This is a genomic window from Delftia sp. JD2 (genome assembly GCF_001682645.1).
GTDB classification, from domain to species: domain Bacteria; phylum Pseudomonadota; class Gammaproteobacteria; order Burkholderiales; family Burkholderiaceae_C; genus Comamonas; species Comamonas acidovorans.
This window is the reverse complement of record NZ_LFJT01000004.1, coordinates 1-56,634: the sequence shown is the minus strand read 5'-3', so window position 1 is coordinate 56,634 and position 56,634 is coordinate 1. Positions and strand designations below refer to the sequence as shown.

Sequence of the window (56,634 nt, the reverse complement as noted above, 5' to 3'; positions counted from 1 at the left end):
ACAGCGGCCTGTCCAGCACCCCCTTACGCTTGAATTTCTGAGCTGCCTACGCGGCAGCGAACCGGGGTGCACTGATGCTAAATGACATGCTGATTTTCTGAGCTGCCTACGCGGCAGCGAACCTGCAGTACGTGCCCTCGTTCAAGTTTTTGGATTTCTGAGCTGCCTACGCGGCAGCGAACCGCTCGTCATAGCGGCGGATGGCCTGGGTGACTTTCTGAGCTGCCTACGCGGCAGCGAACTAGGCAAAAAATTCCCTAATCCATTGATTTTGAAAGAGCTTTCACCTCCAGCTGGCAAACACCCCAAATTCCGGGGCATCCGCCAAGCTGTTGATTTACAAGGCAGTCTTCAGGCCGCCAAAAAAAAGGGTCAGAACCAGGGAACAGCAGTTCCCAGGCTCAGCCCGTAGGTGTTGAAGCCTTCCTGGCCCACCGTGCCCTGCACCGCTTTCTGCTCCACGAACAGACAAAACGGCTGGCCGGTGCTGGCGCTGCGCAGTTGAACGTAGGGCAGGTCCGGGGTGCGCTCCACGCTGTCGGGGATGGCGGCCGCGGCCTGTTCAGCGGTTTCTCCCTTGCGCCGCATGCGGCGGCGGCGCAGGCGGTCGGGGCTGGTCTTGAATTGCCGGCGTTGCACCAGGTAGGGCACGGCGCCCTCTGGCACCAAAGCTGGCGGCGTGCAGTGCACGTGATCGCGCATGCCCTGCAGCCAGGGCTGTTCCATCAGGCCGCGCAGCGCGGCTTCACTGCCATGCAGGCGCAGGATGGTGCCCAGAGTGCGCGGACGCAGGCTGTAGCCGGGAAAGCTGATGCCTATGTCCGCGCTGCCCAGTTGCACGAGCGCGCGGTGCAGCTTGGCGACCAGCGCGCCCAGCAGGTGGGCGTGGCTGAATTCCGGGTCAGGCAGCAGCGTGATGTCGATGTAGTGCGAGGTCATGGCCATCAGCTCGCATCGCCGAAGACGCCGCCACGGATCAGCACGGCCATCACGAAGTGCTGCTGCTCAACGGGCGGCACCTTGTCCTTGAGCAGCCAGTCGTCCAGCAGGGTGTAGAAGTCCTGCTTTTGCTTGGGCTGGCGCCAGGCCTTGCCCTGGGTGGTGACGGAGCCGTAGGGCTCGACCGCGATAGGGCCCAGGTCCTGCGCGCCGTCGTACCAGGTGTCGATGGTGCGCAGGGCGTTGCCGATTTTCTGGGAGTGGATGGCGGCGACCTCCTGGCCTTTTTCACCGATCTGGTAGAGCGTCTTGCTCTTTTTGGTGCTGCCCTTGTCGAGGATCAGCTCCTGCGAGGGGAAGACTTCCTGGCCCGCGCCCAGGCGCACAAAGGCGGTGATCTGCAGCAGCACATGGGCCTTGCCCTCAAGCCCCTGCGCGATCACGCTGCCCAACGCAGCCACTTTCTCATCAGGCTGCTCCAGCGTGCGCAGGTTGTGGGCCAGCGCATCGAACGACCATGCCTGCCCGGCCTTGCCATCCTTGAGCTGCACCACCTGCACCTGCACGCTTTCCGCGCCCACGCGGTTGCGCCACAGGAAGCGCCCGTTCGCCAGGTTGGCCGCATAGCGGTTGGCCAGTTCGGCAAAGCCCTGGGCCGAGGCATAGGCCTGCACCGTTTGTGCGAGCCTGGCCTGGTATTCGGCGCTGTTGCAGGCAGACGGGGTGCCTGCGCCAGACAGCACGCGCAGCGTGAACTGCACCTTGAGCGTGTCGGCATCGGCGGGCAGGGCTGCCACGTCCACGGTCTGCAGGTTGGGGTTTTCGATGGCAGCGTCGAGCTTGGCCGGGTCCTGGTCCTTGGTCTTGAGGCGGTTGGAGATGGTGCCGCGCACGGATTTCTCGCGCAGCTTGACGGAGGGCCAGGAGGCGGAGGCCGCCCGGTCATCCCAGTTGCCTGCGTGGAAGACGGCGTCGGAGGGGTCGAGCTTGCGTTCGAAGGCGAGGACGGATGCGGTCTTGAGGGTGCTGGACATGGTGTTCAATCCTTTGGCAATACGGTGTGAAAGGCGGCGGTGCAAGGACGCGGGTCAGGTGTATGCATAGCTGTCGTCGTCTTCCTGCTCCTGGGCTGCGGCGTCGTCAGGGTCGGCCACGGCTGCGGGGTCCGGGACGTAGCCGCTGCGGCAGCGGTAAAGGCCCCGCTTTTCATCGGTGTGCGCATGCCACAGCAGTTGCTCCAGATGGGTGAGGCGGTGCGGGCTGATCCATTCGCCCAGCGAGTAGACCGACTCCACGAAGCGCAGCGGCGTGGTGGCATCGCGGGCGTTGAGCACTTCGCCTGCGGCATGTGATGGCGAGAGTGCCGCATAGCCCACGGGCACAGGCACGATCCACCCGCTGCCCGGGCCGCGCCAGGGGTCTGCCCATGGCTGCTTGCCATCGGCAGGCGGGGGCTGGCCTTCGGCCGCTGCCACGGGCTCGTGGTTGAAACGCGATGCATGCAGCCAGGCGTCGAGCAGCGTGGTGTGCGCCGCTTTGTCGCGCAGCCTGTGCAGGCGGTCGGCCAGCAGGTCGTCACGCCCCACCAGGGCGAAGCCCGGCAGCCACTGGCGCCGCCATTCTCGGAACTGGCGGCTGCGCTCGGTGGCGTCTTCTGCCAGCACGGCCAGCCTGGGGCGCACGCGCCTGCCGGGCGCGGCGCGCGATGGCAGCAGGCTGCCGCCGGCCACCCGCATTTGCGACAGGATTTGTCCGGCTTCATCGGCCCATTGCTGCATCGGCTCGGCAGCGCTTTGCACCAGGGTCGGGGCCGAGTTGGAGCCGGGGTCGCGTTTTTCCGAGACGGTGAAGACCACGGAGATGTCGAGGTGGATGCGCCCTTCCTCCACGATGGCGGCGGTGCTGCCGTCCTTGTCCACCGGGTTGCGCGTGAGGTTGAAGCTGCGCACATAGCCCTGCGTCACCTGCTCCTGATGGTGGTGGCAGACCACGCCCACCGCGTGCAGGCGCAAGGGGATGCCGGCCTGCGCCAGCTTGCGCTCCAGCGCCCACATCAGGCCGGTGAAGGCGGTGATGGAGGGGAAGCCGTGCGTGAGCGGGCTGGAGATGGCGTTGGCGTTCTGGACGCGCAGATGGGGAAAAACGAGAAGCGCTTGTGGAGACTGGCTCATTGCGAGTCCCCCTTGCCTTCAATCCGTTTGCGCAGTTCACGCAACTGCTGCACAAAACCATCCTCATCGGTCAGCAGCTCTTTCCGCCACACACGCGCCTCGGCGTCGCCCACAGGCAACTGGCCGAACAGCTGGCTGTTGAGCCAGTTGGCAAAGCGCTTGCCTACCTCGGCAGGCCAGTCCATCCAAAGCCATTCGCGGGCGAAATCTGCCTCATCGCGCAGTTCGGTGCGCAATGGGTCCAGCCACAGCTGCTCTTCACGCACCAGCTTGCCGAAGCGTTCCGAATCGCGGCTCCAGCCAGCGGGCAGGGTCTGCTGCACTTCGCCGGCGAGCGAGACCATTTCATCGATCAGCGCATCCATGAAGGCTTCACGGCGCTCGCGCGTTTGCAGGTTGGGCTCCGGGTCGGTCGCAAGGAAGGCACGCAGCTTGCGCACCGTGCTGCGCACCTCGGGACGGCCGATGAACAGCTTGTCGAACACGGAGCTGGCATGCACCGGCAGCCGTACATCGCTGCTGCGCCAGACCGGTGGCAGCGAAGCCAGCAGGTAATTGACCCCGCCACGCTCGCTGTTGAGCTGGGAAATATTCTGTGGCTTTGTCCCTCCCATCTTCTGGACGGCCAGCCCAGGGTAGTCATGGAAGACGCCGTCATGCGCCTTGCGCTCGCGCCGCGCCTGCCGGGCCGCCTTGTTGCTTTCCCCAAAGCGGTCTTCCTGCACCTGCGCATGCACGGCATGAGCCAGCGAGGTGGCAAACAACGGCGCCAGCAATTCATAGCCTTCATCGGCACAGGCATCGCTGCCCGTCAGCCAGTACAGCTGCTTGGCCCGCGTGTGCGAACTGGGTGCGCCCGCGCGCGGCTGGGTCAGGCCGACGAAGGCATCGCGCAAGCCCATGGCCTGCTGCGGGTCCTCATGCAGGGCCTGGAGCGCGCCCAGGTCTTGCGCCAGCAGCGCGGCCAGCAGACTGGTGCCGTCCACCTCGACCTTGAGGAACTTGTAGACGTCGAGCGCCGCCGCATTGCCCACCACATCGCCAGAGAAGGACTGCCCCAGCGCATGGCTGCCCAGTTCCTGCAGCACGGGCAGGCTGGCCGGCTCCACATAGAGATTGGTGCCGCGCGCGTCGGGGTGTATGGGCTTGAGGGAGTGGGTGACGGCCTGGATTTGCGTCACCCGGCGGGCGGCATCTTCCATCCAGGTATCGCGCTGGTGCTGAGCCAGCAGCTCCTGTCGTTTGGGGTCATCTTCGGCCAGCTTGTCCAGCTTGGCCTGAAGCCGTTCCTGGATAAAGATGGCGATGGCGTCATGCCAACGCATGGCGCTTGGGGTGGGCGGCATTGCTTCTCCTCCTTGCAAGAAATTCAGAACAAACCCACGATCTGCGTGGTCTGCAACGATGTCCTTCAACGAACGGTGCGGGTGGTCTTGCTCCTCTGCGCTTCGTTTCCTTTGTGCTGCAAAGCGATATACCGAATAACGGTAAACGGTATAAAATTCCTGACTTATGGCGATCACTTCCTTCAAGTGCCCGGAAACCCAGCGCCTGTTCACCAGCGGCAAGACCCGCCGGTTCGCCAACATCCAGAGCGTGGCGGAGCGCAAGCTGGCTCAGTTGGATGCGGCTGTGACACTTGAATTTCTGCGCAGCCCTCCTGGCAATCGCCTGGAAATGCTCGTGGGAGATCGGCAGGGCCAGCACAGCATCCGCATCAACGACCAGTGGCGCCTCTGCTTTGTCTGGACGGAAAAGGGAGTGGTTGACGTAGAGATAGTGGATTACCACTGACGAACAATGACATGCCTTCGCTGCCGCATCGGCGGCTTGGGAACCGGCGCCTCCCGGCAATGAGGGGCACAGGAGAAAGACATGCTTAAAAACGGCATGCGCCCCATACACCCAGGTGAAGTCCTGCGCGAGGACTACCTGAAGCCCATGGACATGAGCGCCAACGCGCTGGCCAGGCACCTGCACGTTCCCGCCTCGCGCGTGAACGACATCGTGCTGGAGCGGCGCGGCATCACGGCCGACACGGCGCTGCGGCTGAGCCGCTTCTTTGGGGGCGACGCTCAGTCCTGGCTGAACCTTCAGACCGCCTACGACCTGCGCACGGCAGAGCTGAACGCGGAGTTGCAGGCGTCCGTGAGGCAAGTTCATCCGATGCAGCTGCATACCGCCTGATCCTCAGGCCCGGCCCACAAAGCCCAGCACGCCATGCCAGCGCCAGCCCTGTGCCTTGTCGGGCAGGCTGGCCGTGGCGTACTTGCTTGCACAGGCATCCAGCGCCAGCCCCTTGTCCTCCGCCAGGGCTAACAGTTCCTGCATCAGGTCGGCCTGCCCCCATGCAGTGACAGACCCCTTCCGTGGGTCCAATGGCTCCCGGTGCAGCAGGCTGTCCTGCACCAGCACATGGAGCTTGTCGCCCCGCCGCTGGCCATCGACCACGTGGTGCAGGTGCAAGCCCTCTTCCTCGTCGTCCGGCAGAAAGACCACATCCACGCGCGGCAGCGGGTCGTAGCGAAAGCGCTGGAACTGCGGCAGCAGGCCCGTGAGCCAGAAGCAGGCAGGGCTGGCCCAGTGCAGGCTGGCGGCGCGCAGCACCGGCGTGGCATCCGGGCTGTCTGCGGGTCGCGGCAGCATGGTGTCGTGCAGGCGGGCGTGTTCCAGGTCCACGAGGTTCCTGGCCGGGTGGAACTGCTCCCTGGCCACTTCGATGCGTGCGCGGGCATCCACGGGCCAGAGGTGCTCACCCTTGGTGTGCTTGGCGAGCAGCGATTGCAGGTCGTGCGAGCGCAGGTGGAAGTACCGCGCCGTGTCCGCCTTGTCATCCACCGGCTCCATCTCGAAACCCGGCTTGCAGAATGCCGCCCTGCCTGGATGCTCGAAAGCGCGCAGGTTGCTGTCCAGCACCCGCATGTTGGCCTCCTGCACCGCACCCGGCCGGTGGCGCCGCACGCGTCCGGCCAGCTGAATCAGCGAGCGCATGGACGAGGGCTCGACCACGGCCCAGTCATAGTCGTGGTCGCGGCCCACTTCGGTGACGGGGGAGCCGAGCACGATGAAGAGGTGGTTGACCTCATCGTTGGCATCAAGCAATGCGCGGATGGCCGGCCTCTGGAAGATGGGGTCTGCGCCATCGGGGGAGCGGCGGTCCAGCGCGGTGTCCAGGTGCCGCTCGATGCTGGAACGCGCCAGCAGCGGAAACTGCGAGTGGTAGACGCACAGGTGCACACGCACGCCCGGTGCATGAGCGCCCTGGCCATACATGGCCACGGCCACGTCGAACAGCGGTTCGATGTTGGCCATGCGGATGAGGCCGAAGCTCACGCGCTTGCCGCTGGCGGGATCGATGCCATGGTTGCCCGGCTGCTGGTGCAGTTGCCATGCATGCTCCAGCGCGATGCGCGCAAAATCCCGGCGCCGCGCGGCCGGGTCCAGCCCCTGCCAGCCGGCAGGCAGGGGAGCGATGGCAGCCAGGCGTCGCACCTCGGCCCGGGCGAGCTGGGCCACGCGCTTTTGCACAAAGCCTTCATGGCCTGTGCGAAACCCTGCGCCATCGGCGCAGTCCAGTGCCTGCTGGTGGAACTCGTCCACCCACAGGCAGCAGATGGCCACGGGCTCCCCGGGCCGCTCGCCGCGATGGCGCTGGAAGATCTCGCGCCCGGCGCAGTATGCCAGGTACAGCCCCTCCACCAGCGCTGGCGGCAAGGTGGCCGAGGACAGCAGCACGCGTGAGCCCAGCAGGCCTGCCCAGTGCACGAGCCGCGTGAGCGCGGGCAGGTCGGCCATGTCGAAATCATCGGGCTCGTCCAGTACGAGGTCGCCCGTCATGAGGCGCAGCATGGGCGCGATCTGGCGGCCGCCGCGCAGGCTTTCGGTGGCGGGCGTGAGGTGGTCCACGGTGCAGGCCAGCACGGGCGCGGCGATCAGCGAGCGCACCTGCGCATCGTCGGTCAGGCGCTGCAGCAGTGGGTGCTGGTCATTGCCGTCGAACAGGACTTGCCCGCCTTCGTCGAGCAGCGCCTGGCGCGAGGCCGAACCCGTGGCCTCGGCCTGCGCTTGCCAGTACTCGAACAGCGCGCGGCTGGCCGCGCCGCCGACCTTGATGGCGAGCTGGTCGTCGCCCAGGCCCAGGTCGCTCTGGAACACCCGCCCCGTCTGCAGCGTGAGCGTGCGCAGGCCGATGGCGAAGGCACAGCGCATGCCCACGCCCGGGTCAGCCAGCGCGTTCATGATGCGGGCATTGCCCAGCGTCTTGCCGCAGCCGGTGGAAGCCATATTGACGATGAAGCCGCCCTGGCTGGCGGCCCGGTGGCGCACGCTGGCAGCAAGGTCGGCGGCCTTGTCCTGCCACTGGAAGCGCGCATTGCTGCTGCGCTTCTTGAGGCCGCGATGGCTGCGCAGGGCCGGCAGGCTGCGCGCCAGCGTGGGCAGCGAACGCGCCACCAGCGTGGCATGGGCCTGCACGCCGAGCAGGTGCTCGTCCAGTGTCTGGTTGAACGCGGACGCGGCACCTGGAGCTGCACTCTTGCGCCGGGTGTTGGCGTACAGCGGATAGCCCGCGTTGCGGAAAGGCTGGCGGCGCGCTTCGTCCTCGATGCTGGAGTAGTGATGGTCGGCCAGCATCAGGCACAGGCGCGAGAGGTGCAGCGTGAACGGATCGCCCAGGCTTGCAGCGTCAAGCGACCGGCCCGTCAGTTCCTGCAGCTTGAGCGCATAGCGCGCCGCCTGCTTGCGCCAGGCGGCCGTGGCCACCGGAAGGCCCTGCGGGAAGTCCCAATGGGAGCGCACTTTTGCCGGATCGGCTTTCTCGCGCGGCTCGTTCCAGTCAGCGCTGATGCGCTGCAGCAGCTGCTCCATCTCATTGCTGTTGACGAAGCGCGGGCGCGCGCCAAAGCGGCACCATTGGCGGCGGTCGGGCTCCAGCTCGTCGTCGGACTCCTGCCGGCCTGCAGCGACCGGCATGCAGGGCAGCCGATGGTGTGTCAGAACCAGCCATGCCACGGCGGTGGCCAGCGGCGGCAGCACCTTGAACGGCAGATGCTGGCTGGCCTGCGGCTCGTCCAGGCCATCGCGCAGAAGGCGGCCGCTGCGGTGATCCAGCCATTGCGCCTCAAAGGCCCGGGCGTCGGCGGCCTCATCTACACAGGCTGCCAGCCTTTGCAGCCATGCCGCGTCGCTGTCGCCGCCCACGAAAGCCTGGAACAGCCGCACCGACACCCATTCATGGCGGTAGTGGTTGCGCTCGCGCAGGCCCGGATTCTTCAGCCGGTCCTGGAATGCCTGGGTGGCCTTGCCCAGGTCATGCACCAGGGCAGCCAAAGCGGCCAGCGCCGTGATCAGTGGCAGGTGGTGCCAGTGGCTTTCGTCTTCTGCGCGCAGCACGTTGCTGGCCGTGGTGTTGGTGGGCACGGCGCCTTCTGCGTTGAACTGGCGCCCGTCGCCCACGATCCACAGCAGTTCGCTGTGGTCGCGCCCGCGTATCCAGTGGCAGGCCACGGCGGTGTTCTTGCGCGCGGTCTGGCGCAGCAGCTTGCGCACGGTGTCGAGCCCAGCCGCGGTGATGGGCGTCTGCCAGGTGCGATCGCCGCGCCGCTCGGCAAACTGGTCGAGGATGCGGCGCGTTTCGGTGAGGGCGCGCTTGCTGCACTGGGAGACGAAGAGCACGTTCATGTGTCGGCCTCCTGCGCAGCGCCGGGCGTTGTGGGCGTTGTGGGCGCGCCGGCCAGGCGCGCCGTGTCGACGGCAATGCGCTTGAGCGTGTCGATGATGAAGTCCAGCGATTCGCTGCGCGTGAGCGCCTCGATGCATTGGCGGCGAAATTGCGGCTCGTCGTCGCCGCGCATGGCCGACAGGAAGGCCTGGGGCAGTATGGCCGCATCCTTGACCAGATCGGCCGCATCGAACACCAGGCCTCCGCGCCGCGTCTTGCCATGCAGAACGGCCAGACCGTGGGGCAGGCCAAGCACCCAGGTGGCCGTGGCGCCCAGTCCGTAGGCCAGGTAGTTGCCATGGTCCAGATAGCGGTTGGCTGCATCGGTGCCGGTGCCACGCTTGGCGCGCGTGAATTCGCCATATCCCACGGCGTCCACAGCGAGCTTGAACAAGGCCTTGGTCAGCCGTGCCTCATCGGTCAGCAGTGTCATGACATCGGGCGCATTGGCCATCAGCGCCGCAAATTGCTGCACCAGAGCCTTCAGGCGCTCCATGTCCACGGCAAAGCCGGATTCACGCAAGGCACGTGCACCCCATTCCTGCTGCAGCCGCTGCAATCGCAAAGCCTGCAATTGTTTGGCGGCATGCAGGCGCAGTTCATCGTCAAACCAGAATTGGACCCAGGCCTGCAGGTATTCAGTGGGGCGGTACTCGCTTTGCGGAGTGAGCCAGGCGACTTCCACATCGACTTCATTGGCGCTGAACAAAGGCGTGCCGCCGCCGCCGCAAAAGCCGACCAGCACGCCCGCCTTGGCCAGTTCCCGCATGGCCGCCTGCGTGATGGAGGTGCCGGTGCCCAGCAGGATGCTGGTGGTGTTGGCAATGGGAATATTCCAATACAGGCTGCGCTTGCCGGCATCGGTCACATATTCCACCCGCCCGCCATTGACCAGGACACGGCAGTGCTCAAGGTAATAGATGTTGGCGCGTTTGGAATGGAGAATGGTCTTGAGATCCTGGCCCTTGATATCCTGCATTGCAGCCTCCCGCAGGCAGTTGTATCAAATTGCCAATCCCCTTCAATGGCTTGTCCCAGGAATAAAAAGGCGCCTTGCTTCCACAAGGCGCCTTTCTTTACATCCCAGTGAATGATCACTGCATCTGCTTCAGATTCCCGATGCGCACCAGCATTTCTGTGAACATCTGCATGTCGGCGCGCAGGTCGGGCAGTTCCTTGTATTCGAGCGCGTTGTGCGCCGTGTACTTCTTGCCGGGCATGGCAGGGCCGAAGTTGATGGCGTTGGGCATGAGCTTGGCCGTGGTGCTGCCGGCCGTGGGCACGGGCTTGGCGTCCAGGCCCGTGGTGTCGCCGAAGATGTTGAGCAGGGTGGACAGCCAGGCCCCCTTGGGGTCGCGCGCCATCCAGTTGCCCTGGGTGTATTGCAGGGTCAAGGGGACCTTGGCGGCCGCGCTCCAGCGGGTGATGCGTTGCTCGACTTCGGCGCGCAGTTGCTCGGGCGTCTTGCCGCGCGGCATGCGCACGTTGGTGGTGACTTCCAGCTTGCCGTCTGCCGCCTTGATGAGGTTGGGCGACAGGGTCAGCGGGCCCATGAAGTCGTCGGCATAGGCAACGCCCAGTTGCTTGCCGAAGTAGTCGAGGCCGAAGGCGCCGTTGATGTAGCGCAGGGCGTTGCTGTAGGCATTGGGCTGGACCAGGGCCACGCCATCGGTGGGCATGAGCACCTGCTGCAGGAACAGCGTCAGGCGCGGCACGGGGTTGACGCCTTCCTCGGGGCGCGAGCCGTGGGCCGAGGTGCCCGTGACCTTGACGGTGGCTGCGGTGCCGCTGCGCTGGATGTCGATGGTGAACGGCCCGCCCTGCCCTGCATAGCTCGTGGTGAAGTCACCCTTGGCCGCCTGCAGGCGCGCGGCGATGGCGGCAATGGCGGCTTCGTCGCTGGCCGTGATGGTGGCGGTGGCGGTCTGGGCAATGGCGTTGGCCGAGGCGGCGCCGGCCATGGCGGTGATGGCCGGGCGGGCGGGGTCGATCTTCACGTCATCGAACACGGCCTTGAGCGCGCCCGAGCCCTTTTCCGCGACGACGGCGGGGTACTTGCTGTCCAGCACGATGTTGTAGGCAGGCAGCGTGGTCTTGCCCTGGTAGTACTTCATGGCGTCGCCGCCGGTTTCCTCGGTGGTCTCGATCATGAGGCGTATTCCCCGCGACAGGGGCAGGCCGCTGTCTTTGACGGCCTTCATGGCGAACAGCACGGTGGCGATGGAGCCCTTGTCGTCGATGGTGCCGCGCCCGTAGATCCGATCAGGCATGGGTGGGACAAGCACCGGGGGATGGCTCATCAGGGTGAGCCCGCTGTTGCCGGGCACAAAGGTAACCTCGAATGGGTTGATTTGCTTGCCGTCCAGCACCCATTCGGCGGCCACGGCAGGTACGACGTCGGCATGGGTGAGGATGCCGAATTCATCGGTGCCCGCGTTCACTGCGTTCGCAGGCAGGGTGACCTCGAAGATGCGGTTGTCCACGTTGCGGTACTGCAGGCCGAAATCCCTGGCCATCTGCTGCACCAGTTCGCCGAAGGCCAGGATGGCCGGGCTTTCGTGCGGCGGCACCTTGGGGTCGCGCACCGTGGGCAGGGCGACCATGCGCTCGATGCTGGCCAGCACGGCCTGCTCCTGCGTCAGCCGCGTGTACAGGCCCAGCAGGCGGGCGATGTGGTCGAGGTCCTCCCCCGCAAGCGCCTGGCCTGCCGCATGTCGCTGCACGGCCTGGGCGATGGCAGGCTGCGCGGCCGCAGCCTGCTTCAGGAAGCTGGCGAAGTCGGTGGGTGCCGGCTGCGCCTGGGCCAGCGCGTCCAGCGCGGGCTTCCTGAGGGTGTCGGCGCCGGCCGCGCCGCTCCACGCCAGGGCCATGCTCATGGCAAGGGCCAGGGTGGAGGCTTTGAACGGATGGTTCTTCATGGTCGTCGGTCTGTCGATGAATGCTGAGGCCGCAAGAATACGGGCTTTGCGGGGCTTTTCCGGCCAGGACGTGCTCGCAGATCGCGCCAGAATCCGCCCCAGAACAGCAGGTCTGCGGCGCGCTATGCCGCGGTGGCCGGAGCTATCGACAGCGGAATGGTCACGGGCCCGTCGTTGAGCAGGTGCACCTGCATGTCGGCCCCGAAGCGGCCCGTGGCGACTTCCGGGTGCAGGGCGCGCGCCCGCTGGACGATGTAGTCGTACAGGCGCTCGCCCTCGGCCGGTGGCGCGGCGCGCGTGAAGCTGGGGCGGTTGCCGCCGCCGGTGTCGGCCGCCAGCGTGAACTGGCTGACGATGAGCAGGCCGCCGCAGGCGCCCTGCCCGTCCAGGTCCTGCACGCTGCGGTTCATCTTGCCCGCGTCGTCGGCAAAGATGCGCAGCTTGAGCATCTTGGCCAGCAGCTTGTCGGCTTCGGCCTCGGTGTCGCCGCGCTCGGCGCAGACCAGGGCCAGCAGGCCGGGGCCTATGCTGCCGGCGACCTGGCCGTCGATTTCCACGCGGGCCTGTTTCACGCGCTGCAGGATGCTGATCATTGTTCGGTGTTCTTGTCGGTGGATGGGGAAGGAGTGTCCGCCTGGCCTGCCGCCTCGATGGCGGCTTCCATGGCGGTCTGCATGCCCAGGGGCAGCAGCTCGATGCGCGCATACAGGCCGGGCACGGCCTGCAGCAGTTCGGCCTCGATCTCGGTGCGCAGCCGCGCGGCGCGGGCCACGCTCCAGTCGCCGGGCACATGCATGTGCAGGTCGGCAAAGCTGCGCTCGCCGGCACGCCGGCTGGAGATGTTGTCAAAGACCACGCCCTGCTCGCGGTGCGCATGGCGGTCCAGCACGGTGTCGATGCGCAGGCGCTCGGGCGCGTCCAGCGCCTGGTCCATCAGGCCCTGGGACGACTGCCAGACCAGTTGCGCGCCCTGCACGCAGATGTTGAGCGCCACGCCTATGGCCACGGCCGCATCCAGCCACAGCCAGCCCGTGAGCGATGCGCCGATCAGGCCGATGACGACGCCGGCCGAGGTCCAGACATCGGTGAGCAGGTGGCGGGCATCTCCCTCCAGCGCCATGGAGCGGTGCTGGCGCGCCGAGCGCAGCATGGCCACGGCCAGCAGCCCGTTGAGGGCCGAGCTGACCACGGACAGCGCCAGGCCCCAGCCCAGCTGCTCCAGCGGCTGCGGGTTCCACAGCCGCGCCAGCGCCGCCCAGGCGATGGCCAGGCTGGCGCCGATGACCAGGATGCCCTCGAAGCCCGCAGAGAAGTACTCGGCCTTGTGGTGGCCATAGGGATGATCGGTGTCGGCCGGCCGCTTGGCGATGGTGACCATGGTCAGCGCGAACACGGCACCGGCCAGGTTGACGAAGGATTCGAGCGCGTCCGACAGCAGGCCCACCGAGCCCGTGAGCCACCAGGCCAGGGTCTTGAGCACGATGGTCAGCAGCGCCACAACGACCGAGATGCGCAGCAGGCTGTGCGGCGCCATCCAGTCGGGTGCGTTGGCGGTAGATGGAGTGGACTCGGCCATGCTGCGCTGCGATAGGTGGGGGTGCTGCGGATTAGACCACTGCCTGCGCGGGCCTCATGCCAGAATCCGCGCCATGGATGGATGGCAGCGATCAGCGGGGTGGGTGCTGGCCTGGGCCGTGGCCGCAGGCTGCGGCGCGGCCTGGCTGGCGCATGGGCGCCTGCAGTCGCTGCGCGAGGTCTTCGATACCGATGCCCGCATTGCCCACCGGCTGCTGAGCCAGCGCATGGTGCAGCACGATGCCATCCTGGGCACGCTGGCGCTGCTGCAGCCGCGTCAGCCCGCGCCCGACCAGGCCTCATGGAAGCAGTTGCCGCGCCTGTATCCGCAGGTGTTGGATGTGGCGCGCCGCTCGGCCGCCGCAGGCGAGTCCTGGCCCGCGCCCTGGCCGCACGGCATGGCCGAGGCCGAGCGCCGCTCCCAGGCCAGCGGCCATGCCGAACTGGCCCTGGCCGATCTGGCCCGGGGCCGCCTGTACCTGGTGCAGGCCGGGCTGCCGGCCAGCTATGCATTGCTGCTGGACCTGCGCGCCACCATTCCCGCCGACGAATGGCCCATGCCACCGGCCACCAGTCCGGTGCGCGCCTGGCTGGCCCTGGGCGGGCAGGAATTCCTGATCCAGCCAGGCAGCACCGGCTCGCCAGGCTGGAACACATGGTCCTGGGAGGTGAGCAAGACCCTGGCCTCACCCAGCCAGCCGCTGGTGCTGTACCTGCGCCAGCCGCTGGACGCCTCGGTGCTGCCCTGGACGGCCATGCTGGGCTGGGCCCTGGGCTGTGCGCTGGCCGTGGCAGCGCTGCGCGCCCTGCTGCGCCAGCGCGTGGCCCGCCGCCGCGCCGAGCAGTTGCTGCAGCTGGGCCAGGTGGCGCGGCTCAATACGCTGGGCGAACTGGCCGCCGGCATGGCGCATGAGCTGAACCAGCCGCTGACGGCCGTGCTGTCCAACAGCCAGGCCGCGCGCCGCCTGCTGGCCGAGGACCCGCCCGAGATGGACGCCGCCCGCCAGGCCATGACGCAGGCGGCCGAGCAGGCCAAGCGTGCGTCCGCCGTGGTAGGCCGGCTGCGCCGCCTGGTGGAGCAACCGGGGCTTGCGCCCCAGGCCGAGCCGCTGGATCTGAACCAGGCCGTTGCCGAAGCGCTTTATCTGCTGGAGCCCGAGCTGCGGCGCCGCCAGGTCCAGGTCAAGGTGCAGATGAAAGTGCAGGCCGCCGATCTGCCCGCCGCCCAGGCCGACCCCGTGGCCGTGCAGCAGATACTGCACAACCTGCTGGTCAATGCGCTGCAGGCCATGCAAGAGCAGCCGCCCGCAACACGCCATCTGCGGGTGGAGCTGGAACGACGCGACACCCGCCTGCTGGTGGCGGTGCAGGACAGCGGACCCGGCGTGGCGCCCGAGATGCGCCAGCGCCTGTTCACCCCGTTTGCCACGGGCCGCGCCCAGGGGCTGGGCCTGGGCCTGACGTTGAGCCAGAGCCTGGCCGAATCCATGGGCGGCAGCCTGGAGCTGGCCGCCTCGGGACCGGGCAGCGGAGCCCGCTTCGAGCTGCTGCTGCCTGCTGCGTGCGCCAGTGCATGCGCCAATGCATCCACGGCACGCGCCGCCCCCACCGCATCCACACCACCACCACCGAACCCATGACTGCCGCGCCTGCCCAAGACCTGTCCCCGCTGATCCATCTGGTCGATGACGACGAGGCCGTGCGCGACAGCCTGGCCCTGCTGATCGGCACCGTGGGCCTGCGCGTGAAGTGCTGGGCCGATCCGCTGGCCTTTCTCGAAGGGCTGGACCGCCAGGGCATAGGCGCCATCGTGATGGACGTGCGCATGCCCGGCATCGGCGGACTGGCCCTGCTGGGCCGGCTGGTGGAGCAGGGCGTGGACCAGCCCGTGATCATGCTCACCGGCCATGGCACGGTGGACATGTGCCGGCGCGCCTTCAAGGCCGGCGCGGCCGAGTTCCTGGAAAAGCCCGTGGACGACGAAGTGCTGATCGACGCGCTGCAAGGCGCAGTGCGCCAGCATGTGCAGTCGCGCGAACGCCAGCAGGCCGACCGCGATGCGCAGCAGCGCTTCGCCCAGCTCTCGGCACGCGAGCGCGAGGTGCTGGCGCTGATCGTGCAGGGCCTGACCAACAAGGAGATAGGCCGCAGCCTGGAGCTGTCGCCGCGCACGGTGGAAACGCACCGGGCCAACCTCTTCGCCAAGCTGGAGGCGCCCAGCCTGGCCCAGCTCATACGCCGCTACGCCAGCCTGGCGGACACGGCGGCAGGCGCCTGAAGCGCCACCTCCTCGCCCAGCAGCGCGCCTGGCTTCTCCGTATTTCTACGCAGCGCCGCGCGTAGCCGTCCGAATGGTGCGCGGCGGCGGCATTTTCTACAGTGCATGCATGCCGTCCGGGCTTGTGGCCCGGGCCGTACTGACCCCCAAGGAGAAGACCATGCAACGCCACGCCACCAAGCTCGCCACCCTCGCTGCCCTGACCCTGGGCCTGATCACCACCGCCGCCCAGGCCGAGGCCGTGCGCACGGAAAAGAACATGTCGCTGGAGCTGGCCAACCAGATCGCCGCACGCAGCGTGGCCGCCTGCGCCGCCGACGGCTATGCCGTCACCGCCACCGTGGTGGACCGTGCCGGCACCGTGCGCGCCGTGCAGCGCGCCGACAATGCCGGCCCCCACACGCTGGAGGCCAGCCGCCTGAAGGCCTACACGGCCGCATCAGCCAAGAACAGCACGCTGGCCATCATGGAAGGCGCGCAGAAGAACCCCGGCGCCGCCAACCTGGTGAACATTCCCGGCTACCTGCTGCTGGGCGGTGGCCTGCCGGTGAAGGTGGGCAACGAGGTGATCGGCGCCGTGGGCATCGGCGGCGCGCCCGGCGGCCATCTGGACGACAAGTGCGCCCAGACTGCACTGGGCCAGGTGCAGGACCTGCTCAAGTAAAGAAGCCGCGCCGCACGTGATGCGGCGCTGCAAAAAAAAGACAGGCCGCCATGGCGGCCCCCGATGCCCGACAGCCGCACGCGCTCCCACGCGTCAGCGGCCGCTCACCCTCGCACAAGAGCGCTATCAAAATCTCGGCGATTCCGCTATAAATCCCCAGCGAGGGGGACGCATGCCAGAGAACATCGATGCGCAAGACACGGGGCCCGACGATGCGCTGTTGCGGCTGATAGCAGATACGGCTCCGGCCATGCTGGCCTACTTCGATGCGCGCACGCTGCGCTGCCGCTTCGCCAACATCAACTACGCACGCAATTTCGGATTGACGCCCGCCGAGGCGGTCGGCAAGACCGTGCGCGAGATCGTGGGCGAAGCCGTGTGGCAGCTCATCGCCGAGCATGTGGAGCGCGGCCTGCGCGGCGAACATGTGCGCTACGAGCGCGAGGTACCCCAGCCGGATGGCCCGCCTCGCCATATCGAATCGCTGCTGATGCCGCACTTCGAGCACGGGCAGCTGCAGGGCGCCGTGGTGCAGATCACCGACGTGAGCCACCACCACCATGTGGCGCAGAAGGTGCGCGACAGCGAAGAGCGCATGCGCAAGTTCACCGAGGTCACGACCGAGGCCATCGTCATGCACCGCGATGGCCTGATCATCGACGGCAACGAGGCCCTGTCCCGCCTGGCCGGCTACACGCTGGACGAGCTGACCGGCCGCCCCATCCTCGACTACATCTGCCCCGAATTCCGCCTCTACGCACTGCAGTACATGCGCAGCGGCCGCGAGGACCGCTTCGACGGCGCCATCCAGCACAAGGACGGCCACCGCATCCCCGTGGAGATCGAGGCCAAGACCATGCCGGCCGAGGGCGGGCCCTACCGCATCGTGCTGGTGCGCGACATCACGCTGCGCCAGCTGGCTCAGGAGCGCATGGACTTCCTGGCCCAGCACGACCAGCTGACCCAGTTGCCCAACCGGGTGCGCCTGATCCAGATGCTGCGCCAGGCGCTGTCGCTGGCCTCGGTCAAGCAGCGCACGCTGGCCGTGCTCCTCATCGACCTGGACCATTTCAAGACCATCAACGACTCGCTGGGCCACCAGGCCGGCGACCTGCTGCTGTGCGAGGTCGCCCAGCGCCTGCGCGGCAGCGTGCGCGCCCATGATCTGGTGGCGCGCGTGGGCGGCGACGAATTCGTGGTCGTGCTCACCGATGATCCCGATCCGCAGGAAACCGAGACACAGGCCAGCCACCTGCAGCGCATCATCGAGGCGCCCTGCGCCATCGATGGCACGCCGCTGGTGATCTCGCCGTGCATGGGCATCGCCATGTACCCCGGCGACGGGAAAAACGCCGAAGAGCTGCTCAACCGCGCCGAAAGCGCCATGCACATGGCCAAGGACAGCGGCCGGCGCAACCTGCAGTTCTATGCACCCGCCCAGGACGGCCAGGCCACCCAGGCCCAGATGCTGATGCAGGAGCAGCAGCTGCGCGGCGCGCTGGAGCGCGGCGAGTTCGAGCTGTACTACCAGCCCCAGACCTTCACGGCCGATGGCCGGCTGGCCGGCTTCGAGGCCCTGGTGCGCTGGCGCCACCCGCAGCGCGGCCTGGTCCTGCCCGGCGAGTTCATCGGCTTTGCCGAGGCACGCGGCCTGATCTCGGCCATAGACCACTGGGTGCTGCGCGAGGCCTGCCGCCAGGCGCGCCAGTGGCAGGACGAGGGCCTGGCGCCGGTGCCGCTGTCCGTGAACCTCTCGGCGTTGGAATTCCGCCAGCGCGACATGGCGCGCGAGGTGGCACAGGTGCTGGAGGAAACGGGGCTGGAGGCGCGCTGGCTGCACATCGAGCTGACCGAGTCCACGCTGATGCACACCAGCGGGCAGGTGCAGGACACCTTGCAGGCGCTGCAGGCCCTGGGCGTGGGCCTGGCCATCGACGACTTCGGCACCGGCTACTCCTCGCTGGCCTACCTGCGCCGCCACCCGATCAACCAGCTCAAGATAGACCGCTCCTTCATCGCCGACGTCCCCGATAGCGAGGACGACACGGCCATCGTCACCGCCATCGTGCAGATGGGCCACAGCCTGCACCTGGACATCGTGGCGGAAGGCGTGGAAACACCTGCCCAATTGGCGCTTTTGCGCGAGCTGGGCTGCGGCATGATGCAGGGATACCTTGTGGCGCCACCCCTGCCGGCCGAGAGGGCGCGCGCCTGGCAATTGCACAACAGTCATCCAGTCCAACGACAATAGCCCATGGTTTTGCTTCACAACCCCTCGCAGGCCTCCAGGGCCGCAGCCACCTTGCACACCGACCCCCAGCGGGCCCTGGAGCACGTACAGCAGATCTACCGGGAGCAGATAGAGCACCTTCGCTCGAACATGCAGCGCTTCGTCTCCGGCGAAACCCCGGCCGCTCCCGTCCACGCCTACTACCCCTTCGTTCGCATGCACACGAGCACCGTGGCGCGCGCCGACACGCAGCTGGCCTACGGCTTCGTCGAGGGTCCGGGCACGCACGAGGCCACGCTCACGCGGCCCGACCTGTTCTCGCGCTACTACGCCGAGCAGTTCCGCCTGCTGATCAAGAGCCACGGCGTGCCGCTGGAGGTGGGCCTGAGCGACAAGCCCATTCCCATCCACTTCTCGTTCGCCGAGAACGACCACATCGAGGGAACGCTCACGCGCGAGCGGCGCCAGCTGATGCGCGATGTGTTCGACCTGCCCGACCTCGAAGCCATGGACGACGGCATTGCCAACGGCACCTGGCGCCCGCATCCCGGCGAGGCCCTGCCGCTGTCCCTGTTCACCGCCCCGCGCGTGGACTACTCGCTGCACCGCCTGCGCCACTACACGGGCACCCAGCCCGAGTGGTTCCAGAACTTCGTGCTGTTCACCAACTACCAGTTCTACATCGACGAATTCATCCGCCTGGGCCACGCCGAGATGGCCCGGGAAGACAGCGAATACGTGGCCTTCATCGAGCCCGGCAACGTGGTCACGCGCCGCACCGGCCTGCCGGCCCAGCCCAATGACGAGCTGGGCACGCCGCCGCCGCGCCTGCCGCAGATGCCGGCCTACCACCTGGTGCGCGCCGACCACAGCGGCATCACCATGGTCAACATCGGCGTGGGCCCGGCCAATGCCAAGACCATCACCGACCACATTGCCGTGCTGCGCCCGCATGCCTGGATGATGCTGGGCCACTGCGCGGGCCTGCGCAACAGCCAGCAACTGGGCGACTACGTGCTGGCCCACGCCTATGTGCGCGAGGACCATGTGCTGGACGAGGAGCTGCCGCTGTGGGTGCCCATTCCCGCGCTGGCCGAAATCCAGCTGGCACTGCAGCAGGCCGTGGCCGACGTCACGCAGATGGACGGGCCCGACCTCAAGCGCATCATGCGCACCGGCACCGTGGCCAGCACCGACAATCGCAACTGGGAGCTGCTGCCCAACAACCTGCCCCAGCTGCGTTTCAGCCAGAGCCGCGCCGTGGCGCTGGACATGGAAAGCGCCACCATCGCGGCCAACGGCTTCCGCTTCCGCGTGCCCTATGGAACGCTGCTGTGCGTGTCCGACAAGCCGCTGCACGGCGAGATCAAGCTGCCCGGCATGGCCAACCACTTCTACCGCGAGCGCGTGGACCAGCATCTGCGCATAGGCATGCGCGCCATCGACATCCTGCGCGAAGGCGGCACCCAGCGCCTGCACAGCCGCAAGCTGCGCAGCTTCGCGGAGGTGGCGTTCCAGTAGCGCCCCGCCACCGGCCACCTCCTGCCTCGGGCCACGCTTCGCACCGCCATCCAGGGACGCACATGCCATCCACGCTGCCCACCCTGGACTTTTTCTCCATGACCGCCGTCGTGGCCATCAACATGATGGCCATGTCGGCCGCCCTGCCGCTGGCCATGGGGCGGCGCGTCAGCGGTGCGGCGCGCCATGCGCAGCACTTCTTCCTGATGCAGGCCCTGGCCTGGACCCTCATCCTGATCGCCAGCCGCCTGCCCCACGGCCTGATGGGACGTGACCTGCTGTCGCTGGGCGCGGCGGCGTTGGCCGCCACCGCCCAGTGGCAGATGGCGCGCGCCCTGCGTGAATGGCTGGGGCCGCGCCCGATGCTGCTGGAGCGCGGCCTGATCGCGCTGTGCGTGCTGGGGCCGCTGGGCTTTGCGCTGCTGCTGCCCCAGGCGGCCCTGCGCACCGGCTGGTTCAGCGCCGTCCATGGCCTGTGCCTGATGGCGCTGGCCGGCCTGTGCCTGGACCCACAGCGGCCCGTGGCGCGCAGCTGGCGCTACCTGATGTGCGGCGTGGCCGCCTTCATGGGGCTGATGCTGTTCGTGCGCAGCTACCTGGCCCTGGCCACGCCCTTCCTGCCCAGCTTCACCGCAGACAGCGGCGCCAACCAGATCTTCGCCCTGCTGACCACGCTGAGCAGCACGCTGCTCATGGTGGCCGTGCTCGTGGCCTGGCGCGACGAGACCAGCCAGCAACTGCGCGACCTGGCCTTGCAGGACATGCTCACCGGGCTGCCCAACCGCCGCGCCCTGCTGGAGCGCGCACCCGCCATGCTGGCCCATGCCCAGCGCCACCGCCAGGCCCTGGCCCTGGTGATGCTGGACCTGGACCACTTCAAGCATGTCAACGACGAGCACGGCCACGCCGTGGGCGACCAGACGCTGTGCCTGTTCGCCCGCCTGCTGCAGCAGCAGCTGCGCAGCGACGAAATCGCCGCGCGCTGGGGCGGCGAGGAGTTCTGCCTGCTGCTCTACACCACGGACGACGGCGTGGACACCCTGTGCACCCGCCTGCAGTCCGCGCTGCTGCAGGCCTCGCGCAAGGTGCTGGGCTTCGAAGTGCGCTTCAGCGCCGGCTGCGCCCACGCACCCCAGGCCTGGAACGGCCTGTGCCTGGAACTGATGCTGGCCCCCGCAGACGCCGCCCTCTACGCCGCAAAGCGCCGCGGGCGCGACTGCTGGACGCAGGTGCGGCTGAGTCCGGTGGCCGCGTCCGAGGAGCAGGGGCCGCAGCCGTCGGCCTCCATCCCGGAGCAGGCCATGGCGCACGGGCGCACGCCAGGCACCTAGAGGGCTCCCCCGCGGATCATGTCCACCGCCTTCTCCGCAATCATCACCGTGGGCGCATTGGTGTTGCCGCTGACGATGCGCGGCATGACCGAGGCATCGACCACGCGCAGGCCCTTGATGCCGTAGACACGCAGCTGCGCATCGACCACGTCCATGGGCCCCGGCCCCATGCGGCAGCTGCCCACGGGGTGGTAGATGGTGTCGGCATGGCTGCGAATGAAGGCCTCGATGCCTGCATCGTCCTGCGCGCCGGCCGAGGCCGGCATCTCGCGCCCGCCCAGGGCCGCCAGCGCCGGCTGGGCCAGGATCTCGTGGGCGCGGCGCACGCCGTTCACCATGCGCCGCAGGTCCTGCGCGTCGGAGAAAAAGGCCGGGTCCACCAGCGGCAGGGCCAGCGGGTCGGCACTGGCAAGGCGCAGGCTGCCCCGGCTGGCCGGCTGCAGCACGCAGACATGCAGCGAATAGCCATGGCCCCAGACCGTCTTGCGCCCGTGGTCCACCAGCTTGGCGACAACGAAGTGCAGTTGCAGATCGGGCGCAGGCTCGCCAGGGCTGCTGCGGATGAAGCCGCCCGCCTCGGCAAAGTTGGTGGTCAGCATGCCGCGCCGCTGGCTGCGCCATTGGCCCACGGCGGCCAGCAATCTGCGCGCACCGCCCAGTGACAGGCCGAAGCTGTCGGTCAGCTGCGCGCCATCGACCACCAGCACCACATCCGGGTGGTCATGCAGATGGGCGCCCACGCCGGGCAGATGGTGGACCACATCGATTCCCAGCGAACGCAGGTGATCGCCCGGCCCCACGCCAGACAGCATCAGCAGCTGCGGCGACAGCAGTGCGCCGCCGCAAAGCAGCACCTCGCGCCGGCAGTGCAGTTGCTGCACCGTACCGCCCTGCAGGTACTCCACGCCCACGGCGCGCCGGCCCTCGAACAGAATGCGCAGCACCTGGGCACCCGTTTCCACACGCAGATTGGGCCTGGCACGGTGCGGCGCCAGATAGGCCTTGGCGACGTGGTGGCGCTCGCCGTTGCGCTGGGTGACCTGGTACAGCCCCACGCCCTCCTGCGCCTGGCCGTTGAAATCCGCGTTGTGCGCATGGCCGGCCTGCACGCCCGCCTGCACGAAGGCCCGGGACAGCGGGTTGGGATCGCGCAGGTCGGCCACGTTCAGCGGCCCGTCCGCGCCATGCCAGGCATCGGCGCCGCGTTCGTTGTGCTCGGCGCGCAGGAAATAGGGCAGCACCTCGCTCCAGCTCCAGCCCGGGTTGCCCTGGGCCGCCCAGTGGTCGTAGTCGGCCGGCTGGCCGCGCACATAGACCATGGCGTTGACCGCGCTGGAGCCGCCCAGCACCTTGCCCCGCGGCTGGTGGCCGCGCCGCCCGCCCAGGCCCGGCTGCGGCACGGTGGACAGGCCCCAGCTGTGGCGCCCGCCCTTGGCCATGGCGGCCATGCCCGCCGGACAGTGGATGAGCACGCTGGAGTCGGGGGGCCCGGCCTCCAGCAGCGCCACCTGCGTCTCGGCATCCTCGCTGAGCCGCCCGGCCAGCACCGAGCCCGCCGATCCCCCTCCGATCACGATGTAGTCCAGCATGTCTCCCCTCCCCTGCGGTGTAGCCATCCACTGTTGCAGTCGCCTGCGCGGCGCCGCAAGCCGGGGCAAACCCGGTGGATGCTCCGAATCCCGCTACGATCGCCGGATCGCATTCACGTTCGCATTCACTTTGTTCGTTTCAGGAGACTGACAGTCATGGCAATTCAAACCGTAGGCATCATCGGCGCAGGCACCATGGGCAACGGCATCGCGCAGGCCTGCGCGGTATCGGGCATCGACGTGGTCATGGTGGACATCTCGGAGGCCGCCGTCCAGAAGGGCGTGGCCACCGTCTCGGGCAGCCTGGACCGCCTGATCAAGAAGGAAAAGCTGACCGAGGCAGAGAAGACCGCCGCCCTGGCCCGCATCAAGACATCGACCGACTACGCGGCGCTCAAGGGCGCGCAACTGGTCATCGAGGCCGCCACCGAGAACTACGAGCTCAAGGTCAAGATCCTCAAGCAGCTGGACGCCCTGCTGGATGCCGACGTCATCGTCGCCACCAACACCTCGTCCATCTCCATCACCCAGCTGGCCGCCGTGACGGGCCGTGCCGACAAGTTCATCGGCATGCACTTCTTCAACCCCGTGCCCATGATGGCGCTGGTGGAGATCATCGTCGGCCTGCAGACCAGCGACGAGACACACGCCACGGTCAAGGAACTGTCCGAGCGCCTGGGCAAGAGCCCCATCACCGTGAAGAACGCCCCCGGCTTCGTGGTCAACCGCATCCTGGTGCCCATGATCAACGAGGCCTTCTTCGTGCTCGCCGAAGGCCTGGCATCGGCCGAGGACATCGACGCCGGCATGAAGCTGGGCTGCAACCAGCCCATCGGCCCGCTGGCCCTGGCCGACATGATCGGCCTGGACGTGTGCCTGGCCGTGATGGAGGTTTACCTCAAGGAATTCGGCGACAGCAAGTACCGCGCCTGCCCCCTGCTCAAGGAAATGGTGGCCGCCGGCCGCCTGGGCCGCAAGACGGGCCGCGGCGTGTACAGCTACTGATACACCGCCCCCAAGGCCAAGCGAAGGCGAAGGCAGCTCAGGCTGGCCTTCGCCTTTTGTTTTGGTGGCCGCGCGCTACTTGGTTTTGCGCACCAGCGCCAGCATGTCCTCGATGACGATGTGACGTATTGACCTGAGCATTCTCAGGTGGGCACTTCTTGTGGAATGGTCCATTGCAGAGTCGGCAGGCTGGTGGAGCTGGCCAGCCTCGAATTCTGCGATCAAGGCATCGGCCTGCGGAGCCAGCATGCCAAGCATCCTGTCGAGCACACGTCCGCTTGTGCTCTGGGTCAGGCCCAAGGCCGTACCTGCGGCCAGCAGCTTTCCGTAGGTCACGTCGGCAAAGAAGGCCGCACCCGCAAGCGGAACCGTCAGCCGCTCCTGTGGCCATACCGCATGTTCATCGGCGTAAGCCCGCGTGTGATAGACGGCGGTGCTCAGGAGATCGTAGAACGGCGCCAGCCTGACGCCGCCCCGGTCCACCAGGAACGACAGATTCTTCAGATGACTGTCGCTGTTGCCCACCAGGGTGTTGAACAGCAGCCACTGATAGATGCCCATTCGGGCTTGCGCCTTTTCGCGGCAGCGGTCCATCAACGACGCCAGTGTCTGGATGCTGGCTCCTTGATATTTGAAAGTCCGGGCCAGGTCGAGCAGTTGGCAGGCATCCACCACATGCAGTCGCAGCCACTCCTGGGACGCTTCATCAAACACGCGGTCAAAGCGGTTGATGACATAGGCCGGCTCGGGCGTGTACAGCAGGTGTACCTGCGGCACATCAAGCCCCAGGCGCCCGGCAAGCTTCATGGTGAAGGCCTCGTTGACGGTCGAGTGCGGATAGCCTTCGGCCGTGGAGTCCGGCTTGAGGATATGGCTGGAAGCCGTCCCTTGGAAGGGCTCCTGCAGGCGAGCGGTTTTCTCGTCGTACAGCACCACCATTTTGTGCTGCGCTCCCGCCAGGGACATGCGCTTGGGTGATCCGGCATGCAAGGATGTGCGCGGCAAGTTCCTGAGTCTTAGTGACAGTTCGCCGAACTCCAGCCTCCTTGCGCCGCGCTCGGCTGCGCCCGCCCCAGGCGGCAGCAGGACCAGGGATCCGGCCGATTCCGCGCCAAGGGCCTGCAAAAGGCCGAAGGCATCGTGCTCATTCACCACCAGCTCTTTGCTGATCGCACTGCGCAGTGCTTCCTCGGGCAGCAGGTTGTCGAAGAACCATTGGACGCTGCGGTGCGTAGATCCGTCGATGTGCCTGCGCTTTGCCAAGGAAATGCCGGGCGCCAATGGGAAGGCGCGAGGGTCGCCCATCCACTCCTCCTCATAGGCAAAGCCCCAGACATCCCTGTTTTCGACCAGCTTTCCGGCAAGCCGGCCGTTGATGAATACGTCCAGGATGCGTGCGGTCACGGCCTGTTCTTTTCGAAGGCAGTGCGGAAGAACGCATCGTCCGAGTCACGGGCACCGGGCTCCTCCCTGACTTCAGCGGCTGGCCCTCCGTCCGGTGCGCCCTGGCGCGTTCGGTACTCGTGGGAACCATGGGGCTCAGGTGGCAGCCTGGCCTGGCGGCGCTGCAGATAGGCCTGCTCGGTTCCCTCGGGAAGGTCGATGAGCACCTCGATTCCCAGTTCGGACAGCAGTTGCAGCACGCGCCCGAATTGGACCGTGGGCTTGCCGCGCTCCACGTCCCGCACAAAGACATGGCTCACGCCTGCGGCGCCTGCTGCATCGTCCTGGCGCAAGCGCCGCGCCTTGCGAACGGCCCATACCGCGTCACCGAGTGCATCCACAGAGTCGATGGAGATCTTCATGGCTTCAATGAAATCGAAAGCATGGTTTCGATCTTATCGAGCCGCAACGGCGCTGGCAATGAATCGAAACGACCTTATCGATTTTCTATCGAGCAGCTTCCCAAACCTCAGAAAACGAAAGCATTGCTTAGATATTCATTTCGTTTCAACCGTCCTCTGCGCGACTGCACCCATCCCTGGCCTGCTCTAAGGTCCATGCGCAGGAGACAACCATGGACATCAACACCCCCACCCCGCCGCCTGAAGGCTGCATCAGCTGCGAAGTGCGCGGCCATGTGCTGCTGATCGGCATCAACCGCCCCGCCAAGCGCAACGGCTGGACGCCGCCCATGTTCCAGCAACTGGCCGAGGCCTATACGCGCCTGGACGACGATCCCGAGTTGCGCGTGGGCGTGCTGCATGCGTTTGGCAGCCATTTCACGGCGGGGCTGGATCTGCCGGTGATGGCGGAGTACCTGCGCTCGGGCAGGAAGGCCATCCCGCAAGGCCTGGTGGAGCCGCACGACTACGGCCTGGTCGGTTACAGGCGCCGCGCCAAGCCCATGGTGGTGGCGGTCAAGGGCATTTGCTTCACGGTGGGCATCGAGCTGATGCTGGGCGCCGACATCGTGGTCGCGGCCGATGACTGCCGCTTTTCCCAACTGGAGGTGCAGCGCTGCATCATGCCCACGGGCGGCGCCACGCTGCGCATGGCCGAGCGTGCGGGCGTGGGCAATGCCATGCTGCACCTGCTCACGGCCGATGAGTTCGACAGCGCCGAGGCCTATCGCCTGAACTTCGTGCAGAAGGTGGTGCCGGCCGGTCAGGAACTGGCCGAGGCCCTGCGCATTGCCGAGCGGATTGCCGCCCAGGCCCCGCAGGCCGTGGTGGCCACGCGGCTCAATGTGCTCAAGGCCATCGAGCTGGGCCAGGCCGCCGCCGTGGCCGACTTCATTCCCGTGCAGCAGCGCCTGGCCAGCAGCGAGGATGCCGCCGAAGGCGTGCGCTCCTTCATCGAGAAACGCCCCGCGCGCTTCACGGGCCGGTAGGCCTTTCTCGCCCTCCCGATCTTCCCCCTCCGATCTGGAGGGACTTCCTCAATTAAGTTGTGCACAATTTAATTGACAGCAATAATTCAACCCATGCCACGCAACGCCCTGCCCACCGACACCCCCGAGCTTCTGCGCCTGGACAACCAGGTCTGCTTTGCGCTGTACTCGGCGTCGCTGGCCATGACCAAGCTCTACAAGCCCCTGCTCGACGGCATCGGCCTGACCTATCCGCAGTATCTGGTGATGCTGGTGCTGTGGGAGCGCGACGGCCTGACCGTGTCGGAGATCGGCGAGCAGCTGACCCTGGATTCGGGCACGCTGACGCCGCTGCTCAAGCGGCTCGAAGGCGCGAACCTGCTGGAGCGGGTGCGCGATGCGCAGGACGAGCGCCGCGTGCGCATCACGCTCACCCCGCAAGGCCGGGCACTGCGCGATGCGGCTGAAAAGATTCCCGCCTGCGTGCTGCAAAGCACGCAGTGCACGCTGCCCGAGTTGCAGGCGCTGACGCAGCAACTCGGCGCACTGCGCCAGCGGCTGGCGCCGCGCCGCAGCGACTGACAACGGATTGCCGATTTCCTCCACCCGTCCGCACAGCCGGACAATTTTGCAAAAGGAAGACACCATGGCCCAGCTCGAAAAAGTCCTGTACACCGCACGTGCCCACACCACCGGCGGCCGCGACGGCGCCTCGCGCACCGATGACGGACGCCTGGACGTGACCCTTTCCTCGCCAGGCACCAGCGGCACGGGCACCAATCCCGAGCAACTGTTCGCCGCAGGTTACTCGGCCTGCTTCATCGGCGCCATCAAGGCCGTGGCCGGCAAGCAGAAGATCAGCCTGCCGCAGGACCTGTCCATCGACGCTGAAGTGGACCTGGGCACCATCCCCAACGCCTACGGCATCGCTGCCCGCCTGAAGGTCAGCCTGCCCGGCATGGACAAGGCCGCCGCCCAGGCCCTGGTGGACGCAGCCCACCAGGTCTGCCCCTACTCCAACGCCACGCGCGGCAACATCGACGTGCAGATCACCCTGGTCTGATCAGGCCCAGCCCGGCCGCTCCCGCCATTGCAGCCTGCGACCCCGGAGGTCGTAGCGTGCATGGCAGGTCAACGGGCCGTGCAAGGCGTCGGCTGCATAGCTGACCAGCGCGATCTCGCCCACGGCGGCCTGCCAGTGCTCCAGCACCGGCAGGCCGCTTATCCATTGCAGCACCTGGGCGCGCGGCCAGGCGGCGTTCCAGGCGCCCAGCGTCACATGGGGCACATAGGGGCGCAGCGCCTCGGTCAGCGCCAGCCCGGGTCTTGCCGGCCTGAGTGCACCATGCAGCATGCCCAGCGTGAGCCCGCCCTGGCTGCGGTCGCGCACCTGCAGATACGGCGCCATCTCGAAACTGCCCCAGCCGCCGAATTCCAGCTGCAGCGGTGTGGCCGGCAGGTCCTGCAGCGCGTGCAAGTCGCGCGATAGTTCCGCCGCGCCGTAGGCGTCCGGCAGGGCCGCATCGCCATCCAGAAAGCCGGCCGTGGCCAGGGTCACATGCAGTTGCCGCTCGTACCGAGGAACCAGCGCAGCGGCCAGGGCCTGGCACGCCTGCGCACAGGCGCGGCGCACGGCTTCGCCCTCGGCAGGGCCCAGCGCATGGAGCTCCAGCACCCAGACCGCATAGCGGCGCCGGCCCAGGTGCCAGCCGCTCCAGTCGTCGGATGCGCCTGCCGCGCTGGAGCTGGCGCTGGCGCTCGCTATGGCATGGGATTGCAGGAAATGGGGCAGCAGCGGCACGGCGGGCGAATCGGCGAAGGCTAGGCAGCCGCACAGCTTAAGCCAGCCCGGCGACAATCGCCCCATGTCCGCCACACCGCACGATCCTGATCTGAATGTCGTCCCCGACGACGACTCGCACGCCTATGCCCGCCTCACGCCCGACGTGGTGCTCGACGCCCTGGCCTCGGTCGGCCTGTGGGGCGACGGCCGGCTCACGGCCCTGGCCTCCTACGAGAACCGCGTCTACCAGGCCGTACTGGAAGACGGCGATCGCGTCGTGCTCAAGTTCTACCGCCCGGGCCGCTGGAGCCGCGATCAGATCCTGGAAGAGCACGCCTTCAGCGCCGAGCTGACGGCCGCCGAAGTGCCTGCCGTGCCCCCGCTGGTGCTGGAAGGCGCCACGCTGCACAGCCACGCGGGCTTTGATTTCTCGGTCAGCCCCTGGCGCGGAGGCCGTCCGCCCGAGCTGGACGACTTCGAGGTGCTGGAGTGGACCGGGCGCTTCCTGGCACGCATCCATACCGTGGGCGAAGCCCGTCCGTTTGCGCACCGGCCCGCGCTGGATCTGGCCACCTTCGGCCACGACTCCATGCAATGGCTGCTGGACCGGCAAATGATTCCGCTGGAAGTGGAATCCACCTGGAAGGCCGCCTGCCAGCGCGCCCTGGACCTGATGGCCCCCGCTGCCGACGGCCTGAGCGCGGCCGGCCACTTCGGCCTGCACAGCGCGCGCACGCTGCGCCTGCATGGCGACTGCCATCCCGGCAACGTGCTGTGGACGCCGCTGGACGAAGAAGGCCGCGGCGGCCCGCATTTCGTGGACCTGGACGATGCGCGCACCGGCCCGGCCGTGCAGGATCTGTGGATGCTGCTGTCGGGCGACCGGGGCCAGCGCACGCGCCAGCTGGGCGCCCTGCTGGATGGGTACGAGCAGTTCCGGCCCTTCGACCGCCGCGAGCTGGCCCTGATCGAGCCGCTGCGCACGCTGCGCCTCATCCACTACAGCGCCTGGCTGGCGCGGCGCCAGGACGACCCGATCTTTGCCATCAACTTCCCCTGGTTCGGCACGCCCGACTACTGGCGCGGGCAGGTGGACATGCTCAACGAGCAGATCGAGGCCATGCAGGAAGAGCCTCTATACGCCTGAGGCCACCGGGCTGCCTGCCTCCCGAAGACAGATATCTTTACAAATTGTCCAGGCCCGCGGCGCCCTATCCAGGGCTGCGGGTTCCGGGGTATTCTCGGCCCGAAATCCCATCGGCCATGCCCTACTCCGCCTTCCCACCATCGCTGCCCAACCCGCTACAGCCCTTGCCTGCCGCGCAAAAGGTGCTGGTGGTGGACGACGTTCCGGACAACGCCACCATCATCTGCCAGGTGATCAAGGATCTGTGCGGCCTGCTTGTGGCCTACACCGGCGAGGAGGCGCTGGCCCTGGCCCGCCAGTACCTGCCCGACCTCATCCTGCTGGACATCCGCATGCCGGAGATGGACGGCTTCGAGGTCTGCCGCCGCCTCAAGGCCGACCTGCAGACCGCGCATATCCCCATCATCTTCCTCACCGCGCTGACCGAGCCCCATTGCGAGGAACTGGGCCTGAACCTGGGCGCCGTGGATTTCGTGACCAAACCCTTTCGCCCGGCCGTGCTCAAGGCACGCGTGCGCACGCATCTGGAGATTGCACAACAGCGCCAGATGCTGCAACTGCTGTCGCACAGCGACGGGCTGACGGGCGTGGCCAACCGGCGTTTCTTCAGTGCCCAGCTGGAGCGCGAGTTCATGCGCCTGCAGCGCCTGGGCGAGCCGCTGTCGCTGGTGATGATGGACGTGGACCACTTCAAGGCCTACAACGACCACTACGGCCATCTGGTCGGCGATGAATGCCTGAGCCAGATCTCCCAGGCCATTCAGGGCGCACTGCACCGGCCGGGCGACCTGCTGGCGCGCTATGGGGGGGAGGAATTCGTCTGCCTGCTGCCCCATACGGCGCTGGATGGCGCGGTGCTGGTGGCGCAGGGCATCGTCGATGCGCTCAGGCTGCTGGACCTGCCCCATGCCGCCTCGCCCCTGGGCCAGGCGCTGACCGTGAGCCTGGGCGTGGCCTGCATTGCGCCTTCGCCCACCAACAGTGCCCAGCAACTGCTGGCCGATGCCGATCGGCGCCTTTATCTCGCAAAAAACGCTGGTCGCGACCGCATCGTCTGGGCGGGGTGATCAGAAGCACCCCCTGAGGCGCTACGCGCCGTTCCCCTCTCTCGCACCGGCTCAGCAACGTCCATCGACGCGGCAGGTCGGCACGACCTGACCGCTGGCATCACGCCATTGCACCTGGCCGGCCGGGGTCTGAGGCGGGGCGGCAGGCGCTGGCTCCTGGGCCGGTTGAACGTTGGAACGCTGCGGATCGTGCAGCACGGTGGATGAACCCACGCCCACGCCGACCCGCGCGCCGCCCACACCCGTGGAGGCGCCCACGCCTGCGCTGCCCAGCACCTGGCCGCTCTGGTTGACGCCGACGCCAACGCCGACCGGGCCCACGCCCGTGCCGACTCCGGCACTCAGCCCGCCGCTGCCCAGCCCCACGCCCACCGACACGGGGCCGACCGGAATTCCGATGCCCACGCCGCCGCCCACCGAGCCGCAGCCGGCCAGCAGCAGCGCGCAGGCGCCAAGCGCGGGCCACGCTGCCTTGCGGGATGGCTGGGAGGTCATGAAAGCGGAAGATGGAACTGGCATGCCGGACTCTCTGGACAAGGGAAAACACAGGGACGGCCACAGGGTACACCCGCCCGCCCGGCGCACGATGCCAGCGGTATGCCCGGGTCCATGCCAGGGGCTCGGAGGCAGCGAAACACTCAGGACACGCGGGTTTCTTAGAATTCACCCATTGGCCTGCGGGTCATTCCAGATTCCATGCGCTCCCGGACAGTGCCGTGGCGCCGCGGTGGCGCCACGCCTGCGCGGCGCCGCTTTCCCCTTCGCTTTCTTCGCGCTCCCTTTTCGCTCCCTTTTCGCTCCCTTTTCGCTCCCTTTTCGCTCCCTTTTCGCTCCCTTTTCGCTCCCTTTTCTATGCAAACCCGTTGGCCACCCTATGCGTGGGTGTGTTTTTCCATGTGCGTGGGCGTCATGGGCACCGCCCTGGCCAGCCCGCTGTACCCCCTGTACCAGCAGGCCTGGGGGCTGCAGCCCAGCCACATCACGCAGATCTTCGTGGCCTATATGTTCGGCGCGCTGGCCAGCCTGCTGTTCCTGGGCCGGCTGACCGACCGTTTCGGCTTTGTCACCGTGCTGCGCGCCGGGCTGATCCTGATGACGCTGGGCGTGCTGGCCTCCGCCGTGGCCTGGAACGTGCCCAGCTTTGCGCTGGGGCGCGTGGTCATCGGCGTGGCTTCGGGGTTGATCACCACCTCGGCCTCGGTGGGCATGACCCGGCTCAACAACCGGGGCGACCTGCAGCGCGCCGCGGCCACGACCAGCCTGACCATTGCCTTCGGCTTCGGGCTGGGCCCCGTGGTGGGCGGGCTGATCGCGCAGTGGCTGCCCTGGCCACTGGTCACAGCCTACATCCCCTCGCTGGGGCTGGGCCTGCTGGCCGTCTATGCGCTGTACCAGGTGCGCATCGCCGAGCCGGCCGAGCTGGCCTCCACCCAGGCACGCGCGCTGCACTGGCGCGATTTCATGCCCACCATCACGCTGCCGGAGCGCCGCTTTGCGCGCCACTACGCACTGGGCGGCATGTGCGCGTTCTGCGCCTTCGGCATGTTCAGCCTGTTCGCATCGCTGGCGCCCAGCTTCATGCAGCGCATGGTGCCCTGGCACGGGCCGGCTGTCTCGGGCCTGTCCATCGGCGTGATCCTGTTCCTCTCGGCGGGCTTCCAGTACCTGGCGCGCCCGCGCCCGACCAAGGGCTCGGCCATTGTGGGCTTTGCCTGCCTGGTGGCCTGCAACCTCCTGCTGCTGGTCAACAGCTTCGCGGGCTCGGCCTTGCTGTTCGCGCTCAGCGTGATCACCACGGCGGCGGGCCACGGCCTGTGCAACCTGGCGGGCATGTCCATCGTCAACAAGGTCTCCACGCCGGCCACACGCACGGGCCTGCTGTCCACGTACCTGGTGGTCGGCTACCTGGGCACCATCGTGCCCATCCTGGGCCTGGGCTGGCTATCGGACCATATCGGCATCACCGAGGCCCTGGTCGCCTACTGCATCGTCATGGGTGCGCTGGCCGGCTGGCTGTGCTGGATGTGCACGCGCACGCCCACGCTGCCCATGCCCAAGCACTAGCTCCGCCAAGGGCGCATGCCTGTTCAGCGAAAGTGCGGTCCCGGCCCGTCTTCGGCCAGGCAGTCGCCGTCATTGCGCAGCGGGCAGACCTTGAGGGACAGGCAGCCGCAGCCAATGCAGCCGTCGATCTGGTCGCGCAGCTGGGTCAGGCCCTGGATGCGCGCATCCAGCGCGTGGCGCCAGCGCGCGGACAGCGCGGCCCAGTCGGCCTGCGTGGGCGTGCGGCCGCTGGGCAGGTCCTGCAGCGCCTCGGCAATCTCGGCCAGCGGCACGCCCATGCGCTGGGCCACCCTGATGACCGCCACGCGCCGCAGCACGGCACGCGCATAGCGGCGCTGGTTGCCGGGCGTGCGCAGGCTCTCGATCAGTCCCTGGCGCTCGTAGAAATGCAGGGCCGAGACGGTGATGCCGCTGCGCCGGGCCACTTCGCCCACGGAGAGGATGGCCGGCCCGTCATGGTCGGACGCGGTGACACCGGCAGAAGACAGATTCATGGCAGCGGGAAAATAGGCGCAGGAAAAATAGGTCCAAGCAGGCCTGCATTTGACCTCAACTTTGGTTGAGGTTTCACACTGGCAAGCCTCGCCGCCCGGTCCGGCCCACTCTCAGACTCCAAGCCATACATGCCACACGACGCACTTGCCACCTCCTCGGCACAGCCCGCCGCTTTCACGGCCCCGCAACTGCAGCATCTGCAGCCCGCCGGCCTCTACGACGCCACGCCCAACGGCTACACCCATGTGGTCACCGTGCACGGGCCGGCGCAATGGGCCTTCGTCTCGGGCCAGGGCGGCGAGAACCAGGCGGGCGACCTGCCCGACAGCTTCGCGGCCCAGGCGCAGCAGGCGCTGTCCAACCTCAAGCTGGCGCTGCAGGCGGCGGGCGCGGACATGGGCCAGGTGGTCAAGCTGACCCTGCTCATCGTCGACCACTCGGAGGCCCGTTTCAACGACTGGCAGGCCGCCGTGCGCCTGCATTGGAGCGACGGTGCCCCCGGCGATGGCGCCCCCGGCAATACCCTGCCGCGCTTTCCGGCCTGCACACTGATCCCCGTGCCCCGGCTGGCCCTGCCCGGCATGCTGATCGAGGTCGATGCCGTGGCCGCACTGCCCGCCCACGCCCAGCCCGCACGGCCGCCGCTGTGGGTCTGAGCCATCCGTTTGCCACCCATAAGCAGATAACACAGGCATTCGTCAGATGAACAGATCCTCCCAGGCTTGCGCCCAGCCCTCGCCGCCCATGCAGGCCACCGCCACGCCCGTGCTGCCCCAGAGCACCCTGCTGCTCATGGCCACGGCCTGCGGCCTGTGCGCGGGCGCCAATTACTTCAACCAGCCGCTGCTGCATTCCATCGCCATCGACCTGGGCATCAGCGAGGCGCGTGCCTCGCTGACGGTGACCATGGCCCAGGTCTCCTATGCGCTGGGACTGCTGCTGCTCGTGCCGCTGGGCGACATGCTAGAACGCCGCCGCCTGGTGCTGGGCCTGATGCTGCTGGCCGCGCTGGGCATGCTGGCCAGCGGCATGGCGCACAGCTTTGCGCTGCTGGCGGCGGGCACGCTGATGACGGGGCTGTTCTCGGTCGCGGCCCAGGTGCTGGTGCCCATGGCGGCCAGCTTTGCGGCGCCCGGCGCCAGCGGGCGCGCCGTGGGGCTGGTCATGAGCGGGCTGCTGATCGGCATCCTGGCGGCGCGCAGCGTGGCGGGCCTGTTGTCGGAGCTGGGCGGCTGGAATGCCGTCTACTGGGTGGGCGCCCTGGCCACGGCCGGCGTGGCCCTGCTGCTGCGGCGCGCGCTGCCCCTGGCGCAGCCGGCCCAGCCCATAGGCTATGGCGCGGTGATGCGCTCCCTGCTCACGCTGGCACGCGAGCAGCCGCGCCTGCGCAGCCGGGCGCTGATCGGCGGCATGGGCTTTGCCACGGTGAGCGTGCTGTTCTCGACCATGGCACTGCTGCTGGCCGGGCCGGGCTACGGGTTTGGCGATGCGCAGATCGGCCTCATCGGCCTGGTCGGCGTGGCCGGCGCCCTCATGGCCAACATGGCCGGCCGGCTGGCCGACCGGGGGCTGGAGCAGCGCACCACGCTGGCCGGCGGCCTGCTCATGCTGGCGGGCTGGGGGGCGCTGTGGCTGGGCGGCACCAGCCTGTGGTGGTTTCTGGCGGGGCTGCTCATCGTCGATGCCGCGCTGCAGGCCCTGCACATCAGCAACCAGAACGTGATCTATGCGCTGGCACCCTTGGCGCGCTCGCGCATCAATGCGGTCTATATGACGGGCTATTTCATCGGCGCCTCGGCAGGCTCGGCCGTGGGCTCGGCGGTCTGGCTGCACTGGGGATGGACAGGTGCCAGCGTGGCGGGCCTGATTCTGAGTCTGGCCACGCTGGCCGTCGTGGCCTGGGACAGGTCCCTCGCGCGCCAGGCAGGCCAGGCAGATCGACAGCAGGGCCGCGCGTAAGAAAGAGCACCAGCCTGCGGCACGCTGCGCAAGAATGCACTGCAAACGTGCCGTCTTGCGCGCCTTGCCATGCAGGAAACGCACCAATCCGATGCGCCAGCGCACCAGCATGGCGCAACCGCCACTGCACCGGATTGGCACGCTAAATGCATGACAAAGGCCGTTACAACCACCACGCCCTGTACCGTCCGCCCCGCCCATGTCCGCAGCGCTACCGATCACCGCCGTGCCCGCTTGCGCCTCGGGCTGGCAGGCCATGCTGGACCTGCGCTTCGGGCACCGCGCCGGCCAGGGCAGCGTGCTTTCCTACGCACGCCACAGCGGCCCGCTGCGCGTGCAAAAACCGCTGCACCCCGAAGGCCCCGGCATCTGCCATGCCGTGCTGCTGCACCCGCCCGGCGGCGTGGCCGGCGGCGACCAGTTGCAGATCGATGTGACCGTGGAGCCCGGCGCCCACGCCCTGCTGACCACACCGGGCGCCACGCGCTGGTACAAGTCCCAGGGCCGCCCGGCCGCGCAGCGCGTGCGGCTGCGCGTGGAAGAAGGCGCCATCCTGGAATGGCTGCCACAGGAAAACATGCTGTTCGCCGGTGCCGACGCCACCATGGCGCTGGACCTGGATCTTGCGCCGGGCGCGCGCGCCATCGGCTGGGATGCCGTGGTGCTGGGCCGCTATAGCGCGGGCGAGCACTGGAACCACACCGGCGCCGCCCACTGCGCTGCCGCGCGCCTGCAGCTTCACAACCGGCTCGCATGCGGCGGACGGCCGCTGTGGCTGGAGCAAGGTGAACTGCACGCCGGCCATGCCCTGCTGTCCAGCCCCGTTGCCTGGGCCGGCTTGCCCATACAGGCCAGCCTCTGGGCCGTGGCCCCGGAACCCCTGGCGGCCATGGAGCCATTGAGCGAGCAACTGGCCGCCAGCCTGCCCTGGAGCGATGAAGTGCGCGCCGGCGCCAGCCTGCTGGCCGGCCAGGGCGGCGCGCCCTCGGTGCTGCTGCTGCGCGTGCTGGCCCGGCGCATGGAGGCGGCACGGGCCGTGCTGCATGAAGGCTGGCGCCTGCTGCGCCCGGCACTGCTGGACATGCCTGCCCGCCCTCCCCGCCTCTGGGCCACCTGATCAACGGAGACTCATCGATGGAACTCACGCCCCGTGAAAAAGACAAGCTGCTGCTGTTCACCGCAGCCCTGGTGGCCGAGCGGCGCAAGGCGCGCGGCCTGAAGCTCAACTACCCCGAGGCCGTGGCGCTGATCAGCGCCGCCGTACTGGAGTGGGCGCGCGACGGCAGGACCGTGGCCGAGCTCATGCACCTGGGCACCACGGTGCTGACGCGCGCCGATGTGATGGAGGGCATTCCAGAAATGATCCCGGACATCCAAGTCGAAGCCACTTTCCCGGACGGCACCAAGCTGGTCACCGTTCACCATCCAATAGTTTGACCCCCTGAGCGGCTACGCCGCTTCCCCCAAGGGGGACGGCGCCATCGCTGCGGGGCGGCGCGGCCAGCTTAGGCCCTTGCTGGGCACCCCCAACCAGCCCGCTGCATCCGCTTGTGCCGTGGGCAGATCCAGTCTCGATAGCGATCAAGGAGATCTCCATGTTCAGATTCCGCAACACTTTCAACTACCTGCTCGCCCCGGCCCTGCTGGCCGCCGCCACGGCTGCCAGCGCCCATACGGGGGCCGGCGCCCACCTGCATGCCGGTGACGGCGCCATGCAGGCCCTGATGGCCGGGCTGTCCCACCCCATCGCGGGCCTGGACCATCTGCTGGCCATGCTGGCGCTGGGCCTGTGGTGCGGGCTGATGCTCCAGCGCCAGTGGCTGCCGCCCGTGGCCTTTGCGGCCTGCATGGCGCTGGGCCTGGCGCTGACGCAGACCCCGTTGGAGCTGCCGGCCGTCGAGCCCATGGTGGCTGCCTCGCTGCTGGCCTTCGGCCTGCTGCTGGTGGCCCAGCGCCGCCTGCCCGTGGCCCTGGCCATGGTGCTGGCCGGCGCCTTCGCGCTGTTCCACGGCTACGCGCATGGCGAGGTCTTCCCCCACGCGCTGCCCGCAGCCGTGTTCTGGGCCTACATGGCGGGCATGGTCGCCACCACGCTGGTGCTGCATGCGCTGGGCGTGGCCTTTGGCCGGGCCATGCGCGGCGGCACGGCTTCGGCCTGGGCCGCACGCCTGGCAGGTGTGGCCGCCATGGGCTACGGTGCCGTGGCGCTGGCAGGCTGATCGCGGGAGCCGCACATGACCGAGCGCATCATCCCCGGCGAGCTGCTCGCCGAGCCCGGCGAGATCCTGCTGAACGCAGGCCGGCCCGTGCAGACCCTCACGGTCACCAACACCGGCGACCGGCCCGTGCAGGTGGGCTCGCACTTTCATTTCTTCGAGGTCAACGAGGCCCTGCACTTCGACCGCGCCGCCGCACGCGGCTGGCGGCTGAACATCGCGGCCGGCACGGCCGTGCGCTTCGAGCCCGGGCAGGAGCGCACGGTGGAACTGGTGGAAATCTCCGGCGACCGCATCATCTTCGGCTTCAACGCCAAGGTGATGGGCAGGCTTTGAAGTACCCCCTGAGCGGCTACGCCGCTTCCCCCGTTGCACGGCGCCCTCTCTCGCTTCGCGGGAGGGGGACGACACCTTCGGTGCGGGGCGGCGCGGCCGGCATAGGCCCTTCCTCGGTGTCCCCGGGTTGGACCACGCCGGTTTTAAGTACAACGAGCAACGCATAGCGTCGTAGACAACAGAAAGGGAATGCTATGGCAAGCATCACGCGCCAGGCCTATGCCGAGATGTTCGGCCCCACCGTGGGCGACCGCCTGCGGCTGGCCGACACGGCCCTGGTCATCGAGATCGAGAAGGACCACACGATCTACGGCGAAGAGGTCAAGTTCGGCGGCGGCAAGGTCATCCGCGACGGCATGGGCCAGAGCCAGCGCATGGCCGCCGACTGCGCCGACACCGTCATCACCAATGCCGTGATCATTGACCACTGGGGCATCGTCAAGGCCGACATCGCCATCAAGAACGGGCTGATCGCAGGCATAGGCAAGGCCGGCAACCCGGACATGCAGCCGGGAGTGACCATCGTCATCGGCCCCGGCACGGAAATCATTGCGGGCGAGGGCATGATCGTCACGGCCGGCGGCATCGACACGCACATCCACTTCATCTGCCCGCAGCAGATCGACGAGGCGCTGACCAGCGGCGTGACCACCATGATCGGCGGCGGCACGGGCCCGGCCACAGGCACCTTCGCCACCACGGTCACGCCCGGCCCCTGGCACATGGAGCGCATGCTGCAGGCCGTGGACGGCTACCCCATGAACATCGGACTGCTGGGCAAGGGCAACGCCAGCCAGGCCGCGCCGCTGCGCGAGCAGATCGCGGCAGGCGCCATCGGCCTGAAGCTGCATGAGGACTGGGGATCGACGCCCGCCGCCATCGACTGCTGCCTGGGCGTGGCCGACGAGACCGACACCCAGGTCGCCATCCACACCGACACGCTCAACGAGGGCGGCTTCGTCGAGGCCACGGTGGCCGCCTTCAAGGGCCGCACCATCCACACCTACCACACCGAAGGCGCGGGCGGCGGCCACGCGCCCGACATCATCAAGGTCTGCGGCGAGGCCAACGTGCTGCCCTCGTCCACCAACCCCACGCGGCCCTACACGGTGAACACGCTGGACGAGCACCTGGACATGCTCATGGTCTGCCACCACCTGGACGCCTCCATTGCCGAGGACATCGCCTTCGCCGAAAGCCGCATCCGCCGCGAAACCATCGCGGCCGAGGACGTGCTGCACGACCTGGGCGCCTTCTCCATGATCTCCAGCGACAGCCAGGCCATGGGCCGCGTGGGCGAAGTGGTGCTGCGCACCTGGCAGACCGCGCACAAGATGAAGATCCAGCGCGGCAGCCTGCCGGGCGACAACGCGCGCCACGACAACTTCCGCGTCAAGCGCTACGTGGCCAAGTACACCATCAACCCCGCACGCACGCATGGCATCGCCCATGTCGTGGGCTCGGTCGAGGTCGGCAAGCTGGCCGACCTGGTGCTGTGGCGGCCGGCGTTCTTCGGCGTCAAGCCCAGCCTCATCCTCAAGGGCGGCAGCATCGCCAGCGCCGCCATGGGCGACCCCAACGCCAGCATCCCCACGCCCCAGCCCGTGCACTACCGGCCCATGTTCGCGGGCCAGGGCAGCGGCGTGGCGGCGGCCAGCCTCACCTTCGTCTCGCAGGCCGCCCAGCAGGCCGGCGTGGCAGACCGCTACGGCCTGCGCAAGCGCACCGTGGCCGTGGAAAACTGCCGCAGCGTCAGCAAGCGCGACATGCTGCACAACGACTGGCAGCCCGACATCAGCGTCGATCCCGAGACCTACCAGGTCGTGGCCGACGGCCAGCTTCTGACCTGCGAGCCCGCCACCGAGCTGCCGATGGCGCAGCGGTATTTTCTGTTCTGATCACCCCATGCTCACCGTCAACAAACACATGCCCCAGGGCGGCGGCCTTGCCGCCGTGCTGGTCAGGCGCGCCGCCACGCTGGAACTGGACTGGGACATGCGCCAGAAGAGCCGCTTTGCGGCCATCGACTCCACGGGGCGCGAGCTGGCCGTGGTGCTGGCGCGCGGCAGCGTGCTGCGCGGCGGCGATGTGCTGGTGGCCGAGGATGGCAGCCTGGTCGCCGTGCGCGCGGCGCCCCAGGCGGTGTTGCGCGTGACGGCGGCCACGCCGCTGGGCCTGCTGCGTGCGGCCTACCACCTGGGCAACCGACATATCCCGGTGGAGGTCACCCCCACCCACCTGCACCTGGAAAACGACCCCGTGCTGCACGACATGCTGCTGCGCCTGGGCGCGCAGGTGGCCCTGGTGGATGCGCCCTTCGAGCCCGAGGCTGGCGCCTATGGCGGCGGCCACCGCCACGGCCATGACGCCAGCTTTGCGGAGGACCAGGCGCTGGCGCAGAGCGTGTATGCGCTGCATGACCATGGGCACGCACACGGCCATTCCGACGGCCATTCACACGATCATTCCCACGGGCATGAACATGGCCACGACCACAGCCATGACCATGACCATGACCACAAAGGCTGCTGCGGACACGGGCACGGCCACGACCATCCGCATGGCTGACCTGTCGATACAGGGGCTGTGCGCCCTGCTGCACCTGGCATCGCCCCAGCTGCCCGTGGGCGGCTTCAGCTATTCGCAGGGGCTGGAGGCCGCCATCGAGCACGGCCTGGTCACGGATGCCGGCACGGCGCGCACCTGGATTGCCGATGCGCTGGCCCACGGCTTTGCACGCTGCGAGGCGCCGCTGTGGCTGCTGCTGCGCCGGGCCTGGAGCGCAGGCGACGAGGGGGCGGTGCACGAATGGAACCAGTGGTTCATCGCCAGCCGCGACAGCCGCGAGGCCCGTGCCGAGACGCTGCAGATGGGCTGGTCGCTGCACAGCCTGCTGCGCTCCGTGCCCTGGGGCGGCGAGGCCTTTGCGCCCCGCATCGCACAACTGGGCGCGCTGGTGGACACCCCTGGCCTGGCCTATCCCACGGCCTTTGCCTGTGCCTGCGCCGCCGTGGATGCCGACGAGGACCACGCCCTGCTGGCCTATGGCTTTGCCTGGCTGGAGAACCAGGTGGCCGCCGCCATCAAGGCCGTGCCGCTGGGCCAGGTGGCGGGCCAGAGCCTGCTGCTGGCCCTGCATCCGCTGCTGGAGCAGGCCGTGGGCGAGGCACGCCGCCGCGCCAGCGATACGCCGCCCCGGCTGGACACCATGCTGCCCCAATGGAGCGTGCTGCAGGCACGGCACGAACACCAGTACTCCCGGCTCTTCCGGTCCTGATCACTTACCCCAAGTCCACCATGAACACCCGCACCAAGAAACTCCCCCCGCTGCGCGTCGGCATCGGCGGCCCTGTCGGCTCCGGCAAGACCACGCTGCTGGAGATGCTGTGCAAGGCCATGCGCGCCCACTACGACCTGGTGGTCATCACCAACGACATCTACACCAAGGAAGACCAGCGCCTGCTGACGGTGGCCGAGGCCCTGCCGCCCGAGCGCATCATGGGCGTGGAGACCGGCGGCTGCCCGCACACGGCCATCCGCGAGGACGCCTCCATCAACCTTGAAGCCGTGGACCGCATGCTGCGCCAGTTCCCCGAGGCGGACATCGTCTTCATCGAAAGCGGCGGCGACAACCTGGCCGCCACCTTCAGCCCCGAGCTGTCGGACCTGACCATCTACGTGATCGACGTGGCCGGCGGCGAGAAGATTCCGCGCAAGGGCGGCCCCGGCATCACCAAGAGCGATCTTCTCGTCGTCAACAAGACCGATCTGGCGCCCTACGTGGGCGCCAACCTGTCCATCATGGAAGCCGACACACAGCGCATGCGCGCCCACAAGCCCTATGTGATGGGCAGCGTGAAAAGCGGCAAGGGCCTGCGCGAGGTGATCGACTTCATCACCGAGCGCGGCCTGCTGCCGCCCATGCCCGCGCAGGCCTGAAGACGGCCGCGCACAACCTTCAGCGCTGCGGCGTGCCGCTGGTGGCCTTGGCCTTGGGCAGGGTGGCCGCGCTACTGGAGGACACCAGCGGATGGCCGGTGGAGGTGGCGGCGCCATCGGTCTGGCGCCAGGCCGAGGGCTTGGGTGCCACCATGGGCTGCGGTGCGGCAGCAGGCGCGCGGCTGCGGTTCCAGGCCGGCAGCAGCACGCGGCGCACAAAGCCCATGTCCAGCGCCAGCCACAGCAGCACCGGGCACAGCGTGGGCACCATCAGCCCGCCCATCTGGTAGGCGTAGACGATGGCCTCCAGCTGCCATGTCTGTATGCCCAGCACGTTGAGGTCGAGCCGTGCCGCAAGGCACAGCTGCATCAGCACCTGCGAGACCACGCTGAAGGTCTGCAAGGGCAGCAGCGCCACATAGCCCACCAGGATGCGCCACCACCGGCCCGGACCCCAGGCCGCCAGCAGCATGGCCACCAGCACCGGCAGGCCGTAGCCGTAGCGGGCGGGATCGACCTCGACGATGGCCTCGGCGCGGCGCCAGCCGGTCTGCTCGTTGGAGACCTGGACCGAGGAATTGACGACCAGGTTGCGGGGCGTCTCCAGGTCCACGCGCTGCACCCAGCCGTTGGCGGCGTTCTCCAGCACCCACTTGCTCATGCCGGACACCGGCACGGCCAGCCAGCCGGCCGCCAGCGTCCAGGCCAGGGTCAGCACCACGATGCCGCCCATGGCCAGGGCCGCGAAGCGCGAGATGGGATTGCGTCCGATCATGGCCTGCTCCTCAGGCGGCAACGGCGGCGGAAGCTGCAGCGGCGGGCGGCAGCGGCGGCTGGCCGCCATCATCCTGCGACGGCGCCTTGCGGCCGCTCCAGCGCACCCACAGCAGCCAGAACACCAGCACGTCCAGCATGATCAGCGCCTGCCAGAGGTACTCATGCGCGAAGTTGAAGGCCGTGGTGCTCCACTGGCCCAGGTAGAACAGGCTGATGACGCGCAGCACATTGATGGCCTGCACGGCCACGAAGCCGGCCAGCAGGCCCACCAGCTTCTGGCGCCATGAGGAGGGGAAGGCCATCACGGCGGCAAACAGCACGATGTAGGCCTCCAGGCCATTGCAGCCGGCCTCGATGGAGACGCCGAAGCCCGTGGCCGTGTTCCACAGCACCTTGCCCGTGGCCGAGGCCGTGCTGTCGAACCAGGTGACCAGCGAGGCGCAGATGTGCGCCAGGAAGGCCGTCCAGGGCAGCACGATGTGCTGCTGCACCCAACTGAGCAGGTTCAGCCCGAACATCGTCAGCTGGATGGCCAGAAAGATCAGAAAGAAGCGCAGCATGGCAGGTCTTGGAGTGTTGGTTGCCGGGCTTGCGACCTGGCAGTTGCGAAACAGTGTCCCTCTATAGGCTCGCATTATCTTCGGACCGCTCAAAGACGACAAAGGCCGGTGCGTGAATCACGCCACCGGCCCTTGCCGTCACGGGCGCATCACCGACGCTCGCGCCTGCGCATGGTCCCCAGCGCCATCAGTGCCAGCAGGGACGACATCAGCATCAGGCCCCACTGCGACAGCGTGGGAATGCTGGCCGTTCCGCCCGGTCCCGGCTTGAGCGGCGTGGTGGTCGTGCTCTTGTCGTTGTCGGGATTGCCGTCGCCGGGCACCGAGACCGTGGCCGAGTTGACCAGCGGGCGGGCGCCCTTGTAGGGCTTGTCCAGCTTTGTCTCCAGCGTGAAGACCGCCGTGCCGCCCTGGGCCAGCTGCGGCACGCTGCAGGTCACGGTGCGCGTGCCGCTGGCGTAGCTGCAGCCTGCCGAGGCCGAGACGAACTCCAGCCCGGCGGGCAGCACGTCGGTCACCGAGCCGCCCGCGGGCGACTGCGGATCGCGGCCGTAGTTGGTGACGGTCAGCGTGTAGCTGGCCGTGTCGCCATCGTCCAGCGGGCCGGCGGGGCCCTGCTTGCCGATCCCCAGGTCCACGGCATTGCCCTGGCGGCTGGTGGAGGTCCGGTCGGTGGTGGTGTTGTTGACGATCACATCGCCGCCATTGCTCAGCCATTCCGTCTCGAAGGGCTTGACCGAGGCCTCATGGTAGATGGTGCCGCCCGATGCCTTGTCGGGCAGGGTCTGTGCGCGCATCTTGAACTTGATGGTCATGCTCTGGCCCGGAGCCAGCGCCGGGATGGTGCACTGCAGCGGCCCGCTGGTCGCGTTCAGCGCCGGCTGCACGCCGCACCAGGATGCGGAGGCGCCGGGAATGCCGGCCAGCGCCAGGCCGTTCTGGTAGCTGAAGGTGGCCGTGGAGCCCGATGCGGGGAACTTGTCGGTCACGACCACCTGGGTGGCGTAGGAGGGGCCGGAGTTGGTCACCGTGATGGTGTATTCGGTGTCCTCACCCAGCACCAGGCCGTCCGCCGTGTGGCGCATGCTGATGTTCACATCCAGCTCGGCACGCTTGAGCCGGGCCTTGGCCTCGGCCTGGTTGTTGGCCTTGGTCAGTTCCTCGGTGGTGGTGTCGACGGCGACCGTGTTGAGGACCTCCGTATCGGCCGCCAGATCGCCGCGCGAGCGCATCTTGTAGCTCACGGTGTACTGCGCGCCTGCAGCCAGCGGATTGGTCCAGGCGCATTCCAGCGTACCGCCCTGCACGCCATCGGTGGCAGCCGGAGTGCAGGTGCCGCCGCCGGTGACCGTGGGCGTGCCGATGAAGATGGCGTCTGCAGGCAGCACGTCCTTGAGCGTGACATTGGCGGCCGACGAGGGGCCGTAGTTGGGCACCGTGACCGTATAGGTCAGCGGCTCGCCCGCAGCGGCCACCTTGGGCGAGACCTGCTTTTGCGCCGCGATTTCCGCGATGGCCTGCACGGTGATGCTGGCCGTAGAGGAATCGTTGCCGGGATCGGCGTCATGGATGTCCAGGGACTGGGCCGAGGCCGCGTTGGCATAGGTGCCGGTGGTGGCGCGCTTGGGACGGATCTTGACCTCGATCACCACCTCGGCCTCCGGGGCCATGGAGGAGATGTCGCAGGTCAGATCGCGCGTCTCGCTGTTGACGCCGCCCGAAGGGGTGCCGCAGCTGGCGTTGGCGCCGGAGACGATGCGGCTGGAGACAAAGCCGCCGCCCGGGTAGGTGTACGGCACGGGGTTGCCGGCCTCGTCCACCGGGTTGACGCCCACGATGCGCACACCATCGGTCTGCTTGACCAGGGATTGCAGAGAGTCGCGCACGCGGACATTCGTCACCGTCGTGCTGGCCGAATGGTTCTTCACCACCAGCTGGTAGGTGACCTCCTCACCGCTCTTGATGGAGGCCGGCGGCACAGGGCTGACCACGCTCTTGACGATGCCCACATCCACCTTGTCGGCAGACACGGTGACGGTCGCGGAGGTGGTGGCCGACGCATTGTCCCGGCCGATCACGCCAGCGGAGGCGTTGTTGGTGAAGTCCAGATGGCCCGAAGCCAGCGTGACCTTGGCCCTGACCTTGATCTGGCGGCTGGCGCCCACGGCCAGGCCCGCTGTCGAGGTGCAGCTCAGGGTGGAGCAGGTCCAGTCCCCCGCGCCGGTGCCCGCACCGGACATGCTGACGATGGCCATGCGGCCGTCTGCGGGGTTGTCGGTCACGGTGATCTGCTGATTCGGCAGCACGGGCATGGGGCCGGTGTTGGTCACGGTGATCGTGTACTCGAACTCCTGGCCTGCCAGCACCGGGCGGCCAGGGCCTGCCTTGGCCAGCCTCAGCCGTGCATCGTTGCTGAAGCTCACCGCCGCGCTATCGGTGTTGTTGGTCTTGTTGGGCTCGTTGAGTTCGGGTGGAACCCCGATCACGCCCTGATTGACCAGTTGCGCACCCGGCGTTCCACCCGCAGCCACGCTGGCCTTGAAGCGGATGGCCTGCATGTTGGCGTAGCCGGCCACCGGGTACTCGCCCGCATGGGTGCAGGTGATGGTGCCGCTGTTGTGGCCGCAGTTCCAGGGCGCCGTGCTGCCGTCGAAGCCCGTGAAGGTCACGCCGGCCGGCAGGGTGTCGGTGACGGTAAGGTCACGAGGCACGAGCGAGCCGCCTTCGCGGCGCGGCTGCAGCGTGTAGGTGACCTCGGTCGCCTGCAGCGCATCCAGCACCGTGGGCGCCACCTGCTTGCGCAGCGAGACATCCACGAACTCGCTGCCGCTGGAGACCACGGCGGCGCTGGCGGTGTTGTTGCCGGACTGGCCGTCAGGCATCTCGGTGCTGGCGTCCTTGTAGCCCTTGACGCTGGCAGCGCCGGCAATGGTGCCGCTCATGTTGGCGATGGCCGGCACGGAGATGGAAGGCAGCACGGCGCCCGGCAGCACGGGGCCGCTGCGCGTGCAGCTGAGCTCGCCCGAGATCAGCGGATAGCCCGAGGCGGGCATACAGCTCCAGCCGCTGCCTGCAGGCGCGCCGGTGATCACGGCCCCGTTGGGCACGGGAAAGCGCACCACGGTACGGCCACCGGCGGGCACCTCGGACGGGCCCTTGTTCTGCACGTCGATGGTGTACTGGAAGGCGCCGCCGTTGGCGACGCTGGCGGGAGCCGCCATCGCGATGGCCAGATCGGCGGCCTCGGTGGTGGTGAAGTTGCGATCGAGCTGCGTGTTGTTCTGGTCGTTGTCGTAGTCGGGCGAGGCCATGCGCGCGCTGGCCACGGCGCGCCAGTTGGTGCCGACGGTCGGCAGGATGACCTCGAAGCCCACGGACTTGAAGCCGTCGGCGGGCGCCAGGTTGCCGATGTTGCAGACCAGCGTGTTGTTGCCTGCGGTGAGCACCGTGCCGGCAGCCGGTGCCGTGCAGGTGATGCCGCCCGGGCTGCTGCTGTAGCCCTGGAACACGGCTCCCACGGGCAGCACCTCGGTCAGGGTGACGCCTACGGCGTCGGGACCGATGTTGTTGTGCCTGACCTTGGCCACATAGGTGAAATTGCCGCCGGCAGGGCCTGCCGATGCGTCCTGTCCGTCATAGAGACCGTCCTGGTTGACCAGGATGTCGGTGTCGGCCGGCGCCGCCACGGCAGCCGCTGTTGCCAGCAAGCCGCCGGACAGCAGCGCACGCGCCAGCCAGCCCTTTCTCGTGAAAGCCATACAAACCTCTCTTTTGCTTCGTTGACAGCGCCGAATGCCGCAGGCACGGACGCACGAGGTGCCCGGCTGGAACAGCTCTGTCAGAAAGCCGACTACCGGACGCACCAAAAGGAGGCATGATGGTTCTTTATTACCAAAAGTAAATATGATCTGGAATTTTTAACAAAAGTGAGTATTTAGAGGTATTTGTGAGTTTTTCGTGAGTCGACCTTTTTCGGTCGGTTTTCCTCACGGAACGCAGACGTGAAAAAGCCGGTGGCAGCTTGGCTGGCACCGGCTTGCAATGCTGATCTGCCGCGCGGCGGCGCGGCAGTGAGCAGGCACTAAGGCCTAGGGAATGCGGCGAGGCAATCCTTGTGAGGAACTCACGCCAGCAGCGCGTTCACGCGCCTGACGTAGGCGGCCGGGTCCTCGGGCATGCCGCCTTCGGCCAGCACGGCCTGGTCGAACAGGATGTTGGCCAGGTCATGGAAATGCACCGATCCGTCCAGCTTCTTGACCAGCGGATGCTCGGGGTTGACCTCCAGCACGGGGCGGGCGTCCGGCGCCTGCTGACCGGCCTGCTTGAGCAGGCGCGCCAGCTGCAGGCTCATGCCGCCGTCCTGCACCACCAGGCAGGCGGGCGAGTCCACCAGGCGCGTGGTCACGCGCACGTCCTCGGCCTTGTCCTTGAGCGCTTCCTTGAGCTTGGCCAGCAGGGGCTTGAAGGCTTCGGCTGCTTCCTCGGCGGCCTTCTTTTCCTCTTCGTCCTGCAGCTTGCCCAGGTCCACGGCGCCCTTGGCCACGGACTGCAGCGGCGTGCCGTCGAATTCGGTCAGGTAGCCCATGGCCCATTCGTCCACGCGGTCGGCCATCAGCAGCACTTCGATGCCCTTCTTGCGGAAGACTTCGAGCTGCGGGCTGTTGCGGGCTGCGGTCAGGGAGTCGGCCGTGATGTAGTAGATCGCGTCCTGGCCTTCCTTCATGCGGGCCTTGTAGTCGGCCAGCGAGACGATGGCCTCGTCCTGGCTGGTGGAGGAAAAGCGCAGCAGCTTGGCGATGCGTTCCTTGTTGGCAAAGTCCTCGCCCAGGCCTTCCTTGAGCACGGGGCCGAACTCGGCGTAGAACTGGCTGTACTTGCCTTCCTTGGCCTTGTCCTCTTCGCTGACCACGTCGGTGACGCCGTCGGCCGCCGCGTCAGCGGCAGCGTCGTGGCGATCGTGCTTGGCCAGGTCTTCCAGCATGGACAGCACGCGCTTGGTCGAGCCGTCGCGGATCAGGCGCACGTCGCGGCTTTCCTGCAGCAGCTCGCGGCTGACGTTCAGCGGCAGGTCGGCCGAGTCGATCACGCCCTTGACGAAGCGCAGGTAGCCGGGCATCAGCGCCTCGGCGTCATCCATGATGAAGACGCGCTTGACGTAGAGCTTGACGCCGGCCTTCTTGTCGCGGTTGTAGAGGTCGAACGGCGCCTTGGCCGGGATGAACAGCAGCTGCGTGTACTCGGTGTTGCCCTCGACGCGGTTGTGGCTCCAGGTCAGCGGGTTCTCGAAGTCGTGGCTGATGGCCTTGTAGAAGTCCTGGTACTGCTCGGCCGTGATGTCCTTCTTGGGACGCGTCCACAGCGCGCTGGCCTTGTTGATGGTCTCCCACTCGCCCGTCTTCTCCATGGTGCCGGGCTGGTCGTTCTCGCCGTCCTTCCACTCCTCTTTTTCCATGAGGATGGGCAGGCTGATGTGGTCGGAGTACTTGCCGATGACCTGCTTGATCTTCCAGGCGTTGAGGAACTCCTCGGCCTCGGGGCGCAGGTGCAGCGTGATGCTGGTGCCGCGCTGGGGGCGCTCGATCTGCTCGACCTCGAACTCGCCCGTGCCGCCGCTGGTCCAGCGCACGCCTTCGGAGGCCGGCAGGCCCGCGCGGCGTGTTTCCACGGTGATCTTGTCGGCCACGATGTAGCCCGAGTAAAAGCCCACGCCGAACTGGCCGATCAGCTGCGAGTCGGACTTCTGGTCGCCCGACAGCTTGTCCATGAAGGCCTTGGTGCCGCTCTTGGCGATGGTGCCCAGGTTGTCGATGGCTTCCTGCTCGCTCATGCCGATGCCGGTGTCGGCAATGGTCAGCGTCTTGGCAGCGGCGTCGAAGGACACGCGCACTTCCAGGTTGGGCTGGTCCTCATAGAGGGAGGCATCGTTCAGCGCCTCGAAGCGCAGCTTGTCGCAGGCGTCGGAGGCGTTGGAAACCAGCTCGCGCAGGAAGATCTCGGGGTTGGAGTACAGCGAATGCGTGACCAGGTGCAGCAGTTGTGCAACTTCGGCCTGAAAAGAATGGGTTTGCTTGCTCATGCAGACAGTGTCCTATGTCCTATGGGTTCACAACAGGGAAAAAATCAGCCCTCATCTCGGGCCGGCGAGCGCATTATCAAGACCCCGCCGCCCCTGTGGCGGCGCAGGCTCTGGACGATTGTTCACTTTTTCGCCCTCACGGCGGGGCTGGCGCAGGGCTATAACTGCGCCACTTTCCGCTGTGCGGCGGACGGTGCGCGCAGGGCCCGGGCGCAATGGCGGGCCTGCTTCAGGAGATTTTCCATGCACAGCTCTGTTCAAAAATGGTCCGCAGAATTCCTCGGAACCCTGTGGCTGACCCTGGGCGGCTGCGGTGCGGCCGTGCTGGCCGCCGCCTTCCCGCAGGTGGGCATCGGCCTGGTCGGCGTCTCGCTGGCCTTCGGCCTGACGGTGCTCACGGGCGCCTATGCCTTCGGGCCCATCTCGGGCGGGCACTTCAACCCGGCCGTCTCCGTGGGCCTGGCCATGGGCGGGCGCTTTGCCTGGAGCGAACTGCCGGGCTACATCGTCTCGCAGGTGCTGGGCGCCATCACGGGCGCGGCCATCCTCTATGTGATCGCCACGGGCAAGGCCGGTGCCGACATCGGCGGCTTTGCCACCAACGGCTACGGCGCGCATTCGCCGGGCGGCTACGGCATGACGGCAGCCCTGGTCACCGAGGTGGTGATGACGGCCTTCTTCATCCTGGTCATCCTGGGCGCCACGGCCAAGCGCGCGGCAGCCGGCTTTGGCGGGCTGGCCATCGGCCTGTGCCTGACGCTGATCCACCTGATCTCTATTCCCGTGACCAATACCTCGGTCAATCCCGCGCGCAGCACGGGCCCGGCCCTGTTCGGCCCCGAGATCGCCATCTCGCAACTGTGGCTGTTCTGGGTGGCCCCCATCGTGGGTGCGCTGATCGGCGCCGTGATCTACAAGGCCCTGCTGGCCAACCCGGCCAACGAATAAGGCCAGGGACGGGCGCTGCAGGCGCCCCGCAGAAGACTCAAGCGGCTGGCGACAGCCGCTTTTTTCATTGAATCTTTGGTGAAACACGGTTTTCGTTTGTTGCATGGCGGCAACGCGAAGGACTTTCACCCGGCACAAACCAGCCAACTTTACGAAGCAGAAACCGAACACTAGTGATTCGCAATAACAATCCGCGGGCTTTCATCGGAGTGAACATGAGCAAAATCCAACAAATCCTCCCCCCCGCGAACCTCACCCAGCTGGCCCTTGCCGCTGCCCTGTGCCTCGCGGGCACCCCGGCCTTCGCGCAGACCAGCACCACGCTGGGCACCGTGAACGTGACGTCTTCGACCGAAGCGCCCGTCAAGACCGACAACGCCTCCTCGGCCAAGTTCACGGCCCCGCTGGTGGACACGCCCAAGACGGTGCAGGTCATCAACGAGGAAATCATCAAGCAGACCGGCGCGACAAGCCTGCAGGAAGCCCTGCGGTCCACGCCCGGCATCACCTTCGGCAACGGCGAAGGCGGCAACCCCTCGGGTGACCAGCCCTTCATCCGCGGCATGGATGCCCAGGCCAGCACCTTCGTGGACGGCATGCGCGACATTGCGGCCGGCACGCGCGAGGTGTTCAACCTGGAAGCGGTGGAAGTCATCAAGGGCGCCGATTCGGCCTATGCAGGCCGTGGCGGCGCTGGCGGCTCCATCAACCTGGTGACCAAGAAGTCCAGGAACGAGAACTTCATCAGCGGCGACGTGGGCCTGGGCACGGACAGCTACCGGCGCGCCACCATCGACGCCAACCGCGTGCTGGGCGAAGGCGTGGGCCTGCGCCTGAACGCCATGGTGCACGACGCCGACGTTCCCGGCCGCAGCGGCCCCGAGAACAAGCGCTGGGGCATCGCCCCCACGGTGACCTTCGGCATGGGCACGCCCACCGAGGTCTCGCTGTCCTGGCAGCACCTGCAGACCGACAACATTCCCGATGGCGGCGTGCCCTACCTGTACAGCAGCACGGCTGCGGCCGGCCTGCGCGGCGGCAGCGTGGTGCGTCCCACCTACGGCAACAACCGCGACAACTGGTACGGCCTGACCAGCCGCGACTACGAAAAGGAAAAGAGCGACCTGTTCACGGCCACCGTGGAGCACAAGTTCACCGACACCCAGAAGTTCCGCAACAGCCTGCGCTACAGCAAGACCGAACAGGACTACCTGTGGACCCAGCCCGACGACAGCAAGGGCAATGTCGTCAACGGCTATGTGTTCCGCCGTGGCAATGCACGCGTGGCCGACATCAAGACGCTGCAGAACCTCTCGGAATTCACGGGCAAGGCCCAGACCGGCAGCGTGGGCCACAGCTACTCGTTCGGCCTGGAACTGTCCAAGGAAAAGGCCGAGTCCCGCATCGCCGCGCTGCAGACCACCAACACCACCTGCACGGCCGCCAGCCTGTGGTGCGCCTCGCTGAACAACCCCGACAGCAGCCCGCTGTGGAACCTGCCCGTGACGCTGGGCGACCCCAGCCACAACCAGATCGACACCGTGGCGCTGTACGGCTTCGACACGCTGAAGTTCAACGACCAGTGGTTGCTCAATGCCGGCCTGCGCATGGACCACTACAAGCTCAGCTCCTCCGGCCCCGCCGGCCGCAACACGCCGGCCTATGACCTGAGCCGTTCGGACACATTGTTCAACTACCAGCTGGGCCTGGTCTACAAGCCGGCCACCAACGGCAGCATCTACGCCAGCATCGGCACCTCCTCGCGCCCCGGCGGCTCCATGCTGGGCAACGGCAACGAGGACCTGGGCATCTCCACCGACCAGCTGGCCAACCTCGCTCCCGAGAAGACCCGCTCGCTGGAGCTGGGCACCAAGTGGGACCTGATGGAAAAGCGCCTGGCGCTGACCGCCGCGCTGTTCCGCAACGACGTGACCAATGCGCGCATCACCGAAAACGGCGTCACCTACATGGGCGGCAACAAGGTGGTCAACGGTGTGGAGCTGGGCTTCACGGGCAGCGTGCTGCCGGGCCTGAGCGTCTTCGGCGGCTACACCTACATGGACAGCGAGCAGAAGAACGCCGGCGCGGGCAGCGTGGCCAATGGCCAGCCCTTCCCCAACACGCCCAAGCACAGCTTCAGCCTGTGGACCAGCTACAAGCCCATGGCCAAGCTGACCGTGGGCCTGGGCATCTACGCCCAGAGCAGCGTGAACCAGAGCTACATCCTGTCCACGGTGGATGGCGGCATCGTCACCAAGGGTGCCAGCGGCTATGCGCGCTACGACGCCATGGTGGCCTACCAGATCGACCGCAACCTGACCGTGCAGCTGAACCTGTACAACCTGGGCGACAAGGTCTACTACAGCGGCATCCGCTCGCCCCACTACGCGACCATGGCCGCAGGCCGCTCGGCCGTGGCCTCGCTCAAGTGGACGTACTGATCTGCTGATCGCCCCGCGCGAACGCGCAGCGGCTTGACGCTGCGCAGATCACCGCAAAGCCCCGCAGGCCATCGCCGCCTGCGGGCTTTTTTGCGGGACACTCGCTTATTCCCCCCTGAGGACCGCCTGCCATGATGCTCCGCATACCCGCCCTGCTCAGCCCCGACGAAGTGCGCCAGTGCCGCCAGGCGCTGGAGCAGGCCCCGTGGCAGGACGGCCGCGCCACGGCCGGCCCTCTGGCGGCCCAGGTCAAGGCCAACCTGCAGCTGCCGCTGGACAGCCAGGCAGGCCAGGCGATAGGCAACCTCATCCTCGACAAGCTGGGGGCCAGCGCGCTGTTCATGTCGGCCACCCTGCCGCTGAAGGTGCTGCCGCCGCGCTTCAACCGCTACGAGGGCGGCGGCACCTATGGCAACCATATAGACAACGCCATCTTCACCATCCCCGGCACGGCCATCAAGGTGCGCAGCGATGTCTCCACCACCGTGTTCTTCAGCGAGCCCGACGAGTACGAAGGCGGCGAGCTGATCGTGGAGGACACCTTCGGCCACCAGAGCGTGAAGCTGGCCGCAGGCGACGCCATCGTCTACCCCGGCACCAGCCTGCACCGCGTCAACCCCGTCACGCGCGGCACGCGCTACGCCAGCTTCTTCTGGACGCACAGCCTCGTGGCCTCGGACGAGAAGCGCCGCATCCTGTTCGACCTGGACCAGCAGATCCAGCAACTGACGGTGCGCCACCCGGGCGACCCCGCGCTTTCCGCGCTGTCCGGCACGTACCACAACCTGTTGCGGATGTGGTCGCAGGCCTAGTGGCACAGCCGCCAGGCAGCCGCATCAGAACCTGTAGCGGGCCGTGACCAGCACATTGCGCGGATCGCCATACACGCCCGTGCCATAGGAGCCCAGGCCCGGCATATAGGTCTTGTCGAACAGGTTGTTGACGTTCAGCGTCACCGACCACTGGCGGTCCACGTCGTAGCGCGCCATCAGGCCCACCAGCGCATAGGCGCGCTGGTCGGCGCGTGCATAGGGTGCGGAGGATTGCTGGTAGTAGGTCAGGCTCTGCCAAGCCAGCGAGCCGCCCACGGTCCACTGCGAGCCCAGCCGGTAGCTGGTGCTGAGCTTGAACAGGTGGCGCGGCTGGTTGGTGTTGACGGCGCTGAGGATCACATCGGGCTGGGCCGGCGCGCGCGAAGTACGGTAGGTGTAGCCGCCGTAGATGTTCCAGGCCGGCGTGATGCTGCCCGACACCTCCATCTCCACGCCCTTGCTGGTCACGCCGTCGATGGCCGCATAGACCTCTTCCCCGGTTTCCGGATTGGCGCTGACGTACTGCGCGGCATTGCGTTGCTGGATGTGGAACAGCGCCAGCGAGGCGTTGAGCCGGCCGTCCAGGAGCTCGCCCTTCACGCCCACTTCGCGGCTGCGGCCGGTGAGCGGCGGCAGCGGGCTGCCGGCTGCGTCCTTGTAGTAGGTCTGCGGATTGAAGATATCGGTCTGGCTGGCGTACAGCGACAGCTGGCGGTTCAGGTCATAGACCACGCCTGCATAGGGCACGGTCTTGTGCGCCACGCGCAGCGCGTTGTTCACGCCGTAGCTGCCGTCCAGGCCCGTGGTGTCGTCCAGCATGTCGTACCAGCTCACGCGCGCGCCCAGGATCACCGACAGGTCGTCCGTGGGCCGCAGGCGCGCGGCGCCGAAGACGCCCTTCTCCACGATGCGCGTCATGCGGTGGTCGCGCAGCTGGAAATCGGGCCGGGGCACCTGGCCGTCCCACTCGAAGTAGTTACCCACGGGGCCGTAGGCGTTGGTGTAGCCGGGCGCATGCCGGCGCTGGCGCGACCAGCTGGCGCCGAACGACAGCTCGTGCTCGCGCCCGAACAGCTGCAACGGCCCGGACAGCGCCGCATTCACGGCCTGCGTGGTGGCATCGGTGGGAATCTTGTTGGACAGCATGTTGATGCCCAGGCCGCTGACCGGGTCCACCATGCCGTGGGCGGCCACGCCGACCTCCACGTCGCGCGACTGGCGCAGCCGGCTGGCCGACAGGTCCGCCTTCCAGCCATTGCCGAAGCTGTGCTTGAGTTCGGCAAACAGGTTGGTGCTGTCGTTGTCCCAGTACGACCAGCGCGCGGCCGGGTTCAGCGAGGTGGGGAAATGCGTGCGGCTGCCATCCTTGAAGAACAGCGGGATGTGGCCGAAGCTGGCCCCGTTGGCGCGCGTCTGCATGTGGTCAATGCCCAGGCTGGCCACCGTGCTGGGACCCAGGTCGGCCTCGATGATGCCGTACAGGCTGCGCACGTTGCGGCTGTAGTCGTCCACATGGGACTTGGCGTTCTGCGCCACGGCCACCACGCGGGCGCGCACGCGGCCGTCCTCGGTCAGCGGCGCGGAGATGTCGCCCACGCCGCGCAACCGGTCATGGCTGCCGATGGCCGCCTCGGCCGAGGCCTGGAAGGTCTTGGTGGGCCGCTTGCGCACCAGGTTGACCACGGCCGACGGATAGCCCGCGCCCGTGAGCAGGCCGGTCGCTCCCTTGACCACTTCCACGCGGTCATAGATGGCGCTGTCGGCCAGCGAGGTGGTGTACTGGTTGGCCGAGTCCATGGTGTTGGGCACGCCGTCGAACTGGAAATTCTCGATGGCATAGCCGCGCGAGTAGAAGGTGGTGCGCTCGCTGTCGTTGCGGCCCACGGTAATGCCGGGTGTCTTCTCCAGCACCTCCGGCAGGCTGGTCAGGCCCTGGTCGTCCATCAGCTGGCGCGTGACCACGCTGACGGACTGCGGCGTCTCGCGCTGCGACAGGCCCAGCCGTGTGGCCGTGCTGGACTGGCGCGTGGCGTAGGAGCCCGTGCCTTCGGAGACCGCGCTGCGCTCGGCAGCCGCCGTCACGTTGACCGTGGCCAGCGTGGCGCCTGCAGCGGCAGCGGGCACCACCTGCTCCACCCGCCGCAGCGCATAGGCGCCGCTGGCCTGGCGCACGGCCTGCCAGGCGGTGCCGGCCAGCAGGGCCTCGAAGGCAGCCTCCACCGTGTAGCTGCCGCGCAGGCCCGCGCTGCGCTGTCCGGCCGTCTGCTCGGCCGTGAAGATCAGGGCCACGCCGGCCTGGGCGGCCGTGCTGCGCAAGGCGGCATCCAGCGGGCCGGCAGCGACGTCATAGCTGCGCTGGGCCTGGGCCAGCACGGCGGCGGGCATGAGCGCGATGGCCAGCGCCAGCGCGGGGCGGGGCATGAAAAGGGGTTGCATGGTCCTGGGTTCTCCCTGTGTTCCGATGTCGAAAATCAAAGCTCTCGGAAACAAGGAAGCGCGGCGCGGGAAATCGGGTCACCCCCGGCGCAAAAAAATGCGAAAAGGAAGAAAAAAGCCTCAGCCGCGCGCCTGCGCAGGCTCCACCACCACCCACCAGCGCGTGCGCCAGCGCAGTTGCACGGGCAGCGCACCGGGCAGCATGGCCAGCACGGCGTCCGTGCCATCGATGCCGCCTTCGTCCAGCGGGAACACGCCCGAGAACCGCAGCCCGGCCACGGCCGGATCGGCGTGCAGCCAGCCGGGGCGGTAGCGGTTGAGCTCGGCCAGGAAGTCGTCCAGGCGCTGGTTGTCCACCCACAATTGGCCCCGGCTCCAGGCGTCGTCCGCAGGGCCGGCCGGCTGCACCGTGCTCCAGCCCGTGCGCGTGAAGTCCATGGCCTCGCCCGACTGCAGACGCAGTGCGGATGCGCCTGTGCCGGCCGGGCGCAGTTCCACGGCGCGCTCGAACACCGCCACGCGCGCACCTGCATGGCTGCTGCGCACCATGAAGCGCGTGCCCAGGGCGCGCACGCGGCCGTGGGCGGTCTCCACCACAAAGGGCAGATCGCCCAACGTTCCTGCGGGATGGCCGGTGGTGAACAGCGCCTCGCCAGCCATCAGGCGCAGCCGGCGTTCGCTGCCGTCGAACTGCAAGGCCACGGCGCTGCCGGGGCCCAGCAGCATGTCCGTGCCGTCGGGCAGGGTCCAGCGGCGGCGCTGCGTGCCCGAGGCATAGTCGGCCGCCATCTGCTGCCACTGCGGCGTGCGGCTGGCCAGCCAGCCC

The 56,634-nt window shown here is 67.8% G+C and carries 49 protein-coding genes and 1 CRISPR repeat array (1 of these 50 only partly in view); of the genes, 28 read left to right on the top strand and 21 right to left on the bottom strand.

Going from position 1 to position 56,634, the window contains the following annotated elements:
• A CRISPR array of direct repeats spans nt 1–242; the repeat unit is 28 nt; unit sequence TTTCTGAGCTGCCTACGCGGCAGCGAAC (it extends 4,526 nt beyond the left edge of the window).
• A 130-nt stretch (nt 243–372) separates the two neighbouring features.
• Genes cas6f through csy1 form a run of 4 tightly spaced genes read right to left on the bottom strand, consistent with a single transcriptional unit; the run spans nt 373 to nt 4,456 of the window.
• Nucleotides 373–939: a type I-F CRISPR-associated endoribonuclease Cas6/Csy4 gene (gene cas6f / locus ACM14_RS03350; protein WP_065345397.1), complete on the bottom strand. Its 567-nt coding sequence runs from the start codon at nt 937–939 to the stop codon at nt 373–375.
• A gap of 5 nt (nt 940–944) precedes the next feature.
• On the bottom strand, nt 945–1,973 hold the full coding sequence (gene csy3 / locus ACM14_RS03345) for a type I-F CRISPR-associated protein Csy3 (RefSeq protein WP_016451881.1): 1,029 nt from the start codon (nt 1,971–1,973) through the stop codon (nt 945–947).
• Nucleotides 1,974–2,027: 54 nt separating this feature from the next.
• Nucleotides 2,028–3,110, bottom strand: a complete 1,083-nt coding sequence (gene csy2 / locus ACM14_RS03340) for a type I-F CRISPR-associated protein Csy2 (protein ID WP_065345327.1) — start codon at nt 3,108–3,110, stop codon at nt 2,028–2,030.
• A complete protein-coding gene (gene csy1, locus ACM14_RS03335; protein WP_065345326.1) occupies nt 3,107–4,456 on the bottom strand; it encodes a type I-F CRISPR-associated protein Csy1 in 1,350 nt (449 codons plus the stop codon). The genes csy2 and csy1 overlap by 4 nt, the downstream gene beginning before the upstream one ends.
• Before the next feature lie 166 nt (nt 4,457–4,622).
• Here csy1 and ACM14_RS03330 point away from each other — a divergent pair, with 166 nt between their 5' ends.
• Nucleotides 4,623–4,904 (top strand): type II toxin-antitoxin system RelE/ParE family toxin, encoded by a 282-nt coding sequence (locus ACM14_RS03330; RefSeq protein ID WP_043789322.1) that lies wholly within the window; start codon nt 4,623–4,625, stop codon nt 4,902–4,904.
• Between the two features lie 81 nt (nt 4,905–4,985).
• Nucleotides 4,986–5,297 carry a HigA family addiction module antitoxin gene (locus ACM14_RS03325; protein WP_012203141.1) on the top strand — a complete coding sequence of 104 codons (312 nt, stop codon included), beginning with the start codon at nt 4,986–4,988 and terminating at the stop codon, nt 5,295–5,297.
• 3 nt (nt 5,298–5,300) lie between these two features.
• Here the strand turns inward: ACM14_RS03325 and cas3f are convergent, their stop codons facing one another.
• The 5 genes from cas3f to ACM14_RS03300 form a co-directional block, all read right to left on the bottom strand.
• On the bottom strand, nt 5,301–8,789 hold the full coding sequence (cas3f, locus tag ACM14_RS03320; protein ID WP_065345325.1) for a type I-F CRISPR-associated helicase Cas3f: 3,489 nt from the start codon (nt 8,787–8,789) through the stop codon (nt 5,301–5,303).
• On the bottom strand, nt 8,786–9,808 hold the full coding sequence (cas1f, locus tag ACM14_RS03315; protein ID WP_047219648.1) for a type I-F CRISPR-associated endonuclease Cas1f: 1,023 nt from the start codon (nt 9,806–9,808) through the stop codon (nt 8,786–8,788). Before cas1f ends, cas3f begins: the two co-directional genes overlap by 4 nt.
• A 115-nt stretch (nt 9,809–9,923) precedes the next feature.
• On the bottom strand, nt 9,924–11,747 hold the full coding sequence (locus ACM14_RS03310) for a dipeptidase (RefSeq protein WP_065345324.1): 1,824 nt from the start codon (nt 11,745–11,747) through the stop codon (nt 9,924–9,926).
• Nucleotides 11,748–11,869: 122 nt separating this feature from the next.
• On the bottom strand, nt 11,870–12,340 hold the full coding sequence (gene dtd / locus ACM14_RS03305) for a D-aminoacyl-tRNA deacylase (RefSeq protein ID WP_012203138.1): 471 nt from the start codon (nt 12,338–12,340) through the stop codon (nt 11,870–11,872).
• Nucleotides 12,337–13,323: a cation diffusion facilitator family transporter gene (locus ACM14_RS03300; protein ID WP_065345323.1), complete on the bottom strand. Its 987-nt coding sequence runs from the start codon at nt 13,321–13,323 to the stop codon at nt 12,337–12,339. Before ACM14_RS03300 ends, dtd begins: the two co-directional genes overlap by 4 nt.
• 73 nt (nt 13,324–13,396) lie before the next feature.
• Between ACM14_RS03300 and ACM14_RS03295 the strand changes: the two genes are divergently transcribed.
• The 6 genes from ACM14_RS03295 to ACM14_RS03270 all read left to right on the top strand — a co-directional run bounded on the left by ACM14_RS03295 (nt 13,397) and on the right by ACM14_RS03270 (nt 21,346).
• Nucleotides 13,397–14,962, top strand: a complete 1,566-nt coding sequence (locus tag ACM14_RS03295; protein WP_065345322.1) for a sensor histidine kinase — start codon at nt 13,397–13,399, stop codon at nt 14,960–14,962.
• Complete coding sequence (locus tag ACM14_RS03290) at nt 14,959–15,600, top strand: response regulator transcription factor (RefSeq protein WP_065345396.1); 642 nt, start codon at nt 14,959–14,961, stop codon at nt 15,598–15,600. Before ACM14_RS03295 ends, ACM14_RS03290 begins: the two co-directional genes overlap by 4 nt.
• Before the next feature lie 160 nt (nt 15,601–15,760).
• Entirely contained in the window at nt 15,761–16,264 is a 504-nt protein-coding gene (locus tag ACM14_RS03285; protein ID WP_013804315.1) for a heme-binding protein, read from the top strand.
• 172 nt (nt 16,265–16,436) lie between these two features.
• On the top strand, nt 16,437–18,515 hold the full coding sequence (locus ACM14_RS03280) for a bifunctional diguanylate cyclase/phosphodiesterase (protein ID WP_034390137.1): 2,079 nt from the start codon (nt 16,437–16,439) through the stop codon (nt 18,513–18,515).
• 3 nt (nt 18,516–18,518) lie between these two features.
• Nucleotides 18,519–20,015, top strand: coding sequence for an AMP nucleosidase (locus tag ACM14_RS03275; protein WP_012203132.1), 1,497 nt, complete (start codon nt 18,519–18,521; stop codon nt 20,013–20,015).
• 62 nt (nt 20,016–20,077) lie between these two features.
• Nucleotides 20,078–21,346 carry a GGDEF domain-containing protein gene (locus tag ACM14_RS03270; protein ID WP_034390134.1) on the top strand — a complete coding sequence of 423 codons (1,269 nt, stop codon included), beginning with the start codon at nt 20,078–20,080 and terminating at the stop codon, nt 21,344–21,346.
• Here the strand turns inward: ACM14_RS03270 and ACM14_RS03265 are convergent.
• The gene (locus ACM14_RS03265) at nt 21,343–22,935 is read right to left on the bottom strand and encodes a GMC family oxidoreductase (RefSeq protein ID WP_065345321.1); all 1,593 of its coding nucleotides are present in this window, start codon (nt 22,933–22,935) and stop codon (nt 21,343–21,345) included. The two genes, ACM14_RS03270 and ACM14_RS03265, sit on opposite strands and share 4 nt — an antisense overlap.
• Nucleotides 22,936–23,091: 156 nt before the next feature.
• Between ACM14_RS03265 and ACM14_RS03260 the strand changes: the two genes are divergently transcribed.
• Complete coding sequence (locus ACM14_RS03260) at nt 23,092–23,940, top strand: 3-hydroxybutyryl-CoA dehydrogenase (protein ID WP_012203129.1); 849 nt, start codon at nt 23,092–23,094, stop codon at nt 23,938–23,940.
• 75 nt (nt 23,941–24,015) lie between these two features.
• On the opposite strand, the gene ACM14_RS03255 is transcribed toward ACM14_RS03260, so the two are convergent.
• Both ACM14_RS03255 and ACM14_RS03250 read right to left on the bottom strand, forming a co-directional pair.
• Nucleotides 24,016–25,344 (bottom strand): HipA domain-containing protein, encoded by a 1,329-nt coding sequence (locus tag ACM14_RS03255; protein WP_065345320.1) that lies wholly within the window; start codon nt 25,342–25,344, stop codon nt 24,016–24,018.
• Nucleotides 25,341–25,745: a helix-turn-helix domain-containing protein gene (locus tag ACM14_RS03250; protein ID WP_043825756.1), complete on the bottom strand. Its 405-nt coding sequence runs from the start codon at nt 25,743–25,745 to the stop codon at nt 25,341–25,343. Before ACM14_RS03250 ends, ACM14_RS03255 begins: the two co-directional genes overlap by 4 nt.
• A gap of 212 nt (nt 25,746–25,957) precedes the next feature.
• Between ACM14_RS03250 and ACM14_RS03245 the strand changes: the two genes are divergently transcribed.
• The 3 genes from ACM14_RS03245 (at nt 25,958) to ACM14_RS03235 (ending at nt 27,815) form a co-directional block, all read left to right on the top strand.
• Entirely contained in the window at nt 25,958–26,773 is an 816-nt protein-coding gene (locus tag ACM14_RS03245) for a crotonase/enoyl-CoA hydratase family protein (protein ID WP_012203128.1), read from the top strand.
• 93 nt (nt 26,774–26,866) lie between these two features.
• Nucleotides 26,867–27,334 carry a MarR family winged helix-turn-helix transcriptional regulator gene (locus ACM14_RS03240; RefSeq protein ID WP_065345319.1) on the top strand — a complete coding sequence of 156 codons (468 nt, stop codon included), beginning with the start codon at nt 26,867–26,869 and terminating at the stop codon, nt 27,332–27,334.
• Between the two features lie 64 nt (nt 27,335–27,398).
• Nucleotides 27,399–27,815, top strand: coding sequence for an organic hydroperoxide resistance protein (locus tag ACM14_RS03235; RefSeq protein WP_012203126.1), 417 nt, complete (start codon nt 27,399–27,401; stop codon nt 27,813–27,815).
• Here ACM14_RS03235 and ACM14_RS03230 read toward each other — a convergent pair whose 3' ends face one another.
• Nucleotides 27,816–28,619 carry a 2'-5' RNA ligase family protein gene (locus ACM14_RS03230; protein WP_065345318.1) on the bottom strand — a complete coding sequence of 268 codons (804 nt, stop codon included), beginning with the start codon at nt 28,617–28,619 and terminating at the stop codon, nt 27,816–27,818. It lies immediately after the preceding gene.
• Here ACM14_RS03230 and ACM14_RS03225 point away from each other — a divergent pair.
• Together ACM14_RS03225 and ACM14_RS03220 are read left to right on the top strand one after the other, a co-directional pair.
• Entirely contained in the window at nt 28,618–29,682 is a 1,065-nt protein-coding gene (locus ACM14_RS03225) for a serine/threonine protein kinase (protein WP_065345317.1), read from the top strand. The genes ACM14_RS03230 and ACM14_RS03225 overlap by 2 nt on opposite strands.
• A 116-nt stretch (nt 29,683–29,798) precedes the next feature.
• Nucleotides 29,799–30,749, top strand: a complete 951-nt coding sequence (locus ACM14_RS03220; RefSeq protein WP_065345316.1) for a diguanylate cyclase — start codon at nt 29,799–29,801, stop codon at nt 30,747–30,749.
• A 51-nt stretch (nt 30,750–30,800) separates the two neighbouring features.
• Here ACM14_RS03220 and ACM14_RS03215 read toward each other — a convergent pair whose 3' ends face one another.
• The gene (locus ACM14_RS03215) at nt 30,801–31,244 is read right to left on the bottom strand and encodes a hypothetical protein (RefSeq protein ID WP_254661989.1); all 444 of its coding nucleotides are present in this window, start codon (nt 31,242–31,244) and stop codon (nt 30,801–30,803) included.
• A 399-nt stretch (nt 31,245–31,643) separates the two neighbouring features.
• On the opposite strand from ACM14_RS03215, the gene ACM14_RS03210 reads away from it, so the two are divergent.
• Complete coding sequence (locus tag ACM14_RS03210) at nt 31,644–32,813, top strand: MFS transporter (RefSeq protein WP_034390128.1); 1,170 nt, start codon at nt 31,644–31,646, stop codon at nt 32,811–32,813.
• A gap of 23 nt (nt 32,814–32,836) precedes the next feature.
• Here ACM14_RS03210 and soxR read toward each other — a convergent pair whose 3' ends face one another.
• The gene (gene soxR, locus ACM14_RS03205) at nt 32,837–33,307 is read right to left on the bottom strand and encodes a redox-sensitive transcriptional activator SoxR (RefSeq protein ID WP_013804325.1); all 471 of its coding nucleotides are present in this window, start codon (nt 33,305–33,307) and stop codon (nt 32,837–32,839) included.
• Nucleotides 33,308–33,436: 129 nt separating this feature from the next.
• On the opposite strand from soxR, the gene ACM14_RS03200 reads away from it, so the two are divergent.
• The 10 genes from ACM14_RS03200 (at nt 33,437) to ureG (ending at nt 41,758) form a co-directional block, all read left to right on the top strand.
• The gene (locus ACM14_RS03200) at nt 33,437–33,964 is read left to right on the top strand and encodes a RidA family protein (RefSeq protein ID WP_065345314.1); all 528 of its coding nucleotides are present in this window, start codon (nt 33,437–33,439) and stop codon (nt 33,962–33,964) included.
• Nucleotides 33,965–34,010: 46 nt separating this feature from the next.
• The gene (locus tag ACM14_RS03195; protein ID WP_065345313.1) at nt 34,011–35,267 is read left to right on the top strand and encodes an MFS transporter; all 1,257 of its coding nucleotides are present in this window, start codon (nt 34,011–34,013) and stop codon (nt 35,265–35,267) included.
• A gap of 199 nt (nt 35,268–35,466) precedes the next feature.
• Complete coding sequence (locus ACM14_RS03190; RefSeq protein ID WP_065345312.1) at nt 35,467–36,384, top strand: urease accessory protein UreD; 918 nt, start codon at nt 35,467–35,469, stop codon at nt 36,382–36,384.
• 17 nt (nt 36,385–36,401) lie between these two features.
• Nucleotides 36,402–36,704 carry an urease subunit gamma gene (locus tag ACM14_RS03185; protein WP_012203116.1) on the top strand — a complete coding sequence of 101 codons (303 nt, stop codon included), beginning with the start codon at nt 36,402–36,404 and terminating at the stop codon, nt 36,702–36,704.
• A 158-nt stretch (nt 36,705–36,862) separates the two neighbouring features.
• Complete coding sequence (locus tag ACM14_RS03180) at nt 36,863–37,486, top strand: HupE/UreJ family protein (RefSeq protein ID WP_013804329.1); 624 nt, start codon at nt 36,863–36,865, stop codon at nt 37,484–37,486.
• A gap of 27 nt (nt 37,487–37,513) precedes the next feature.
• Nucleotides 37,514–37,819: an urease subunit beta gene (locus tag ACM14_RS03175; RefSeq protein WP_175403235.1), complete on the top strand. Its 306-nt coding sequence runs from the start codon at nt 37,514–37,516 to the stop codon at nt 37,817–37,819.
• Nucleotides 37,820–38,013: 194 nt separating this feature from the next.
• Nucleotides 38,014–39,717, top strand: a complete 1,704-nt coding sequence (ureC, locus tag ACM14_RS03170; protein WP_065345311.1) for an urease subunit alpha — start codon at nt 38,014–38,016, stop codon at nt 39,715–39,717.
• 7 nt (nt 39,718–39,724) lie between these two features.
• On the top strand, nt 39,725–40,387 hold the full coding sequence (ureE, locus tag ACM14_RS03165) for an urease accessory protein UreE (RefSeq protein ID WP_065345310.1): 663 nt from the start codon (nt 39,725–39,727) through the stop codon (nt 40,385–40,387).
• On the top strand, nt 40,380–41,096 hold the full coding sequence (locus ACM14_RS03160) for an urease accessory protein UreF (protein ID WP_065345309.1): 717 nt from the start codon (nt 40,380–40,382) through the stop codon (nt 41,094–41,096). Before ureE ends, ACM14_RS03160 begins: the two co-directional genes overlap by 8 nt.
• 20 nt (nt 41,097–41,116) lie before the next feature.
• Nucleotides 41,117–41,758: an urease accessory protein UreG gene (gene ureG / locus ACM14_RS03155; protein WP_016446573.1), complete on the top strand. Its 642-nt coding sequence runs from the start codon at nt 41,117–41,119 to the stop codon at nt 41,756–41,758.
• 19 nt (nt 41,759–41,777) lie between these two features.
• On the opposite strand, the gene ACM14_RS03150 is transcribed toward ureG, so the two are convergent.
• The 4 genes from ACM14_RS03150 to htpG form a co-directional block, all read right to left on the bottom strand.
• Nucleotides 41,778–42,533 (bottom strand): exosortase H-associated membrane protein, encoded by a 756-nt coding sequence (locus ACM14_RS03150; protein ID WP_012203109.1) that lies wholly within the window; start codon nt 42,531–42,533, stop codon nt 41,778–41,780.
• 10 nt (nt 42,534–42,543) lie between these two features.
• Nucleotides 42,544–43,095: an exosortase H gene (xrtH, locus tag ACM14_RS03145; RefSeq protein WP_034390117.1), complete on the bottom strand. Its 552-nt coding sequence runs from the start codon at nt 43,093–43,095 to the stop codon at nt 42,544–42,546.
• Between the two features lie 149 nt (nt 43,096–43,244).
• Nucleotides 43,245–46,853 carry a DUF11 domain-containing protein gene (locus ACM14_RS03140; protein ID WP_065345308.1) on the bottom strand — a complete coding sequence of 1,203 codons (3,609 nt, stop codon included), beginning with the start codon at nt 46,851–46,853 and terminating at the stop codon, nt 43,245–43,247.
• A gap of 365 nt (nt 46,854–47,218) precedes the next feature.
• Complete coding sequence (htpG, locus tag ACM14_RS03135; RefSeq protein ID WP_065345307.1) at nt 47,219–49,171, bottom strand: molecular chaperone HtpG; 1,953 nt, start codon at nt 49,169–49,171, stop codon at nt 47,219–47,221.
• Nucleotides 49,172–49,414: 243 nt separating this feature from the next.
• Here htpG and aqpZ point away from each other — a divergent pair, with 243 nt between their 5' ends.
• The 3 genes from aqpZ to ACM14_RS03120 all read left to right on the top strand — a co-directional run bounded on the left by aqpZ (nt 49,415) and on the right by ACM14_RS03120 (nt 53,372).
• Nucleotides 49,415–50,119: an aquaporin Z gene (aqpZ, locus tag ACM14_RS03130; protein ID WP_012203105.1), complete on the top strand. Its 705-nt coding sequence runs from the start codon at nt 49,415–49,417 to the stop codon at nt 50,117–50,119.
• 215 nt (nt 50,120–50,334) lie between these two features.
• A complete protein-coding gene (locus ACM14_RS03125) occupies nt 50,335–52,560 on the top strand; it encodes a TonB-dependent siderophore receptor (RefSeq protein WP_065345306.1) in 2,226 nt (741 codons plus the stop codon).
• A gap of 131 nt (nt 52,561–52,691) precedes the next feature.
• Nucleotides 52,692–53,372, top strand: a complete 681-nt coding sequence (locus ACM14_RS03120; protein WP_012203103.1) for a Fe2+-dependent dioxygenase — start codon at nt 52,692–52,694, stop codon at nt 53,370–53,372.
• A gap of 24 nt (nt 53,373–53,396) precedes the next feature.
• On the opposite strand, the gene ACM14_RS03115 is transcribed toward ACM14_RS03120, so the two are convergent.
• Entirely contained in the window at nt 53,397–55,808 is a 2,412-nt protein-coding gene (locus tag ACM14_RS03115) for a TonB-dependent receptor (RefSeq protein ID WP_065345305.1), read from the bottom strand.
• Nucleotides 55,809–55,928: 120 nt separating this feature from the next.
• Nucleotides 55,929–56,634 (bottom strand): FecR family protein (locus ACM14_RS03110; protein ID WP_065345304.1); only part of this gene is annotated, 706 nt, incomplete at its 5' end.

Bases quoted from the DNA above. Each gene is read 5' to 3' on its own strand.
- ACM14_RS03300 (WP_065345323.1), bottom strand. From the start codon at position 13,323: ATGGCCGAGTCCACTCCATCTACCGCCAACGCACCCGACTGGATGGCG.
- cas1f (WP_047219648.1), bottom strand. From the start codon at position 9,808: ATGCAGGATATCAAGGGCCAGGATCTCAAGACCATTCTCCATTCCAAA.
- ureE (WP_065345310.1), top strand. From the start codon at position 39,725: ATGCTCACCGTCAACAAACACATGCCCCAGGGCGGCGGCCTTGCCGCC.
- ACM14_RS03260 (WP_012203129.1), top strand. From the start codon at position 23,092: ATGGCAATTCAAACCGTAGGCATCATCGGCGCAGGCACCATGGGCAAC.
- ACM14_RS03190 (WP_065345312.1), top strand. From the start codon at position 35,467: ATGTCCGCAGCGCTACCGATCACCGCCGTGCCCGCTTGCGCCTCGGGC.
- ureC (WP_065345311.1), top strand. From the start codon at position 38,014: ATGGCAAGCATCACGCGCCAGGCCTATGCCGAGATGTTCGGCCCCACC.
- dtd (WP_012203138.1), bottom strand. From the start codon at position 12,340: ATGATCAGCATCCTGCAGCGCGTGAAACAGGCCCGCGTGGAAATCGAC.
- ACM14_RS03270 (WP_034390134.1), top strand. From the start codon at position 20,078: ATGCCATCCACGCTGCCCACCCTGGACTTTTTCTCCATGACCGCCGTC.
- ACM14_RS03140 (WP_065345308.1), bottom strand. From the start codon at position 46,853: ATGGCTTTCACGAGAAAGGGCTGGCTGGCGCGTGCGCTGCTGTCCGGC.
- csy2 (WP_065345327.1), bottom strand. From the start codon at position 3,110: ATGAGCCAGTCTCCACAAGCGCTTCTCGTTTTTCCCCATCTGCGCGTC.
- ACM14_RS03215 (WP_254661989.1), bottom strand. From the start codon at position 31,244: ATGACCTCCCAGCCATCCCGCAAGGCAGCGTGGCCCGCGCTTGGCGCC.
- cas3f (WP_065345325.1), bottom strand. From the start codon at position 8,789: ATGAACGTGCTCTTCGTCTCCCAGTGCAGCAAGCGCGCCCTCACCGAA.
- aqpZ (WP_012203105.1), top strand. From the start codon at position 49,415: ATGCACAGCTCTGTTCAAAAATGGTCCGCAGAATTCCTCGGAACCCTG.
- ureG (WP_016446573.1), top strand. From the start codon at position 41,117: ATGAACACCCGCACCAAGAAACTCCCCCCGCTGCGCGTCGGCATCGGC.
- xrtH (WP_034390117.1), bottom strand. From the start codon at position 43,095: ATGCTGCGCTTCTTTCTGATCTTTCTGGCCATCCAGCTGACGATGTTC.
- ACM14_RS03150 (WP_012203109.1), bottom strand. From the start codon at position 42,533: ATGATCGGACGCAATCCCATCTCGCGCTTCGCGGCCCTGGCCATGGGC.
- ACM14_RS03220 (WP_065345316.1), top strand. From the start codon at position 29,799: ATGCCCTACTCCGCCTTCCCACCATCGCTGCCCAACCCGCTACAGCCC.
- ACM14_RS03310 (WP_065345324.1), bottom strand. From the start codon at position 11,747: ATGAAGAACCATCCGTTCAAAGCCTCCACCCTGGCCCTTGCCATGAGC.
- ACM14_RS03245 (WP_012203128.1), top strand. From the start codon at position 25,958: ATGGACATCAACACCCCCACCCCGCCGCCTGAAGGCTGCATCAGCTGC.
- ACM14_RS03115 (WP_065345305.1), bottom strand. From the start codon at position 55,808: ATGCAACCCCTTTTCATGCCCCGCCCCGCGCTGGCGCTGGCCATCGCG.
- ACM14_RS03250 (WP_043825756.1), bottom strand. From the start codon at position 25,745: ATGAAGATCTCCATCGACTCTGTGGATGCACTCGGTGACGCGGTATGG.
- csy3 (WP_016451881.1), bottom strand. From the start codon at position 1,973: ATGTCCAGCACCCTCAAGACCGCATCCGTCCTCGCCTTCGAACGCAAG.
- ACM14_RS03230 (WP_065345318.1), bottom strand. From the start codon at position 28,619: ATGGGGCGATTGTCGCCGGGCTGGCTTAAGCTGTGCGGCTGCCTAGCC.
- ACM14_RS03160 (WP_065345309.1), top strand. From the start codon at position 40,380: ATGGCTGACCTGTCGATACAGGGGCTGTGCGCCCTGCTGCACCTGGCA.
- ACM14_RS03120 (WP_012203103.1), top strand. From the start codon at position 52,692: ATGATGCTCCGCATACCCGCCCTGCTCAGCCCCGACGAAGTGCGCCAG.
- ACM14_RS03240 (WP_065345319.1), top strand. From the start codon at position 26,867: ATGCCACGCAACGCCCTGCCCACCGACACCCCCGAGCTTCTGCGCCTG.
- ACM14_RS03325 (WP_012203141.1), top strand. From the start codon at position 4,986: ATGCTTAAAAACGGCATGCGCCCCATACACCCAGGTGAAGTCCTGCGC.
- htpG (WP_065345307.1), bottom strand. From the start codon at position 49,171: ATGAGCAAGCAAACCCATTCTTTTCAGGCCGAAGTTGCACAACTGCTG.
- ACM14_RS03200 (WP_065345314.1), top strand. From the start codon at position 33,437: ATGCCACACGACGCACTTGCCACCTCCTCGGCACAGCCCGCCGCTTTC.
- ACM14_RS03280 (WP_034390137.1), top strand. From the start codon at position 16,437: ATGCCAGAGAACATCGATGCGCAAGACACGGGGCCCGACGATGCGCTG.
- cas6f (WP_065345397.1), bottom strand. From the start codon at position 939: ATGACCTCGCACTACATCGACATCACGCTGCTGCCTGACCCGGAATTC.
- ACM14_RS03225 (WP_065345317.1), top strand. From the start codon at position 28,618: ATGTCCGCCACACCGCACGATCCTGATCTGAATGTCGTCCCCGACGAC.
- ACM14_RS03235 (WP_012203126.1), top strand. From the start codon at position 27,399: ATGGCCCAGCTCGAAAAAGTCCTGTACACCGCACGTGCCCACACCACC.
- ACM14_RS03330 (WP_043789322.1), top strand. From the start codon at position 4,623: ATGGCGATCACTTCCTTCAAGTGCCCGGAAACCCAGCGCCTGTTCACC.
- ACM14_RS03290 (WP_065345396.1), top strand. From the start codon at position 14,959: ATGACTGCCGCGCCTGCCCAAGACCTGTCCCCGCTGATCCATCTGGTC.
- soxR (WP_013804325.1), bottom strand. From the start codon at position 33,307: ATGAATCTGTCTTCTGCCGGTGTCACCGCGTCCGACCATGACGGGCCG.
- ACM14_RS03185 (WP_012203116.1), top strand. From the start codon at position 36,402: ATGGAACTCACGCCCCGTGAAAAAGACAAGCTGCTGCTGTTCACCGCA.
- ACM14_RS03125 (WP_065345306.1), top strand. From the start codon at position 50,335: ATGAGCAAAATCCAACAAATCCTCCCCCCCGCGAACCTCACCCAGCTG.
- ACM14_RS03265 (WP_065345321.1), bottom strand. From the start codon at position 22,935: ATGCTGGACTACATCGTGATCGGAGGGGGATCGGCGGGCTCGGTGCTG.
- ACM14_RS03180 (WP_013804329.1), top strand. From the start codon at position 36,863: ATGTTCAGATTCCGCAACACTTTCAACTACCTGCTCGCCCCGGCCCTG.
- ACM14_RS03195 (WP_065345313.1), top strand. From the start codon at position 34,011: ATGAACAGATCCTCCCAGGCTTGCGCCCAGCCCTCGCCGCCCATGCAG.
- ACM14_RS03275 (WP_012203132.1), top strand. From the start codon at position 18,519: ATGGTTTTGCTTCACAACCCCTCGCAGGCCTCCAGGGCCGCAGCCACC.
- ACM14_RS03295 (WP_065345322.1), top strand. From the start codon at position 13,397: ATGGATGGATGGCAGCGATCAGCGGGGTGGGTGCTGGCCTGGGCCGTG.
- ACM14_RS03285 (WP_013804315.1), top strand. From the start codon at position 15,761: ATGCAACGCCACGCCACCAAGCTCGCCACCCTCGCTGCCCTGACCCTG.
- ACM14_RS03210 (WP_034390128.1), top strand. From the start codon at position 31,644: ATGTGCGTGGGCGTCATGGGCACCGCCCTGGCCAGCCCGCTGTACCCC.
- csy1 (WP_065345326.1), bottom strand. From the start codon at position 4,456: ATGCCGCCCACCCCAAGCGCCATGCGTTGGCATGACGCCATCGCCATC.